Source organism: Enterococcus sp. AZ194 (genome assembly GCF_051713825.1).
GTDB lineage: Bacteria > Bacillota > Bacilli > Lactobacillales > Enterococcaceae > Enterococcus_K.
Genome location: NZ_JBIOQR010000001.1, coordinates 3,601,786 through 3,659,456, shown reverse-complemented (window position 1 = coordinate 3,659,456; position 57,671 = coordinate 3,601,786). Strand labels below are relative to the sequence as shown.

Sequence of the window (57,671 nt, the reverse complement as noted above, 5' to 3'; positions counted from 1 at the left end):
AGAATAGTCTTTTTTGGAAAAAAGAAAAAAATGGTATTCAGATGATTATCACGCTGCCGATGTTCGAAAAGAAAAAGTATGCGATGGGAAAAGCTATGATTACAGACTATAGTATTGACCAAATTATTGAAAACGATAGTGAAGACTTGATCAAAATATATAATGATGAGGAATTACTATATAGTAATCAGACGGATAGTCGGGAGTACCAACTAAATAGTTATAGAGATGAATTGGATTTTAATGTGCCGAAAGTGGTTAAGAAGGATGGTAAAATATTTATTTTACTGAAATCAGACTATAACAACTGGATATATAGTCTGCAATTGAGTTTGAATTTTGTAAGCAACACGACGAGCAAGCTAAGAAAAGGTCTTTTTGCGGTATCTCTAGCACTTATTGGTTTAATCGGGACGCTATCTTATCTATTCTCAGAGCGATTTGCTAAGCCGATTAGACAAATTCAAGAGCGTTTAGATTTAAATCCGCGAAGATTTAAAGATAAAGAGTTAGACTTGGTGGCCAATTCTATTACTAAGTTACTGGGAGAAAATCAATCGTTAAGTGCTAATCTGATGACTCAAAAACCCCAATTAGAGACTCTTTTTGTGTTGAGTCTATTCAGAAATCGTGTAGAAAAGAGAGAACTTGCACAACGGCTTGCACAATTTGGTTATCCCAATCATCAGCGATACTATACGGCAGCCATTCAAATAGATGCGTTGGACAAGGATAGACATGGGGGAGAAAAGGACCTCTTGTTAATGGCTATTAATAACATTGTTACGGAGATCGTTCCTGTAGAAAACCGAATGATTCCGATTGTTTTAAACGATGAGATGCAAGCAACTATCTTTCGTATGGATAAAGATGACGCTGAGGCAAGTCGAAAGATCATGCGTTATTGTCAGGAAATTCAAGAGGCAATTAATGAGTATCTACGTTTATCTGTGAGTATCGGTATTAGTAACAAATATTTTAATTTGACACAAAGCAAACGCTCAGTAGATTTTGCTAAAGAAGCCTTACATTATAGAGTAAATACGGGACCAGCCTCAATCATTTTTTACAAGGAAATTGCGCCCTCTGATAATGAAAAGGAGCTCGTTAAGTATCCTGTTCAGCTGCAAAATCAATTGTTTGAAGCCATTCGCTCAGGAGATGATGTTGAGCTGATTTTGGATGAGCTGGTTAGCAAGCTATTTTCGAGTAATAAAAATCCACTGAACTTAGAAGTTGCTTTAATGCGTTTGATTAATGAGTTAGTGCAATTAGGTCAAATGTTGGGTGTAGGTTCAAAAATCTTTGAGAATATTAAACAAATTTATTTGAACGCATTGACTAGGTATCAACCAACAGAGTTGAAAGCTATATTATTAGAACAATTGATTCTGCCGATTATGAAACATACACAGGAACGCACAGAAGTAGAATTTAAGACACTTTCTGATAAAATTATGCATATTATTCATACCGAATATGATAAGGATTTATCTTTAGATTGTATAGCTGATCGTCTACACTACAATCCGAACTATCTGAGTAGTGTGTTCAAAAAAGAATCTGGAGAGAATTTTGGGGACTATGTTCAAAATTATCGATTAGATATCGCAAAACAATGGCTAAGAGAGACAGAGTTACCTATAAAAGAAATTGCCGAACGTCTGCAGTATCGTAACCCACAGAACTTCATTCGTTTCTTTAAAAAGAAAGAGCAGAAAACACCTGGGGAATATAGGAAGTCTTACCGCTAACAATCAGAAAAAGAAAATGATGGGTCTCATAGAGGAAGCCAGCAGAAAGAGGTTGGGACGGAAGTGTTTAATTTTCGAGGAGATCTTCAAGTCTTAAGGTGTTCCACCTTTAGAGATTGATGAGATTGGAGTCTTTTTGCGTAGTCCTTCAATTCTAGCATGTCCCATGCGTAGAAATTTATGAGAGCGGAATGTAGTGGAGATGGAGATGGAGTTGTTTCTGTGCCACCATTTCTTCAGATGTTAAGAGCCAGAGATATAACTCAAAAAGTTATGTCTCTGGCTCTTGTTTTTGTATAAGAGAGTAATTCGAAAATCTTAACCTTTTACAGACCCCATCAAGGCACCCTTAACGAAGTACTTTTGTACGAATGGGTACGCAATGAGCATGGGAACAGTTGCGACAACAATTACCGCCATTTTGATTGTTTGTGCAGGAGGTAGGATATCCACTGAGCTACTCTCTGCTTGCATTCCACTTGAAACAATTACAATTTGCCGTAGTAGTATCTGAATCGGCCATTTTGATGAGTCATTGATATAAAGAATCGCATTCATATAAGTATTCCAGTAAGTTACTGCATAGAATAGTGAAATGGTAGCAATGGAAGGGAGTGCTAAAGGCAACATGATTTTAATAAAAACGCCTAAATCTGTACAACCATCCATTTTAGCTGACTCTTCTAGACTATCTGGTAAGGCTTGGAAAAAATTTCTCATGATAATCATATTCATAGCATTGACACAAACAGGTAGGATCATTGCCCAATAAGAATTAACAAGACCTAGAGATTTTACTACTAAGAAGGTTGGAATCATCCCCCCACTAAAGAGCATCGAAAATACAATTAAAAAATTAAAGAAGTTTCGCCCAAACAAATATTTACGCGATAGACCGTAAGCCATAAGCGAAGTGATTGTCATACTCACCAACGTCCCGACACCTGTGATCCCAATTGAGACAGCCAACGCTCGGAAGATGGTTGGAGTGGATAAGATGTAACGATAGGCATCCAGTGAAAAGGTCGTTGGGAATAAAATGAATTTTTTGGAAACGACCTCTTGAGTAGACGCAAAGGAAGTTGCAACGACATTAAAAAAAGGTAAGACGCAAATTAATGCAATGATTGTTAGGATGGTGATATTAAACACATTAAACGCTCGTTCCCCAGTTGAATTTTTTCTTTTCTTCATAAATAAATCCTCCTATAAAATAATGAATAACCGTTTACTTGTTTCAAATTTATCATGCAGGATAAATTACGTATATAATCATCTAATGACATGCTCAGTTTCTCGGTAAATGTCGAAGAATTGAGTAGAAATAAGAGGAATGCTCATTTCTACTGATGAGTATCATATTCGAATTGTTAAACGTCGTCATTGTTGATTTATCAAGTTTTTTTCAGGTATTCGTAGGAAATGATTATATACGTAATACCATTATTTTCTTATGATTGGTGTATCAACTGGAAGTCACAAGAAAATAAAAGGAGGCAGCTATGGAAAATGCAACAAAACAAGATGTATACGTATTAAATAAAACACCTGAAGAGGAAAAAAGGAGAAAGAGGCAAAAATTAATTGCAGGAATAAAAACAAATAAAATCCTCTATTTGATGATTTTACCAGGCATCTTATATTTTATTATTTTCAAATATGTCCCAATGGGCGGTCTAGTCATTGCTTTTCAAGACTATCAACCTTTTTTAGGAATCACGGGAAGTCCATGGGTTGGCTTGAAACATTTTGTTCGACTCTTTACAGAACCAACTTTTCTTATGTTATTAAAAAATACCTTGATATTATTTGCGATGAATATCTTTATATTTTTCCCTCTACCGATTGTTCTTTCTCTTTTATTAAATGAAGTGAAAAATAAATATTTTAAGAATGGTGTTCAAACATTAATTTATATTCCTCACTTTATGTCTTGGGTAATTATTGTTTCTATTACTTATGTATTCTTAAATGTTGATGGCGGAATTATCAATGAATTTTTAGCATCGATTGGAAAAGAAAAGATTAGTTTCTTAACGTCAACAGAATGGACTCGGATTGTTTATATTATCCAAGTTATCTGGCGTGAACTTGGGTGGTCAACAATCATTTACTTATCAGCGATTACCGCAGTAGATACCCAGTTATATGAAGCGGCAGAAATGGATGGCGCAGGTCGTTTACGAAAGACTTGGCATGTAACTTTACCAGCGATTCGCCCAGTTATTATTACTTTGTTAATACTAAAAATTGGCGCTACCTTAGATTTAGGTTTTGAGCATATGTTTTTACTACTAAACTCTTTAAATCGAAATGTAGCAGAAATTTTCGACACATACATCTATACAGCTGGATTAAAAAATGGTCAATTGAGCTTTAGTACAGCAATGGGGATGTTCAAAGGTGTCGTAGGACTTGTCATGGTTGTTTTAGCGAATAAACTTGCTAAAAAACTAGGTGAGGATGGTGTCTATTAAAAGAAACTAACAGAAGGTAGGAGAAATAAATGATTCAATCAATTGAAAAGATGAATTCGATTCTTATTCGATTTTTACAGCTCATCTATTTAAACTTTTTATGGCTTTTTGTTACAGTTCTAGGGTTAGGAATTTTTACCATTGGCCCAGCAACGTACGCGATGAGTTCGGTTTTTAGAAAATGGTTGCGTTCAAAAGATCAATTTCCTTTAACGAAAACGTACTTTTTCTTCTTTAAGGAAAACTACAAAGAAGCGCTGTTTATGAGCTGGATTTATTTGGTAGTCGGTGGGATTTTAGTGGTGGATCTTGTGTACGTATCGAATTGGTATCTTCGTGTATTTCTTCTATTGATTAGTTTTTTCTATGTGATTTCGCTTATTTATATTTTTCCGATTATGGCGCATTACAATTGGCAAGGCTATGGTATCAAAATAAAAATGGCTTTTCTGTTCGGTTTTGCCCAATTGCAATACACCGCTGTATTTATCCTTTTAATGGGTATTATTTATTGGTTAATCGGACAATTTATGCCAGGTATATTCACGTTTATGGGAAGTAGTTTTTTAATATTTGCAGGAACTTGGACTTCTTTACAAGTTTTTCAGATATTAGAAGTAGAATCTCTCAAGGGCGTCGAACATAAATCAATTATCAAGAAAGCAAAGGAGAAAATGAATGAAAAAAGAAAGATTTTTAAAGCTAGGTCTTAGCATGGCAGCAATTCTTTTACTTAGCGCTTGTGGGGGGAAAGAAAAAGATTCTGGAGCAGCGGATGATGGCGGACCAACAAAAATTACATGGATGAATATGTTGCATACCCCTTCGCCTCCAACTGATGTAATTGTCGATAAAATTGAAGAAGCAACCAATACAGAATTAACCTTCAATTGGATCCCAGATGCGTCAAAAGAAGAGCGTTTAACAACAGCACTAGCTTCGGATGAATTAGCAGATATCGTTACGATTACGATTATGCAAAACTCTTCGGTAAGAAATGCCTTAAAATCAGGTATGTTCTGGGACGTGAAGGACTATTTAAAAGATTATGATAACCTGAAAAAAATCTCTGATGAACGGATTGAAACCGCAAGTATCGATGGTCACGTATATGGTGTGCCTATTCAAAAAGATCTTGCCCGTTCTGGTTTAGTGATACGAAAAGACTGGTTAGATAAATTAGGATTAGAGGTCCCAACTACGATGGATGAATTGTATGAGGTAGCTAAACAATTCACTGAAAACGATCCAGATGGAAACGGTAAGGATGATACAGTCGGTTTTGGAGATCGGGCACCAACCGATATTAAGTATAGTAGCTTCAAATTATTTACTTCTTATTTTGGCGCACCAAATGGTTGGAAAATTGAAAAAGACGGTACATTTACACCTGAGTTTGAAACACCTGAGTATATGGAAGCATTAAACTTTTCAAGAGATTTATTTAAAAATGGTTATTTAGCTCAAGATTTTGCCGTTACACAAAAAACGGATCAACAACAACAATTTGCTCAAGGTAAAGCAGGAATTTATACAGGAATGATAGATATTAAAAACCTGAAAACAATGGCAAAAGGGATTCAAGATGAGATGGAATTAGTCCCTGTAAATAAAATTTCCACAGGCGATGGTGAATACCACGTTTGGTCGGAAAATGGGGGTGTCGGTGGTTTATTAGCCTTCCCTAAATCTGTTGTGAAAGATGAAGCACACTTGAAAAGATTATTACAATTTGTTAATTACTTAATTGATGAAGATGTGTTCTACTATATGACAGGCGGAATCGAAGGCACACATTACAAAATGGATGAAAATGGTGCATTGGAATACTTAGATATGGATTTATGGCAGCAAGATGTTCAACCATTATCTAGCTCTCGTCCAAGTGAAATCACCTATAAAGTCAAAGATGCTTCACCAGAAAAACAATTAGCAAATGAATTAGTTGTAGAAAATGAAAAATATGCCGTTCTAGATCCAACATTCTCTTTAGATTCTGAGAAAGCGAATGAAGTTGGTTCAGAAATTCAAAAAATCATCACAGACGCAACGGTTCAATACATGATGGGTCAAATTGATGAAAAAGAATTTGATAAAGCCGTAGCTGATTGGAAAGCACAAGGCGGAGATCAGATGGCAAAAGAATACGCAGAAGCATATAAAACAGCTCAAAAAAGCAAATAGATAAGAAAGGGACTTGGACGGATAAGTCTAAGTCCCTTTCTAGGTAAAATGATTATGGATAGGAAATGTGAAACAAATGGGACAAAGATACGAAAAGACTCAAGGAGAAACACTACAAGAATTTATTGATAAGGCAGAAGGGCTAGTGATTATTCCAGCGGGCCACTACGAGGAAAGGCTAGTGATTAATAATAGTCACTTAACTATAGTTGGCGAAGGCCAAGTCATTCTCGAGCAAGCGATTAGTGTCAAGGAGAATCCTTCATTAACGACTTACCAAACAGCGACTGTTTATGTATTAGGAAATAATATTTGTTTGAAAAATCTGACCATCAGAAATTCTTCTGGAACCAGTGACGAAGTGGGGCAGGCAGTTAGTCTGTTTGTGGATGGCAATGAAGTGTATATTGAGAACTGCCAAATTGAGGGGCATCAAGACACATTGTATTTGGGCCAACCTAAGGAGTTACTACCTAGTCGAAGAACGAGTATCCATTTCAATAATTGCAGAATCAGTGGTGATATCGATTTTATTTTTGGCTCTGCGGCTGCTTTATTTGAAAACTGTCACATCATTAGTACCGCAAAAAAGTTAGGCTATTTGGTGGCACCTGCTACACCAGAGGATCAAACGGTTGGTTTTGTTTTTTTTAATTGTTTATTTACGCAAGAACAGGTAAAAGCAAGCCATTATTTAGCAAGACCGTGGCGTGACTATGCGAAAGTCAGCTTTTTTGAAAACCGCTTTGAACTTCATTTGGCTAAAGGTCGTTGGGATGATTGGGGCAATAAGCAAGCAAGAAAAACCAGTGAGTTTAGAGAATATAGGAATTCTTATCTAGAGGAATCAACGAACGTATCTTGGGTAAATCAAACAAATTTTGAAATTTCGATGTACTTAAAATATTTTGAGAAGGTGAAAAAATGGACAATTGGTCAATAAAAACAGCAGAAACAATTATGGAGAGAACCCCGATTCTTTCTGAGGATAAAGGGTATAACGGAAAATGGTCCTATGATTATGGTGTTGTATTAAAAGGGTTCCAACTTTTATGGGAGAAAACAGGCGATGAACGATTTTTGTCGTTTATCAAAACAAATTTGGATGTGTTTGTAACAGAAGACGGAGATATTAAAAATTACCGCGTGGATGAGTATAATATTGATCACGTGAACACTGGGAAATTACTTTTTGTATTATATAGAGAAACAAAAGATGAAAAATATCGTAAAGCAGCAGACTTACTGTATCAACAACTAACCAATCACCCTCGTACATCAGAAGGTGCATTTTGGCATAAGGAAATCTATCCATATCAAATTTGGTTAGATGGTTTATACATGGGGACACCGTTTTATGCAGAGTACATCAAGGAATTTGGTCAGACTAATAAATATGAAGATATCATGAGTCAGTTTGAAATAAGTTATAAGCATTTATTAGATGAAGAAACGGGTTTGTTGATTCATGCCTGGGATGAGAAAAAAGTGCAACCATGGGCGGATAAGGAAACAGGCTTATCACATCATTTTTGGAGTCGTTCTATAGGATGGTATCTGATGGCTGCGGTGGATACGTATGAATTATTAGAAGGAACAGCTATAGATAGAAGTCTGTTGGAAACGATTGTAAAAGAAACGTTATCCGCTTTAGTGAAGTATCAAAGTCCGGATAGTGGCGTCTGGTATCAAGTAACGAACGAAGTTGAGAGAAAAGGAAACTACTTAGAAGCCTCAGGGAGCAGCATGTTTGTGTATGCGATGGCTAAAGGTTTACGTCTTGGAATCTTAAACTCTAAAGATTGGGGAGCGCCACTAAAAAAATCGTATCAAGGATTGTTGGATGAGTTTGTTCTGGTTACCAAAGAAGGATGGGTCAATCTAAATAAAAATTGTATGGTGGCAGGTTTAGGCGGTGCCGATCAACGAGATGGTAGTTTTGCTTATTATATCAGTGAGCCTATCATTTGTAATGACCAAAAAGGGGTGGGGGCCTTTTTACAAGCGCTGGTAGAAACGGAGGAAGTATTGCATGTTTAATATTCTAGATTTTGGTGCGAGCGAGACACAGCTCAACACGGAAGCAATTCAAGCGGCGATTAATCAAGCCAATCAAACAGGTGGCGGACGAGTAGTCATTCCTGCAGGGACGTATCTGACTGGCGCGCTTTTCTTAAAAAGTAATGTTGAACTATATTTGACATCAGGTGCGGTTTTACAATTTTCTGATAACCAAAAAGATTATCCCGTGGTTGCTTCTAGGTGGGAAGGAGTTCATAAGGAAGTTTATGCGTCATGTATTTATGCCGAAAACGAAGAAAATATTGCAGTTACAGGCTTTGGCGTCTTAGATGGGAATGGGGAAGCTTGGTGGGATGTTTTCAGAAACAAACGTGAGGAGCTACAGTATCCTCGTCCTAAGCTGATTAGTTTCCATTCATGCAAACGAGTGACTATTTCAGGCATTCATATGAAAAACTCACCAAGCTGGACGGTCAATCCGATTCTTTGTGAGAATGTCACTGTTGATAACATTTTTATTAAAAATCCTGCTGACTCACCGAATACAGATGGGATTGATCCAGAATCGTGTAAAAATGTTCGTATCAGTAATTGTCATATTGACGTTGGAGATGACTGTATTGCTGTTAAGGCTGGGACTGAAGAGACAAAAGAACGAGTGTCTTGTGAAAATATCACTATTGTGAATTGTACGATGGTGCATGGTCACGGAGGCGTCGTACTTGGTAGCGAAATGAGTGGCGGTATTCGAAATGTTACGATTTCTAATTGTGTTTTTCAAGATACGGATAGAGGCATTCGCTTAAAATCGAGACGTGGACGTGGCGGCTGTGTAGAAGATATTCGCGTGAGCAATATTGTCATGGATAATGTCATCTGCCCATTTATTATTAACCTTTATTATTTCTGTGGTCCTAGAGGGAAGGAACCTTATGTCTGGGAAAAAGTTCCTTATCCAATTGATGAACGAACTCCTTGCTTTAGAAGAATTCATTTTGCGAATGTGACAGCAAGAAATGTTCACGCTGCAGCAGGTTTTATCTATGGTCTTGCTGAAAAATCAGTGAGTGATATCACCTTTACAAATGTCGATATTTCAATGGCTGAAGAGGCGATTCCCGGGAAACCTGCGATGATGACAGGAATTGAGGATATGACAAATAGAGGATTTTTTGTCGGTTTTGCAAAGGATATTTTATTTGAGCGTGTGTCTATCGAAAATCACGAAGGTCCAGCCTTTTTACTAGAGGAAACCAAAGATGTAGAGACTTTCCATTGTCGTTCCTACCATACCAAAAAGACAGAAGAATTAATTGTTCAGAAAGTGTGAGAACGATGAATGTAATCGACTTATTAGGTAAGCGCTCTGTTCCTAAGAATCCCCAACACAAAAAAATTAGTTCACAGAAACGAGAGAGCTATTTAGTTGAACAGTATCAATTAGAGTTGAATGCAATTGAGTCTGTTCCAGCTTTATGCGTCAAGCCGTTAACAAAAGGCTCTCATCCTGTCGTTTTGTTTCAGCATTCTCATGGTGGCAATTTTGAGGTTGGGAAAACGGAGCTTTTAGAAGGTTCACCCTATCTGGCTACTCCTAATTTTGCCAAAACATTGACAGATAAGGGGTACGCAGTGTGGGCGATTGATGCATGGGGTTTTGAAGAAAGAAGTGGAATTGCTGAAAGTGAATTGGTCAAAGAATTTCTTTTAACTGGCCGAACACTTTGGGGGATGCGTTTGTTTGATATACAAGCACTGATTGATTATTTGCAGACAAGAGAAGATATGGATGTCTCTTCTCTTGCGACAATTGGTATGTCGATGGGCGGACTACTGAGCTGGTGGTTGACTGCTATCGATCCACGAGTTCAGGTATGTATTGATATTGCTGCACAGGTGGACATTGAGACTTTGCTCGTGCATAGAAGGTTAGATCATCATGGGTTCTATTATTATGTGCCCAATCTATTGACTCATTTTTCTACTGCTGAGATTCAAGGAATGATTGCCCCCAGAGCACGCATGAGTTTGGTGGGAAAACAAGATACCATGTGTTTGAACGAAGGGGTCGAGAAATTAGCTAACTATCTCCGCGGTGTTTATAAAAAACACAATGCCTTACAGGCTTTTGTATCTAAATCACTAACAGGTGGTCATATGGAAACCTCTGAAATGCGTTATGAATGGTGCCAGTTTTTAAAGGAGCATACAAAATGAAAGAAGTCATCATAGGGAATCAGACATTCTGTCAATTTCCCTCAATCCAAGAAGGGCTTGATTATTTAGCAGATATGCCAGAAGGAGAGGAAAAACAATTAACCATTCTGGAAGGAACATATAATGAAACACTAACAAGTTATGTTTCGAATTTAAGGATCCAAGGAGTTGGACAGGTCAGAATTGTTGGGCACTTTGGAGCAAGAGAGACACTTCTTGATGGTTCTGAGCGTGGGACCTTTCGAACAGCGACCTTTTTTGTAGAAGGTGAGAATATCATCATAGAAAACATAAGTATTGAAAATCAAGCTGGACCAGGAACGATAGCTGGTCAAGCGGTGGCGCTGTTTAATTATGGGCACCAAGTGAGTGTCAGAAATTGCCGACTTCTTGGTCATCAAGATACGCTTTGTACAGGTCCGCTTCCTGACTGCCAAAAAGATGGGACACCTTTTTTGAGCCCAATTAAGAAGCCAAGAACTTGGTGTTATCAAAAATATGAGCATTGTTTTATTTCAGGGACAATTGATTTTATTTTTGGCGGGGCCGATGCGGTGTTTGAAAATTGTCAGCTGCATAGTTTAGCAAAAGATGGTCGTGGATATATAACAGCGGCTTCTACACCAGAAAATCAGAATCACGGGTATTCGTTTGTGCAATGTTACCTTAGTGCCGAGCCCAACACACAGAATGTCTATCTAGGAAGACCTTGGAGACCCTATGCCAAAACAATATTTAAACATTGTTTTTTGGGAGAGCATATCGCACCTGAGGGATGGAGTAATTGGGGCAACCCTCAAAATGAACAGACGGTTAGTTACTATGAAATAGAAAACTATGGTACGCAAAATAAGCGGCCTAGTTGGATAAAAAGAAGTGAGGAGACGTAGCTTATGAAACGAAAATGGGAAATAATAGCGGGAAGTGTAGGCGGCATCACGTCATTAATTTTCTTTGGTGGGGTTTCTGTAACAATGAAACAAATGTCATTAGAGGAATTTACGGCTGTTTATCGTGACTTTATAAAAGATAGTCGCATCTCAACAACAACTGCGTATGAGTTATTAACGAATATGACTAATTATTTTGCACTCGCACTATTTTTATCGATTATTTTATTAATGATAGGGATTTGTTTTTCTATTAAAGATAAATATCTAGTTATAGCAGTCGTTTTGTACGGTATGGCAGGAATAGTTCTCTTGTTTGGTACGCAGCTGCTTGCTTTCCCATTCTCGTTTTTCTATTTTGTTGCTTGCGTTTTAGCTGTCTATCGCTTAATCAAAAGAAGGGAAACGAATCATGTATAAAACAAAAATTAAAAATCCAATTTTAAGAGGATTTAATCCAGATCCTAACATAATACGTGTAGATGATACGTATTATTTAGTGGTCTCATCGTTTGAATGGTTACCTGGTGTAAGAGCGTATCAGTCAAACGATTTAGTTAATTGGACGCATGCTACAGATATTTTGACAAACCAAGTAAACTTACAAGGCAACCCACTGAATTGTAGTATTTGGGCACCTCAGTTAAGTTATTCAAACGGGAAGTTTTATTTAATTTATACCGACGTAAAAAGTACCGCTCGACCGTTTAAGGATTCACATAACTATTTAATTACAGCAACGGATATTACGGGGCCTTGGTCTGAGCCTATTTATCTTAATAGTAGTGGGTTTGATCCATCTCTTTTCCATGATGTAGATGGGCGTAAATGGTTACTAAATGAAATCTGGGATTATCGAATGACTACAGGAAACAAGTCTGCCGGAATTGTTTTGCAGGAATATAAGGAGGAGCAAGAAGAGTTAATCGGGCCTGTGTATAAAATATTTGATGGGACAGACTTAGCGAAAACAGAAGCGCCTCATATCTATTTACATGAAGGGTATTATTATTTAATTACTGCTGAAGGAGGGACGGGGACTGGACATACGGTCACTGTTTGCCGGTCAAAATCCATCACAGGGCCATACGAGCTTGATAAAAGACCCCTTCTGACAGCAAGTGACAAACCGGATTCACCTTTACAATGTTCAGGGCACGGTAGTTTGGTTGAGACTCCTAAGGGCAAATGGTACATGGCTTATTTGTGTACACGTCCTATGAATGGTGCAGCAATTTTAGGGAGAGAAACGGCCATTCAAGAGGTCGTTTGGAAAGATCAGTGGTTGCGCTTAGAGACAGGCGGAGATGGTCCGGCAAGTGAAACGATTATTGAGACTAACGAACCAATCGTTCAGCATTTTCAAACAGATTTTCATGATGATTTTTCTGGGGAGTTGTTGACCGAATGGAATGCTTTACGAATCATGCCTGACAGTAGCTGGTGCAGTACCCAAGTAAATCCGGGTTATTTACGGATAACTTCTGGGGAATCTATTCAATCGCTTTTTGACAATCACATCTTAGCCATTCGACAAAAGGATTTTTCGTTTGAAGCTCAGACTAGAGTAAAGTTTGAACCGCAAACATTTAATCAAATGTCTGGTCTAACCCTTTTCTTAAATAATCAGAATTATATGTATTGTTATATTACATGGGATGAAACGCAGGGGAAAGTGATTCGTTTTCTTTCATCAGTGGATGGCGAATACGAGCTATCAGAGGAAATGATTCCAATCAAAGAGGACTGGATTACGTTAAAAGTTGTCGTTAGTGGTCCTGTTGGGAAGTTTTATTATAGAGAAGATGAAAAACACCCTTGGCAACAAGTTGGGATGCCACAAGATATGTCGACTTTAGCTGGCGGCTTTACAGGAAATTTTGTCGGAATAGGCACACATGATATGGATAGAAAAAGTGGCTGCTTTAGTGAGTTTGATTATTTTATCTACAAAGGATTAGATAAATAGTTGGCACTACTTAACAAGTAAAGAGAGTAAGACAATCGTCAGATAGTTTCTGACGTTCGTCTCGCTCTCTTCATTTTTTTAGAGTTATCTAAAAAGCTGTTTTAAATGGTGCTAGTTTTTCCCAGTCGAAGCTGACGCCGATTCCAGGTTCTTCCGGAGCAACGGCCATTCCGTCTGTTTTGTCAATAACAAGTGGTCTTGTTGTATATTGGTCAATTGGGAAGCTGTGCATCTCCAGATAACCAGCATTTGGTTGAGCAGCTAATAAACTGACATGAAGTTCTTGCATCCCATGAGTTGAGACAGAAAGGTTATGTGTTTGTGCTAAAGCAGCAACCTTCAACCAACCTGTAATTCCACCGATGTTTGAAGCGTCAGGCTGTGGAAAATCAACATGACCATAATTAATCATATGCATAAATTCGATGGGTGTTCGTAAGTTTTCCCCACCTGCAACAGCAATGTGACCTTCTTCTGCAATTCGAGCATAACCTTCATAATCTTCTGGAATCGTGGGTTCTTCTAAGAACAAGATATCATATGGAGCCATTAATTTTGCTGCTTTGATGGCCTTTTCAACAGACCAACTCATATTTGCATCGACCATAAAAGTAGTTTCTGGGCCAATGAGTTCGCGAACTGCTTTTATCCGCTCAATATCTTCTGTTAAAGTTTTTTGTCCAAGTTTTATTTTAACGGCCTTTAGACCCATATCTAAGTATTTTTGATTGTTTTTAAGTAGTTTTTCAAGAGGGAAGTTCAAATCGATTGCTCCACCATAACATTTTACTTTATTGCTATGACCGCCAAGTAATTTATATAACGGCTCATTCGCTTTTTTCGCCCGTAAATCCCATAAGGCAATATCGCAAGCTGCAATAGCAAAACTAGCTAATCCACCACGCGCAACATAATGAATTCCCCAGTTCATTTTATCCCATAAAGATTCAACACAGCTAGGGTCTTTGTTGATTAAAATCGCTTTCAATTCTTTGTCAATTAGTTTTGCAATGGACTCGCCACCAAAACCGCCAGTGTAAGTATAACCAACTCCGGTCCGTCCGTCATCAGTTGTGATTTTTACAATAGGCACTTCAAAGTGTGTATGAAGACCATGTTTGGCGTCCTCCATAATCTCTGGTAAGGGGATTCGATAATATTCTGTAGTGACATCAATAATTTTTGACATTTTCATTCCTCCTATTTTTTTGAATGTTAACGTGTGCATTGTTATCATAACACATTTCTTATATTTTTAAAAGAATCTGCTTTATCCTAGAAAACATAGTTAGCGTAGGTGGTTTTGATTGTTATCTGACGCACAAAAATATAAGCCCGTAACATTTTTGATGAAAATGCTAAGGGCTTATAGAATGAATCTGTATTTAAAGGATTTTTATTTTTTCTTTCTTCTAAAAATCATAAATAGAATGACAATCACAACCAGAAGGCCTCCGATGACGGTTAACCAAACTTTTCTTTGTTCGCCAGTTTTTGGCAAGAACCCTGTTTTCTTATCATCTTTGTCTTTTTTGTTCTCTTTTGCAGGTGTACTTTCTTGTGCTTTTTGAGAAGAGCTTGTTTCCTCAACAGTTGAGCTCCCTGTGGTTGGTTGGAGAGCTGCGCCACTTAGCACGTCTTGGTTTTCAGAGTAGTTAATAATCCAACCAATCACACCTGGAAATAACCAACCTTGTTGTTCGATAATCTTTTTTTGAATAGGAGAAATATATTTTAAGATATTTGTTAATTCATCACGATCAAGTTTTGGCATTGCCATAAAAGAACTTGTCGTAGGGTAAAGCGCGTCTAAATAATTTTCTAATTGATCAATTGATGAAATCATATCCAATGTGTTTGTGTAATCACTTGGATCATAGAATAAAATAGGTTCAATTTCGTCCCACGAAAGAGTTTTATCTTTGTACAGAGCTTGAAGGACACGCGCGTAGCCGCCAATATCTAACCCATAGACATCTGTACTATATCTTATTGTAAGTGTCATCGCATTAAGTAATTGTTCATCAGAATAAGAATCTACTTCCTCGGGTAAAATAATTGATTTCATGTAGTCTGCTTTTAAGCTTTTGCGTAGATCTTCTGCTGAATCAAGATGATCAACTTTTTCAGAGGCGGTAGCAGCCTTTACGCCGACTTTTTCTTCAATGGTACTTTTTACATCTTCTTTTTCAGGTATTACATCAACAGAATCAGGAACAGTAGCTTCAGAATCACTAGTATCCGTCTCAGCTTTTTCTGTAGAGGTACTGCTAACTTCACTAGATTCAATTTCAGAAGAAAGCGCAGTTTCTTCAGTAGAATTTGTGGTCAGACTTTCCATCGTACTTGAGTCGACCGTATTTGCGATAGCGGTTAGTGGAAATAAAAGAATAAGTGCTGCTGATAATAAATATTTTTTCATTTTGTCATCCCCTTGATATGTTTGTAATATAAATGTAACACAAAAATCGTAGAAGTAAATAACAAATCACCTATTACTTTACTATTTTATTCGATATTTAATAAAATTTAAGGATTACTACGTAAAAACTAGTGAATGAATGGTACCTCACGAGTTCTCTTTCACCCAAAGAATAGAACAAATACATTTAGTCAAGTTGATAATCTCAAAAAAGGAGGTGTATCCGAAATCACTAGGAGGCTAGGACGTAACTTTATAAGTGATGTCCTAGCCTCTCCTTATCCGAATAAAAGCCGAGCACAGCAAGAAACTCCATCTGCAGTTGTTTCGCTCTCAACAACTTCTACGCATGAGACATGCTAGAATTGAAGGTTCTTATTGCTGTAAAACACAACGAAGTATGAGTTGATGTTGCACAGTACCTACCCGGTGCTGTAAAACACAACGAAGTATGAGTTGATGTTGCACAGTACCTACCCGGTGCTGTAAAACACAACGAAGTATGAGTTGATGTTGCACAGTACCTACTCGGTGCTGTAAAACACAACGAAGCATGAGTTGATGTTGCATAGTATCTACTCGGTTCTCGGAGTGAAACACTTCTGTTTCAATCTCGTTTTCTATTCACTGTCCTTGACAAAGGTCGTTTTACTCTGTTGTAAGGTGTTCAAGTATTTAAGAATATAGAAATCCATTGCTCAACTCATTTTCAATCATTCTTAGTGGTAGAAATGACACTTCTCACCTTTGAAATGGAACGATAAGACTCTTCTCGATTTAAGAATCTAAAAATAACATATAGGGAATCAATAATACTTAATTGAGAAATTCTTGAAGAAAGAGCTTCAGAACGAAATTCAATCTCCTCTGCAATGGAAAGGAAGACGATATCCCCAATCTTAGCTAACTCAGATGCAGCGTGGCTAGTGATGACAATGACTTTAGCCCCTGTTTCTTTTGCGACTGTTGCAAGCTCGATGGTTTCTTTAGAGCTTCCCGAATGAGAAATGCAGAATGCACAATCAGTAGGACCTAATAATGAAGCCTCCATTAATTGGACGTGGTAGTCAGAACTATGCGTTACAGGGATAGAGGTTCTTAAAAATTTATGATAAGCATCTGTTGCAATAATCTCAGATCCACCGACACCAAAGAAATAGAAGCGTTTGGAATGAGTCATTATCTCCATAGCGGTATTAAGATCTTTTTCCTGAATCAAATTCATAGTGTCAGTAAGTGTGGTGATATTGGAAGTAAAAACTTTTTTTGCCATAATCAGCTCACTATCATTCTCTTTTATATTTTCGTGTATAGAGATTGAGGTGATGTCGTTTTCTTGAATTAACATTGCGACTTTAAAATCTTTAAACCCGTTATAGCCTAACTTTTTTGTGAATTGAAAAAAAGTAGAATCTGCTACTTCCAGAGTGCTTGATAAGTCACTTATTGAGCTTTGACTGACAATTTTAGGATTTTCGAGTATGTAGTTAGCAATTTTTTGTTCTTTAGGACTTAAATCATTATAGAGTGTTTTTATTTTTAAACGAATAGATATATCCAATGAAAGACCTCCTAATATAGATTGTTTTCTCACTACAAGAATACAAAATAAAAATGAAATAATCAAACAAAAACTTTTTTTGTGAATTATATTTACAAAAAAATATTTTTTTGTATAATGAAGTCATGGAGATTGGAGGCGCTTTTATGGAAGTGGGTATTGTTGGTCTTGGGAAGATGGGTCTTAATTTAGCATTAAATCTTAATGAACATCAGCATGAAGTGAAAGGTTTTGATTCATCTGTAGAAGTTAGTAAAGTTGCTGAGAGTCATGGAGTAGCTGTGTATCCGTCATTAGAGAATATGCTTAACGCCTTTAGTGAGAGAAGAATTATTTGGTTGATGTTGCCATCAGGACAGATAACTGAAAATGTCTTACAGGTACTTTTACAACAGTTAAGGCCAAACGACATTGTGATTGAAGGGGGCAATTCAAATTTTAAGGATTCCATAAGAAGGGCAGCTGAATTCAAAGAAAAAGGAATCAATTACCTTGATTGTGGAACTTCTGGCGGTATTTCAGGGGCAAGAAATAGCGCGTGCCTGATGATTGGTGGAGACAAAAAGATTTTTACCGAAATAGAAGTGATTTTCTCAGATGTTTCCATTGAAAAAGGCTATCTTTATTCCGGTAAATCGGGGAGTGGTCATTTCTTAAAAATGATTCATAACGGGATTGAGTATGGCATGATGCAAGCAATCGGTGAAGGCTTCCAATTGGTGGAACAAAGTACGTATGATTTTGAGTTATCGGAAGTAGCTAGAGTTTGGAATAATGGTTCAGTTATTAGAAGCTGGCTAATGGAAATCATGGAGGAACAGCTAAGTAAAAGTCCGAGATTAGAGAAGTATAAAGGAGTTGTCGATGCGTCCGGTGAAGCTAAATGGACAATTGAAACCGCTTTAGACATGGAAGTGCCAGTTCCTACAATCGCGTTAAGTTTATTTATGAGAAATTTATCACAAGAGGAGGATAGTTTTTCGGCAAAGGTAGTCTCAGCGCTTAGAAATGGTTTCGGTGGGCATGAAATTATTGAAACAAAATGAATCGAGGAATTGAAAAATGACAGATTATAAAATTGCAGTAGTGAATTCCAGTAGTTTTGGTAAAGTCTTTACGAAACATTTAGATGATTTGAAAGAGATTGGAAAAGTTAAGTTTTTTACTGTTGATAGTGAGATGGATGGAAAAGAGCTAGCAAACTTGTTGCAAGGGTTTAATATTGTTATTGCAAGTGTCACACCGTTTTTTGATAAGGAATTTTTCAGCCATAAAGATGAATTGTATTTAATTTCTAGACATGGAATAGGGTTCAATAATATAGATATTGAAGCGGCAAGAGCACATGATACGGTGGTTGCGATTGTTCCAGCACTAGTAGAAAGAGATGCAGTTGCCGAGAACAATATCACTAATTTACTCTCTCTTTTGCGATGTACGGCACGTTCATATAGTGAAGTGAAAAATGATCACTGGGAGAATAGAGCAGCATTTGTCGGCAGGAGCTTGTTTAATAAGACGGTCGGTGTAATTGGTGTAGGGAATACAGGAAGTGCAGTAGTTGAGATACTAAGAAATGGGTTTCGCTGTGATGTTTTAGCGTATGATCCTTTCAAGTCTGATTTATACATCCAAAGCTTTGGTGCAAAAAAAGTTTCACTGGATGAACTATTAAACAAATCAGATATTATCTGTTTGTGTGCGAATTTAACAGAAGAAAATTATCATATGTTATCAAATGATGAATTAGATAAAATGAAGACAGGAGTATTTATCTCTAATAGTGCAAGAGGGGCCTTGTTAGATGAGCAAGCGGTAGTTTGTGGTCTGTCTACTGGAAAGATTAAAGGACTTGCAACAGATGTATTAGAAGAAGAGCCAGGAAGAAATAATCATCCCTATCTCGAATTTGATAACGTAATAATGACACCGCATACATCGGCGTATACGCATGAATGCTTAGAAAAAATGGGCGAAAAATGTGTGGATGATGTCAAGCGTATAGTAAAGGGGGAATTACCTGATCGGGCTGTCCAAAGTAGTAGTAAGTATTTAGTTAAGAAAGGAAGTGGTATTCCAACATGAAAGCGTTGGAGATAAAAGTAGGACCGCAGTATTTTGAATATGCAGAAGGTGCGATAGCCAGGATTCCAGAATTATTAGATGAGTATAAGGCTAAAAATATTTTGATTGTACATGGAACCATCTCTTGGGAAAAAGCCAAACCCAAGCTTAGTTTCCTAGAGGAGTCCCCTAACCATCATTTTTATTACCATCAATACACAGGAGAATGCAGCTATTTCGGCGCTGAGTTAGTTACGAGAATGATAGACCAACATGGGATTGATTTTGTGATTGGGGTAGGTGGTGGGAAGCTAGCTGATCTGGTTGGTTATTCCAGTCATTTAGCTAATGTTCCATTTGGTATCGTCCCGACTTTGGCAAGTAATTGTGCACCTTGGGCTCCATTATCGGTCATGTACAAAGAAAGTGGAGAAGCAGAAGGAAAGACAGAATATTATAAACGCCAAGCAGCATTTTTAATCACGGATCCTCATCTAGTTATTGATGCCCCCGTTTCTTATTTTATTGCGGGGCTAGCGGATACTCTAGCTAAATGGTACGAATCTGAATGTATATTATCGCAAGAGTGGGTAAAAGAAGAACCGTTTCTATTAATGGCAAAAGGTGCTGCCCAGATGTGTCGAGAGCCTATTTTGGAAAATTATCAAGAGGCTATTAAGGATATGAAAATGAAAAAAGTCTCAAATGAATTCATTCAATTATCTGAAATCATCTTTGGTGTGGCAGGTCTTGTAGGTGGCTTAGGTGACAAATATGCTCGTAATGCAGCGGCTCACGCCATGCATGATGCAATGAGTAAATATATTGAAAAAAGTCATGAATACTTGCATGGTGAAAAGGTGGCGTACGGTATTTTTTACCAATTGGCATTAGAAGAAAAATGGTCATTGATTGATGAATTATTGCCACTATACAAAAATTTGAATTTGCCTGTCTCATTAAAAGATATGGGGATTATTCTTGAGGAGGATGAATTGATGGATGCGCTCATTGGTTTTATTGACACCAAGGAAAAAGTTCATTTGCTCCCAATTAAAATAACAAAAGAACGTTTAAGAAGTGCGCTAATTAAGCTTGAAGAATATATGGTAGAAAAATAGGAGGGAAATTATGGAAACACTAAGTATTATGCAGAGTTTGTTAATTGCGTTATGGGTAGCAGCAGTTATGTCTCGTTGGTTAGGAGGCGGAGCGACCTTAACTTTGCGTTTTTCACCATTGATGACCGGTTTAATTGTCGGGATTGTTATGGGAAAAGTTGCGGAGGCTATGATTGTAACCGCCGCTTTACAAATGATTTATATGGGTGTTTTTTCTCCAGGGGGCTCAATGCCTGCTGAACCATCGATTGCAGCGGCGATTGCTGTACCTGTGGCATTACTAGGGAACTTGAAACCAGAGGCCGCGATAGCGATTGCTGTACCAGTAGGGCTCTTAGGTAGTTATTTATATCAAGTGCGCTTTTTTATTAATACATTTTTAGGGAAATATACAGATAAAGCTGTTGAAAAGTTAGATTCGAAGGCTATGACGCGTTCAATTATTTGGTACCCAACGTTTGCCTCATTTATTTTATTTGTTCCATTGGTTTTTGTAGCTCTTTACTTTGGTGCGCCTTTAATCGCTGATGTTATTACAGCTTTGGAAGGGACAGTTGTTATCCATATTTTAGAGGTTGTCGGTGGTGGGCTAGCAGCTATCGGTATTGCAACGACAGTGTATGTTATTGGTAGAAAAGATTATATGGTCTTCTTTTTCTTAGCCTACTTCATGAGTGTCGTATTCAAGTCGCTAGAGATAACTATGGTTACTTATGCAATATTTGGTATTTTAATTGCCTTGATTTTTGTTAAATCTCAAAAAGGAAAAGTGGTAGCAGCGACAGAAGCAGTAGACGTTTCAATTGAAAATGATGATTATGATGATGGCTTTTAGTTTGATAGGAGGATAAAAAATGACAGAGATAAAAAAGATGAGTCCGGGCGCACCAGAAGAAATTACAACTAAGGATGTTACAAAGGCATATTTGCGTTGGCATTTTGCCAATGAAATTCCCCATTCTTTTGAACGCTATTTAGCTCCTTCACTCTTATATGCGATGATGCCGATTCTAAAGAAATTATATAAAGATGAAGAGTCTCTAAAAGCAGCCTATAAGCGACAATTGCTTTTCTTCAATACGCAATTAAGTTGGGGTGGTGGGGTCATCACTGGGCTTATGTCGTCCATGGAACAACAAAGAGCGCAAGAAGAACATGAACAAACAGAAATTCTGATGCAGGATGACTTAATGTATAATACTAAAGCTGGTTTAATGGGTGCATTAGCAGGAATAGGCGATGCGATAGACTCAGGAACAGTTCAGTATATTTTTATTGCGATTGCGATTCCTTGGGCACAACAAGGGAGTGCGCTTGGAGCCTTGTTTCCTTTTGTCGCATTTGCGCTATATCAAGTGATATTAGGTCTGTTTTTTGCACGACAATCATTTGCTATGGGCCGAAATGCTTCTGGTTTAATGCAAAGTGCAGGTATTCAGACAGCAATCGAAACGTTATCTGTGTTAGGGCTCTTTATGATGGGCATATTGGCAGGTAATTATGTGAAGGTTGCTTCAACTTTGAAATTTGATATTTCAGGTAAGGAGTTTGTTATTCAAGATATTTTGGATAGTATTATTCCCGGCTTGTTGCCTTTAGTTGTCGTTATGAGCGTGTATTGGTTCTATACAAAAAAAGGTCTGAAAGTAACCCAAGCATTACTTTGGTTAACGTTGTTGTTAATTGTTTTGGCAGGAATAGGAATACTATAGAAGGAGTGGTGTGATTTATGGGATTAGTTAACTTAGCACGAGTAGATGAGCGTTTGATTCATGGACAGGTAATGATGACACTGTCACAAAAGAGTGGTGTCAACTCAATTTTCGTGGTTGATGAGGTTGTAGCACAAGATAAATTTATGAGAGATTTATATAAAAATGCGGGTAGTCGAACAGGGCAAAAGACGATTGTCGTAACCCCTGAAAAAGCGGAATTCTATTGGGATGAATATCAATTTAAGGACTATAACTGTATCTTAATTTCGAAAACAATTAGTGTGATTTATGATTTGGTTAAACATGGTATCCCAATGAAAGAATTGAATATCGGGGGGATCGCTCAAAAGAATGCGGAGAAGGATCTTTTAGTAACGAAGTCTGTGTATCTAAATAAAGAAGACGCTCAGAGATTAAAAGAGCTGAACGAAGCTTACGGAGTCGAAAATATCTATTTTCAAGCAACGCCATCTGCACCTAAGTCCACATTAAAAGATGTTTTAAAGCAGTTTGATTTGTAAAGTTTTAGGGGAAGAAAGTTGTTTCTTTTACTCTTCTTTCTTCCCTAATTATGAGGTGAGTTCTATGGAAGAGAAAACGATGTTCGCTGATTGGGTGTTCAGATATCAGTATCTACATCCCACTCGGATTACGGAAAAAACGAAACAGAAATTCTTAAAGTCTCTACTCACAGATATAATGCAAATGAGGACAGATATCAAAGTTATAGAATATGACCGAAAAAAGAACACGGCTTCTCATAATTTATATGTTGGTAATATTACTAATGCTGATAAGATTATTTGTACCTATTATGATACACCACCAAATCATGTGGGAAGTTATCATTTTTTTGATGCAAAAGTACAAAAGAAAAAAACGACTCTGTTTATATTGATTAACTCCCTCGCGCTTATCGTGTTAGGCCTTTTAGGGACGGTGGGCATGTTAGGCTTTTTCATAAATTTTGAAACGATCTTTTCAGTACAGACACTCTGCGTTGCGTTTATTTATGCCCTCTATTTTTGCTTATTAGGGAAAGTGACTAAGGGGAATCTGTTTCAAAAGACATTGGTTAGAAATTCTTCTTCGGTGCTAACTATATTAAATATGATTAAAGAACAAAAAGAAGATAAGCGAGTGGCGTTTGCCTTTTTGGATGATGGATGTTATGGCGAACGGGGACTTGAAGTGATGCGTGTAGCTAGCAAGAAAAATGCTAAAATATTCTATTTGGATTCTATAGGATCAAACGAGCCCCTCACACTACTAGGAAAAGATTTTAAAAAAGCAGTGATTGAAAAGTATCACTTGAAACAAATCGATAGTTCAAAGTCAATTAATTATTTGTTTAGCTCACAAGAAATTATCGAAAATAATCAATCAATTTTTTTGCTTTCAAAAAAGAATCTCAAACAAAAAAAGATAAATATGACGAACATAAAGATCGCCTTAGAGTTATTAAATTAAAATGAAGAAAAGAGGTTTACTATGTTAGGAATTGTTATTGCCACACATGGTAAGTTGAGTGATGGATTAAAAGATGCCGCTGAAACAATCATGGGCGCTACGCATAATATTCAAACGGTCAGTTTAAATGCTGGCGATGAAATCCAACAGCTTGGTAAAAAAATTAAAGAGGCTATTATCGAAGTGAATCAAGGGGGCGGAGTGATTGTATTAGTAGATTTAGTGGGTGCGAGTCCGTACAATCAATCAGTTCTCGCAATTAATCAATTAGAAGAGACAATACAAGAATCAGTTTGTGTGATAGGTGGTGTAAATTTAGCGATGCTGCTAGAAACAATTAACCATCAAATACTAGAGACCCCTTTATCAGAAATTGCCGAATTGGTTATTATACAAGGGGAAAATAGCCTAGATAAATGGGACAGTGCGATGCAATCAAAAGAGGAAATGGATGAAGATGATTTTTAAAAGAAAGGAGATTTTATAATGAAATGGGGATTTAGATGGTACGGAGAATCAGATTCAATACCTTTAAAAAATGTTCGTCAAATACCAGGAATGCATGGGATAGTCGGAACACTTCTCAACAAGTTGCCAGGAGATATCTGGGAAATCAGCGAAATAGATAGATTAAAAAAATCAATAGAAAAAGAAAATCTTTCCCTTTTAGGTATTGAGAGTGTCGCTGTTCACGATTCAATCAAATCAGGTGCAGAGGATAGAGATAAATATATTGATAATTATATCCAAACAATTAAAAATTTAGCTACTTGTGATGTACACATGATTTGCTATAGTTTCAAACCTATCTTCGGTTGGGCTAAAACCAATCTTTTTTATGAAAACTCTGATGGTAGTTTTTCTTTAGTTTATGATCAGTCAGTGGTAGATGATATGGAACCAAGTGAGATGTATACGCTAATTCATAGTCAATCTAAAGGATTTAGACTTCCAGGATGGGAAGAAGAACGGCTCAACAAATTTAATCAATTAGTTGAACTGTACGATGGAGTGACTGAAGAAAAATTATTTGATAATTTAGCATATTTTTTACGGAGAATTATTCCAGTATGTGAAGAAATGGATGTAAGAATGGCGATTCATCCGGATGATCCACCTTGGGAAATTTTTGGCTTTCCAAGAATAACTAAGAATTTATCAGACTTGAAAAAAATTCTTAGCATAGTCGATTCACCCTATAATGGGGTAACCTTATGCACGGGTTCCTTAGGTGCAGATCCTACGAATGATATGGTTGAAATTATTCATACAATTAGCGATCGAATCAATTTTGTTCACTTCCGAAATGTTTTATTTATGGATGACAGAAAATTTAAAGAATCGGCACATTTAAGCTCTGAAGGATCTCTTGATATGTATGGAATTATGAAGGCTTTGGTTGATGTAGGCTACGATGGCGTGATTCGACCAGACCATGGTCGCACCATTTGGGGAGAAGTCGCCATGCCAGGATATGGATTATATGACCGAGCGATTGGAATTAGCTATTTACAAGGATTACACGAAGCGGTGACCAAAAGTAAACAAGCAGAGAAGTGATAGTTTAGAAAGCAGGATTGTTAAATGACGAATAAAGAAATTTATCAAAAATTACTGGACACTAAATTGTTACCCTTATATACAGTAACTAACTTAGCATATCTAGATAAAGTAGAAGAACTATTGATTAGACATGATGTTCGATTTATTGAAGTAACCTTTAGAAGTGATTTAGCTTGTGCAGCAATAAAGCAGTTAGCCAAATCAGGGCAATTGATTGTTGGTGCGGGAACAGTAAGAACGGTGGAAGAAGCGAAACAAGCAGTTGAGAGTGGCGCCCAATTTATCGTCTCACCAGCCATCTCGCCAACAGTTATTGATTATTGTTTGACCAATGAGTTATTGATTTTCCCTGGAACCGCAACACCTGGCGACATTCAAAAAGCTTTTGAATACGGGATTAAAACAGTGAAATTTTTCCCAGCAAATATTTATGGAGGTCTAAATGCCATTAAAGCACTGAGTGGTCCGTTTAGCGATATTAAGTTTTTGCCAACAGGTGGCATTGATGAAGCTAATTTTATGGAATATTTAGAGTATGACAATATTGTTGCAGTAGGTGGCTCCTTTATTCTGTCTGAATCTGATGTAATGGATGATGGTGGGGAAAAAGCAGACAAAAAATTAGAGAGACTAATGAAAAAATTAAATCAATAGACTGAAAGAGTTAAATGAGGCTGGCTACCATAGTTAGTCTTATTTAACTCTATTATCACAAAGGAGTAGGTTAGATGTGACCTTAGTAATTTTCGATATGGATAGATTAATGTTTGATACGGGAAGACTAGCCTATCGAGCATACTATAAAACTGCTCAAAAATTCGATATAGAATTAAACCCTGCTGTCTATTATCACCTAACAGGAAGAAATGAGCGAGGTATAAGAGAAGAATTGAAAAAGCTTTATGGCGAAAATTTACCAACAGATACCTGGCGAGATTTTATGAATCAAGAAAAGAATCGAATATTATTGAAGGAGCAACGCGTGTATAAGAAAAAAGGGTTGTTAAAGTTATTAGCATATTTAAAAAAAGAAAACTATTTAATTGGACTAGCTTCTTCTACAAAGAGAGAGACTATCTTATGGTATCTTGAACTTGAGAAAATGCCTGCAGTTTTTGATGTGATTGTTGCTGGGGATGAAGTTTTAAAGGGGAAACCAGACCCAGAAATATTTTTAATAGCTTGTGAAAAGTTAGGGGTAACACCAGAGTCTGCGATTGTCATAGAAGATTCGTTTTCAGGGATTGGAGCGGCTTTCCATGCAGGAATTCCAGCCTTTTTAGTAGAAGATGACCTTACTGATTTACCTAATTTTGAAGGCAAACATAAAATTCAACAAACGCTCACAGCTCGTCAGAAACAATCTGACTATCCGATGAAAAAGTTCGACAGCTTACTGGATATTATGGCGTATTTCAAAGATAGGCAGAAGCTGTGAAACAGTTGACGGTCAAAAATGAATAGAGTATGATCCCCATACAATTGTATCCAACGTACCATTTTTTGAATTACGTGGGTGCTGTACTGGACTAGGTAAGAAAATATTTAGAGTACTATAACAATAAGCACGGAGTTTTTTTGTGATGTTTTCTACTTTGTCTTCATGGTATAATCTTGTTTGAGAAGTAAAAGGAAGTGGGGCACTTATGATAGAAATCATTGTGATAGGTGGAATATTACTTACAAGTGGAATCAGTATAATAAAGAATCGGTTGAAGGAGAACAAGGTACATAATACAAATATTCGAATGTATCAAAAAGAAAAGGGCTTAACGGATTCGGAGTTGAACTTGTTGAGGGAGACTCTTGGAGAAGTTAAATCTCTTATTTTAAGTTGGGAAAAGACGAATATAGGCATTAAGGACCTAAATATAGTAGAGGCACAAGAATCGGGTATAAAATCTGCAAAAGAAATTTTTCAAGAGCTGATGGAAAATCCTAAGAAATTGAATCAGTTGAACGAGTTTCTTTATATAAAATTGCCTGGGGTTGTTGATGCTTCAAAACGAGTACGTAAAATACGTGAATCAGGTCTGTCAACTCCTGAGATTGAAGAGTCGGTGAAATCGATGGTCCATACTATTCGAGTGATTTCAGCAAGTATCACAGACGACTATGAAGCAATTGTTCAAGAAGATTCAGAAGAAATCGCCTTAACGAAAAAAATTATTGGAGAAAAGTAATGGGGAAGAAGAAACAATTTTATGATGACTATGATGCGTTATTTCTAAAAAAGAAAGTAGAAACAAGTGAAATCTCTAAGCAAGTAGGAAATTCGAAGGCTCAGCCCAAAAAGCAACAAAAAACAAAAGCTTCTTTTTCTAATACTAAAAAAAAGAAATCTGTGAAAGAAAAGCAATCAGCTAAACATAAAATTAGCTTTCGAGCAGTTGGTTGTTTTGTGGCTATCGTGGTCTTGACTCTTGTTTGGCAGGGCTATTCAAAGGGGCAAAATAATTCTAATTACAAGGGGATTAAAACTGAGTATGTGGATATTTACCCATTAAAAGACGTCGGACTTGAACGATTGAAGGCAATAGATTTAAGTAATCCGTTAGTTGCTACAGTTGATGAGAAAGTGATTCATTTTAATAAAGGATATCGTATAAAGATTACGGGTGATGTTGATATTGAACAGAAAAAAGATGAGCTGTCTGTTTTGCCAACGAATAAAGAGTATCCCAATACACTAAGGATTGCTTCGTTATCCTTTTATGAAGGTCGAAGTTTTCTTCGTTCTGTAAATATAGGAATGTCGGGTAATTTAATTGAAAGCTTGAAAAATTATATGAATAAAGCAGATAATAAAAAGGCCTTCACAAAAGCTTACCCACAAGAAATGATTGACGATATTCAGACGGGTTATGTTGTTCAATATGAAGAAAATTCAAGCTATATTTCTTTGACTCTTCAGCGCTATTTTATCTTTTCGGATGGGACCGGTGTGTGGTTAGATATGTATACAGGAAGTTCGGATTCCATTAAACTTAATAAAAAAGATAGTTTCTCTGAAATAAAAAAAGCCTATCCTGAGGACTTTAAGTTTTTAGAAGATAGCTTGACATTTGAAAAAGAGACGGACGCAGCAGAGAAAAAATAAAAGCTAACCCAATAAACAACAAGTGTCAAAAATATTGGGATAACATCGAACAAGAAAAACAGCTACTCTCTTCCGTTATTTTAGAAGAAGCCGCAAGCTGTTTTTTTGTTTTATTTCGTGAACCCTAGAAGAATTTATGCTATCGTTGAGTTGTGAGAAAAATTTTATTTACTTGACCTCTGGAGGGAAAATCATGAAGTATTATGATCAACATCTGCACACCTATTTATCATTTGATTCTACGGAAACATTTGAAAATTATTTAGATAAGGGAGTAGAGATATTTGTGTCTACCGATCATTTTGATTTGAAAAATCCTTATACCGATTTTAATGACGATGTTCCGGATTATGACATTTATTGTGAGAAGTTAGCTGAGTTAGAATCAAAATATAAAACGCGTTTGCTAAAAGGAATCGAAATAGGCGTAGTTCCAGGACAAGAGGAAACAATCATCGACTTTTTGAGCCAAAGAACGTACGATGTCAAAATTTTGAGTATCCATCAAAATGGTAAAATCGATTTTATGGATCCGATTGTGAAAACGAAGCTGAAGCTTGATGTGGCAACAGAGTATTTCCAACAGATGGATCGTGTACTTGAGTCATTTCCAGAAGGGAACATTCTGGCACATTTTGAGTATGGCTTAAGACAGTTGGAATTATCAGCGAAAGAATTGGAGGAGAATTTTGAGCCTTTGTTGATCAAAATTTTCAAAAAAGCAATTACTCGTGAGATGGGATTTGAGTTAAATGCGAAAAGTTTTGTGAACTATCATAATGCCGAATTATATCGATATGCTGTGCCGCTGTACAGAAGTCTAGGTGGTAAGTTATTTACATTAGGATCAGATGCCCATGTAGCGCAAGACTATCAATTAGGCTTCTCGGAAATGACGGCGTTACTTAAGGAAAATGAGGTGAAACAGCTAGTTGTTTTTCAAGGTAATGAACGCTTTATGACCGACTTACCTGAGTAACGAGCAGTCGTGTCTAAATCAGGAATAGAAAGACTTTAAGAACAATCGAATGAAAATAGAGTGGTTGAATCGTATAGATGAAATACAAACAATTAAGTCAGAGATATCTTCTGGCTTTTTTGTTTGGGATACATTAACAGATAGCAGACTAAAGAAAGAATCTTAATCGGCAAAAAAGTATTGTATTATCAATGGGGCTGCGAGGCAACGTTCGTGTATGTAACGCTTTCTTTTTTAAATGAGTCAATTTTAACAAAAAATATCTTGTTTTATTGCGAATATACAAATAGAATAAAGATGTTAGTGAAAAAACACGAATGATTTGTTTGTCGAACGCTTAAATGATAGAGATTTCAAAAATGCAAACTAGGCTAAGTTGTTCATTAACGACTAAAAACGACTTTAAAGGGGTAGTTGAGATGAAAATCGGGTTTAAGAAAATTGCTTTAGTATCAATGATTGGACTGTCTTTAGGATTAATCGCTGGTTGTGGGTCTTCAAAAGACAAGGCAGCAGATGCAGAAAAAACATTAGAACTGCAATTTGTTCCAACGAATAACGATGGATCAATGGAAGCAAAGGCAAAACCTTTTGCAGAATATCTAAGTGATAAATTAGGCCGAAAAGTGAATGTGACATTAGCAACAGACTATTCAACGATTGTCGAAGCAATGGCTTCAGGAAAAGTAGATATCGGCATTATGCCACCAGCAGCATACGTTCAAGCGCGTAATCAAGAGGCTGCAACAGCTATTCTTTCTTCAGAATTAGGCGCATATAATCGTGAAACAGGTTTGCCAGAAGAAGGTAAATTATCTGGTTCATTTAAAGGAGAAGTTTTGGTCCGTACAGACAGCGGAATTGATTCATTAGCTGACTTGAAAGGGAAAAAGATTGCGACACTAAGCCCAACCTCAGCTAGTGGTTATATTTACCCAATCGCCGAAATGATGGACTTAGGGATCGATCCAATGACTGATTTGACTTTAACGACTGTAAACGATATTCCAAGTGAAATCACAGCAGTCCTAAATAAACAACAAGATGCTTGTTTTGTTTTTGAAGGAGCTAGAAATGTTTTTGCTTCAAGCTTTGCTGATAATGATTTATTTAAAGATTTGAAAGTTTTATATCTAACAGAAGGCGATATTCCAAATGATGCGATTGCTGTTCAACCTAAAATGGATGACAAGTTAAAGGAAAAAGTCAAAGAAGCTTTCTTAGCAATGCCAAAAGATGAAAAAGGCGCGGAAACAATGGCTATTTGGGGACACAAAGGGTATGTGGAAGCCGATGATAAAAACTATGATACGGTAGATAAATATACGAACAAAGTAGCAGAACAATAAAACAAGTAGTAGCTAGGAGATTGTGGTATCGGTTATTTTAGCTGATACTGCAATCTCTTCAAAGTATGGTCTAAGAAGTCAGAGTGGGTTTGTTGACGGAATGTTTTGATGGATAAGTCATTAATCAATCAAACGTTGAGAGTATCAGTCACACCTAACATAAATAAAACAGAAAATAAAGGAGCTCACATGATAGAATTTACAAATGTCACCAAAATTTATCCTAATGGTACTAAAGGATTGAACCAGATTAATTTGACTATAGAAGACGGAGAATTTGTTTCTATAATTGGTTTGAGTGGAGCTGGAAAAAGTACGTTGTTACGTTCAATCAATCGTTTAAATGAAGTCTCTGAAGGAGAAATCAAAATTGATGGAACCTCAATTACAGCAGCTAAAAAGAAAGAGCTTCGCCAAATTCGCCGCAATATTGGGATGATTTTTCAAAGCTTTAATTTGGTCAAAAAAAGTACAGTACAAAAAAACGTTATTTCGGGACGTCTAGGTTTTTACTCCACACTTAAAAGTATTTTTGGGCTATTTTCCAAAGAAGACTACGAGTTGGTCAATGATGCGCTGAAAAGAGTTGGTTTATCTGATAAGCTTCAATCTCGAAGCGATGAATTGAGTGGCGGACAACAACAACGAGTGTCTATTGCGAGAACTTTAGTTCAACAAGCCTCGATTATTTTGGCAGATGAGCCGGTTGCTTCACTGGACCCAATCACTACACAGATGATTATGAAGGACTTACAAAAAATTAATCGTGAGTTAAACCGGACTGTCATTGTGAACTTGCATTCTGTGGATCTTGCACGAGAATTCTCAACAAGAATCATTGGGCTTCGACAAGGAGAAGTAGTGTTTGATGGCACTCCTAATGAAGCGACTAATGAAGTGCTGACAGAAATATATGGAGCGGATATTTTAAAAGAGGACCTTGGTGAAGGCCAATGAAGATAAAAGATACGGTTCATCACAATTTATATAAGCATTTATTTTTAATTTTTTTGGTGATAGTTTGTGTGATAACTAGTGTTCAAGTCACGGGAGCAGTTGCTTCAGATGTTTTTAATAACCTTGATCAAATGGCATTATTTTTGAAGCGTTTCTTATCGCCGGATTGGGCCTATTTACCTAAACTGATGGCACCGATGATGAAGACAATCAAGATGTCTGTCGTTGGGACGACAATTGGTGTTTTAGTAGCGATTCCTTTTGCTTTTTTGGGAACCACGCTTGTTACTAGAAATCCCTGGCTCACAACAATCATTCGTTTTTTAATGGGGGTTGTTCGGACGATTCCCAATCTTTTATTAGCGGCTCTTTTTGTGGCGATGGTTGGAATCGGTGAGTTCACCGGAGTCTTGACGATTGCAGTCTTTACTTTTGGAATGGTTTCTCAGTTGATTTTTGAAGCGATTGAGACGATCGATTTGGGCCCGATAGAAGCAGCAGAGTCTGTAGGGGCCAATAAAATACAAATTGCTTTTTGGTCAATTGGGCCACAAATTTCTCATCAAGTTGTTAGCTATGCATTGTACGCTTTTGAAGTGAATATCCGTGCTTCAACAATCTTAGGATATGTTGGTGCTGGTGGGATTGGTGTTATTTTACAATCCTCATTAAGCTTGTTGAGGTATGATCGTGTCTCTATCATTATTTTCACTATTTTAGTGGTCGTAATTGTGATAGATGCGGTGAGTGAACAAATAAGAAAGAGGTTGGTCTAAGCGATGAATACAAGAAAATTGAAAAAAATCCTGCCAGTTCTGATTGTTCTCTTTATCGTCATGTATTCAGCTCTAGGAATTGACTATTCTGAGGTCAGTAAAATTACGTTTACGAATGTACAAGCTGTTTTTGCGGGTTTATTTAAACCAGATTGGTCCTATGTTTATGATGGCAGTGGAGAAGATTTGGTTGGGTTGCTCTTTTTAACGATTTGTATTGCACTTTTAGGAACCATTATTGCCACAATTTTGGCATTACCTTTAGCGTTTATCAGTGCGCATACGTTGTGGAAATCTAATCGAATTGTTTCACGAGTGGGCAAATTCTTTTGTAATATTTTACGCGCCTTTCCTGAGTTAGTTTATGCGATTATCTTTGTTAAAATGGTTGGTCCAGGTCCTTTTGCTGGGGTTTTGGCAATTGGTGTCCATCAGATTGGGATGTTAGGCAAGTTATACACAGAAGAGATTGAAGCGATGGATGAAGGTCCAGTTGAGTCAATGGAATCTGTGGGTGCTAACTTCTGGCAAACACTTTTTTATGCACGGATTCCTCAATTGATGCCGACGTTCATTTCGTTTTCATTAAATCACTTTGAGATTGCGGTAAGAAGTGCGGCGACTCTTGGTTTAGTTGGAGCAGGTGGGATTGGCGCACCGATGATTTTTGCGATTCAGTCGAGAGCTTGGGATAAAGTCGGTATCATTTTATTAGGGATTATTGTGACGGTCTTTGTTATTGATACATTTACAGGGTATTTACGTAAAAAATTACAATAATTGGAGAGTAGAAAATGACAGAAATTGTTGTATTAGGAACAAGCGATATCCATGGATTTTACTCAGCAACAAATGAAGGCGTAGGCGGGCTAAACTGCCTTGCATCTGTTTTTGAGAATGAAAAGAAGCCGATTCTTATTGATAATGGGGATTATTTGGTTGGCAGCCCAGAAGCGACTTTTTATAACGCAACACTTGATGTATCTCCGCTTATGACAATCGCCAACCAGCTAGGAATTGATGTGATGGTTCCAGGAAATCATGAATTTGATTACGGAATTGAGTTTTTGAAGAAACAAGCAGAGGCCTTTAAAGGGGCCTACTTGTGCGCCAACTTGGTAGATAATCAAGACCAATTACTATTTGAGCCGTATACGATTATTGAGCGTTACGGAGTGAAGGTTGGTGTCATTGGCGTCGTGACGAGTTACATGTCCCAACTGACCAACTACGAAAAAATTAAATCAGTCAAGTTTCTGGATGTTGTCTCGACTGTCAAAAAGTGGTTGCCGAAAGTCAAAGAGTACGCAGATATCATTATTGTCAGTTATCATGGTGGCATTGAGCGAGATATGAAGACGGGCAATCCTACACAGTATGATACGGGAGAAGATCAGACGTATCGGTTGATTCAAGAAATCCCTGAGATAGATGGGGTGATTTGTGGGCATCAGCACCGAGTGAATCAAGGGAAATTAAATGAGACGGTCTTTGTTCAGCCAGGTTATAGAGGACATTATGTCGGAAAGTTGACGTTTACAGTAGATGCTGAGGGTGTTCAACAAAGGACGAGTGCCTTAATCAATACAACCGTAAATTTTGCAAAACAAGAACTATTTGTCGATAATCAAGACTATCAAGCTTGGTTGCAACAGCCAATTGCACTCGATAATTTTGAAGCGTACCTTTCAGAAACATTTGGTCAGACCATTCACTGTATTGAGTTAAACGGCAAGACCAATGAGCAATTTAGGACTAGCTTCAAAGCGCCTTATATGGTTTCTTTGTATCATCTTTCTTATGATGAAACGCTAGAAATGTTAAACAAGGGAACCCTCTCAGGTTTGGCAATTGTACAAGGTGAACTCCAACCAAAACAAGCGAGTTATCGCATTTTGACGAATAGTACACAGTTTCCAAGCTATCGATTAGAAAAAACCTATGTTAATAACATTTGGGATGAGTATCGAGCCTTTCTTCGGTTAAAGAGTGAGCTTAGTTAGGATTATTAGTAGAAAAAGAATAAACGTTTGAGATTGAGGTTGGGACGAAAGCAACTCGGTTTTCGGAGGTGAACAGGTTTATCCCACCCTCTTTTTAACAGTAAAAATATAAACGAATATTAGTGGGGAATTTGTAACGGAGTACTCATTTGCAACAGTAATTTTGAATAAAAACAAACGAGTCATTCAACAAACCCGTGACAAGAGTTACCGTGCTATACTAGCGTTAGTACAAAAAAGGAAGTTGGATAAATGAAGATTGCTAAGCGGGTATTACAGTTGATGGGGACAGTGATTCAACTGCAGATAGAGCACGAAACGCCAGAATTACTATTGGATGAATCCGAAGAACGCTTGATTGATTATGAAAAAAGGTTCAGTGCTAATAATCCGGATTCGGAACTAATGTCGGTTGCACACCAAGCGGGGATTCAGCCGGTAAAAGTCGACATGGAGTTATTTGAGTTAGCTTTTATTGGGGCTGAACAAAGTAAAATTCCGACAAGCTTTTTAAATGTTGCTATTGGTCCATTAGTGCAGGAATGGCGCGTCGGATTTAGCGATGCAAAGTTGCCGGATGAAGAGAAAATTCATTCATTGTTGAAGCGAATTGATCCTGAAAAAATCGAATTTGATCAGATAAATCAGACGATATTTTTGCGTGAAAAAGGGATGTCTATTGACTTAGGTGGACTAGCAAAGGGCTATTTTGCAGATAAAATAATTGCTTATTGCCGTCAAATGAAAGCAAAGTCTGCGTTGATTGATTTAGGGGGGAATGTTCTGACTTTTGGACCGGCCCCAAATCACTCGGATGGGAAATGGCGCGTAGGGATTCAAAACCCCTTTTTGCCTCGAGGAAATTATGTGACGGTTCTCAAAACCGCAAATCAGTCAGTGGTAACATCAGGAGTTTATGAGAGACAGATGGAGTGGCAAGGGAAAAAATATCATCATATTTTTGATAGTCAGACAGGGTATCCTTTACAAACGGATTTGGCTAGTTTGACGATTGTCTCAGAAAAATCCTTAACTGGTGAGATTTGGACGACACGGTTATTTGGAAAAACGGCCAAAGAGGCTTTAAATGAAATCAATCAGACGTCTGAAATTGAGGGAATCGTGATGACCGTTGAAGGAGAGATTGCCTTTAGTAGAGGCATGACTGCGATGATTGAAGGCCAAGTAAAGTAAAGGAATAAAGGGCAGACAAAAAAGAAACGGCAGTCAAAACTAGGGAATAAAAAAACGAGGAATCACCGCCTAATTAATCGGTGATTTCCTCGTTTTTTTCATCTAGTCTTTTTTGTATATTTGTTAAAAAACCGTTCATAAAGGCCTGTTCAGTCTCACTTAGCGCACGATTATTGAGATGTGCGATAAAATAATTGAGCGAGACATCCTCTTGAGAAAGACGACAAATATTATAGTTTCCGCCTGTTTCATGTACTTGAACACTTTCAGGAAGAAAGGTTACGCCAAGGTTTTCTTGTGCGAGTTTGGCAATTGTAAAAATATTATTACTTTCAAGCACAACTTCAGGTTGAATAGAAAATTTCTGAATCAAATAATCAATTTGGTGTCGGATAGCCGAACCATGGATTGTTAGAATAAGTTTTTCATTAAGAAGATCTTCCAGAGAAATCGTCGAATTATTGACAAAACGAACCCCTTTTTGATAGAGCTTGGACGACTCAGGAATAATCGCATAATAGCCGTGTGGGCCACGCTCATGGGCAGTTAGCTGCGGAGAAAGGGTCTCAGGGTTTTGACCAATAAAAAAGTCGAGTTGACTATTAATCGTTCTTATCTCATTTTTATGCGGGACATCTTCGACTAATTCCACCTTCACCTGAGGATGCTGACTCAAAAATTCTGGTAAAAATAAAGGCAACAAATACGTCCCTAAACTAGAAAGAACGCCCACCTTTAGAATGGTTTTTTCTGGTGAAGTGTAGGTGTCTAGCTTCTTTTTGAAGCGATTCTGTTCGTTAAGCAAGCGGTTTAAGTAGTGATAATAGATTCTGCCAGCTTCCGTCAGTTGAAGAGGTGTCGTTTGCCGATCAATGATTTCAACGCCGAGTTCTTTTTCCTTTTTCTTAATGACTTGGGTGAGGTACGGCTGAGAAATATAAAGACTTTTTGCTGCTTTTGTATAATTGCCATGTTTTACGAGCATTTCTATAAATTGAAGCATGGTGAGAGAGTCCGTTTGTCCCACAGGAAATACCTCCAGTTCCTCTGTTTAATTTGGCTATAACAAAATAGTTATCGTTTGATAATTAAATAAATATTTCACAATCTAAACTTTCTGTCTTAAACTATGACTAAACAAGTGAATAGTTACATTTATTTTACCTGTATTTTTAAGGAATTGAAAGTTTATTTTTTTCTTCCTTATTGTTCAATAAATCACAAAAAAAGGAGAGTTTTATATGAAATTAGTTGGAATTGTCGGAACAAACGCGAATCGCTCAACCAATCGTCAGCTACTACAATTTGTTAAAAAACATTTTAGTCAACAGGCCGAGATCGAAATCTGTGAAATAAAAGAGCTGCCGGCCTTTAATGAACCTGAGGACAAAACAACACCAGAAAAAATTCAAGACTTGTCAGATAAAATCGTAGCCGCTGATGGTGTGATTATCAGCACGCCTGAGTATGACCATGCCATTCCAGCAGCGTTAAAAAGTCTGATTGAGTGGCTATCTTATACGACTCGCCCCTTAATTGATAAACCAGTCATGATTGTGGGGGCTTCACACGGTTCTCTAGGGTCATCTAGAGCACAAGCCCATTTGCGTCAAATTCTGGATGCACCAGAGTTAAAAGCACGTATTATGCCTAGTGCAGAGTTTTTATTAGGTCGTTCTTTAGAGGCTTTTGATGAAGCAGGACAATTAGTTTATCCAGAGAAAGTGAAAGAGTTAGAAGAATGTTTTGATGAATTTTTATTATTTGTTGAAATCACAAATCAATTAGTAAAAGATCATCGCTTTAAGACTGAACAAAATAAACAGTTTTCTTGGGAAACAGTGAATGGAGGAAACAACGAATGAAATTTGTCGGAATAGTTGGAACGAACGCAAAAAAATCATATAACCGGATGCTATTGGCTTTTATGCAAAAACATTTTGAAGCAAAAGCGGAGATTGAAATTTTAGAGCTAACAGACGTGCCTATGTTCAATGAGTCAGAGGATCAATCAGATAGCCCGATTATTCAACTGTTTAATCAAAAAATATTAGAGGCAGACGGAGTGATTATTGCAACACCTGAGCATAATCATTCGATTCCTTCCGCTCTAAAAAGTATCTTAGAGTGGTTATCGTTTAATCTGCATCCATTTGATGGTAAACCTGTAATGATTGTCGGCGCCTCTTATGATGTGCAGGGATCGTCTCGTGCACAGCTTCATTTACGTCAAGTTTTAGATGCACCTGGGGTTAACGCAACAGTGATGCCAGGCTCAGAATTTTTATTAGGAAGAGCAAATCAAGCGTTTGACGAAAATGGTCAGTTGAAAGAAGAACGAACGATTGATTTTCTAGAAAGCTGTTTCTGGCGTTTCTTACGTTTTACAGAGGTTGCTAACTTGTTGAATGAACCAGAAGAAGTCGTGTTTGAACCAGGAGCATTTACTGTTACTGCACCAGGACACAATGGTGATTTGCCAATGGTTGTGACTCTTTCAGAAGAGCGAATTGAAAAAATTGATATCGATACGTCTGGTGAATCTGAAGGGATTGCAGATGTCGTATTTACTCGGATTCCAAAACAAATTATTGAAGGCCAAACCTTAAATATTGATGTTTTATCAGGGGCTTCTGTTACAAGTAACGGGGTTATCGACGGAGTAGCCAAAGCAGTTAAGTTGGCAGGTGCCAATCCTGATGTACTTAGAAAACGGCCAAAACCAGCGAGCGCATTACGCAAAGAAGATGAAGAATACACGACAGATGTTGTTGTTGTGGGTGCAGGTGGGGCTGGTTTGACGGCTGCTTCGAAGGTCTTACAAGAAGGTAAAAACGTGATTGTCGTTGAGAAATTCCCGGCAGTCGGAGGCAATACAGTTCGTACAGGAGGACCGATGAATGCGGCAGATCCTCAATGGCAAAAAGAATTTGCGGCCATTCCTGGTGAAAGTCATACCTTAAAAGAAATGCTTGAAATGGATGAGAATCAAATTGATTCAGAGTATCGTCAAGATTTCAGAGACCTACAAAAAGAAATTCAAGCCTATTTAAACACGAATTCAGGACAAGAAGGTCAGTTGTTTGATTCAAAATTGTTCTACCGGATGCAAACTTATCTAGGTGGGAAACGAAAAGATTTGAATGGTCAGCCAATTTACGGGCAATATGATTTGGTAAAAATTTTAACGGATCGTTCGTTAGAATCAGTTGAATGGTTAGAAGAAATTGGTGTGGAATTTGATAGAAAAGATGTCACTATGCCAGTGGGTGCGTTATGGCGTCGAGGTCACAAACCATTGAAAAACGAAGGGTATGCGTACGTTTCTGCGTTAACTACGTTTGTTGAAGAGCATGGTGGAACAATCATCACAGACACACCTGTGAAAGAGTTATTAGTAGAAAATGGGAAAGTTTGTGGCGTGATTGGTGAAGGGATGAATGGCCAAGCAATCACTATACATGCGCAAGCAGTCGTGCTCGCTTCGGGTGGATATGGCGCAAATACAAAAATGTTAAAACAATACAATACGTATTGGTCAGAGATTGAAGATGAGATTAAAACCTCTAATTCACCAGCAATTACAGGGGATGGTATTTTATTAGGCCAAAGTGTTGGCGCTGATTTAGTCGGAATGGGCTTCTCACAAATGATGCCCGTCTCTGATCCAGAAACAGGCGCTTTATTCAGTGGACTACAAGTGCCACCTCAAAACTTTGTGATGGTCAACAAACAAGGGAAACGTTTTGTGAATGAGTATGGCAGTCGTGATACGTTAACGCAGGCCGCGATTGATAATGGTGGACTCTTCTACTTAATTGCAGATGAAAAAATTAAAGAGACGGCCTACAATACCAGTCAAGAGAAGATTGAAAAACAAGTGGTGGCAGGAACGTTGCATCGTGCGAATACGCTAGAAGAATTAGCAGAGAAATTGGGCATGGACCCAGTCGTTTTTGTTGAAACGATTAAAAATTATAATCATGCGGTTGAAATTGGTGAAGATTCAGAATTTGGTAAAGACGTGTTTGATTTGAAAGTAGAGCAAGCACCATTTTATGCGACACCAAGAAAACCAGCTGTTCACCATACGATGGGTGGCTTGAAGATTGATACGAAGACCCATGTTTTAAATGAAGCAGGTCAAGTAATCGATGGATTATACGCAGCGGGCGAAGTAGCCGGCGGGATTCATGCTGGTAACCGCTTAGGTGGAAATTCCTTGACGGATATCTTCACATTTGGTCGAATTGCCGGACAAACGGCAGTCGAAGAAATGACGCGAGCATAAAATTTTAATAGGAGGGGAAAAATGAATAAATCAATTAACAGATGGCTTATATTAGTAGCATCGACAACTGTTTTATTATGTACCGGAGCCATCTATGCGTTTAGTGTTTTCGCAGGACCTCTAAGTGCCTTAAAAGGCTGGAGCATGGCAGAAATTATGCTAGCATTTACGATTAATTCAGCTGTCGGTCCGATTCCCATGATTTTGGGAGGCTTTTTAACGGATAAAGGCTGGGCAAAAGCCTCGATTGCAGTGGGTGGTTTATTGTTTGGCTTAGGCTTTTTCTTATCAGGATTAGCGAATAGTCCGGAAATGCTGTATTTAACTTATGGCATAATCGGGGGAGTCGGTCAAGGGTTAGCCTACTCAGGATGTTTAAGTAATACCATTCGTTTGTTCCCTGATAAACGAGGGTTGGCTTCTGGGATCATCACAGCAGGTATGGGAGGTGCGGCGATTATTGCAGCGCCTATCGTTAACCTACTGATAGAAGCGCAAGATGCACTGCATGCGTTTCGTGTTCTAGGAATTGCCTACATGTTTGTTATTTCTGTGGCTAGCTTCTTTATCAAATCTGCTCCAGCCAATTATCAACCAGAGGGCTGGACACCGCCAACACCTAAGACTGGTGGAGGAATGGAAAATAAAAATTGGATAAAAATGCTTCAGACGCCACAATTTTACGTAATCTTTTTCATGATGTTTACAGGCGCTTTCTCAGGATTGATGATTGCGTCAAATGCCTCAGTAATTGGTCAAGGCATGTTTGGTATTTCTGCAACCACGGCAGCCTTTTACGTCAGCTTGTACTCGTTAAGTAACTGTATGGGAAGAGTTATTTGGGGAACTATCTCAGATAAAATTGGTCGAAACAATGCCTTAAGTATTATTTTTGGTGTAGTAATTGTAGCCTTTTTATTACTGGTGACCCTTTCTTCACAAATCGGTTTTGCCTTAGGAATTATCATTTTAGGTCTCTGTTTTGGTGGTGTGATGGGTGTCTTTCCACCGATTGTTATGGAAAATTATGGTCCTAAAAATCAAGGTGTGAACTACGGAATTGTTTTCTGTGGTTACTCTGCGGCGGCTTTCTTCGGACCTCGAGTAGCAGTTAGTATGGCGGCTTCAAAGGAAGGAGACTTTACCAATGCTTTTTATGTAGCCATTGGGATTGCTGCGATTGGTTTTGTTTTAAACTTGGTTTATGTTCAATTAAAGAAACAAGCCAAAAACCGTGTTCTTGCAAAATAAAGTATGACTAACGTATATCTTTCAAAGGGTGGTGTTTGCGCTAACCTTTTGAAAGATATTTTTTTGAACAAATTCGGTAGAACCGCCAGAGAATGTGCTATCATGAGATAGAAATACAACAGGAGGAAGTAAATGACACAACAATTAATACAACAGCTGACCGAACAGCTACAAAAAGCGTATATCTGTGAGTTTGCCTATGAACCGGAGAAATTTCTAACGTTTGATGGGACACGTGCTTACCATATGCGAATGAACCTTTCTTATTTTTATCTAAAAGATGGGGATAAAATTACTAGAGAAGTCTTAAAAAAAACCAGCGAATTTGTCAAAACAATGATTGATTTTATTTTTAAAGATGCCTCAGAGGTGCTTCTTTTTGAATATGTCTATAACCCAAAACAATTAAGGAGATTCATTCGACAATCACAAATTGTTAAGGATCATTTTGTTTTTTGTACAGCAGAAGATCAGGAAGAGACTATGTTAAGAACGGTTCGCTGTTCCATCAATCATCCAAGTGAGTTGTACAAATTGGTTATTTCTTCTGTATATCAAGATTTTCGGCCGTATAATCAAACAATTTCAAAAATAAGTAATACTGTGGTTTTGTTGAATCCAGATAAGGATATTCTGATTGATGTCTATGATGATCGAGGCTGTGATATTTACTGTCGGAGAAAAGAGGATTATCATGCCTTATTAAACTTCTGCAAAGAAAGAGTCGATCACTATACAAAAATGATGGAAAAACAAGACTATGAAATCATTGATTCGCCGTATGGGATACGTTTTAGAAAATAAAGTGCTTAAAAGAAAAGAACATCACTCGCTGAATGAGACAAATGGAGGAATAATCACATGCGAAATATCAAATTAACGATTGAGTACGATGGGAAACGTTACTTAGGGTGGCAACGACTAGGTGATTCTGATAAAACGATTCAAGGAAAAATAGAGAGCGTAATTGCGCAGATGACAGGAGAAACGATTGAAATTATCGGGTCAGGTCGAACGGATGCAGGAACGCATGCGAGAGGCCAAGTGGCGAATTTTAAGACAGAGACAGAACTCTCTGTTGAAGCCATGCGCACCTTTTTTAATCGTTATTTGCCACGTGATATTGTCGTAAAAGAAGTTGAAGAGGTGGCTGACAGATTCCATGCGCGTTATAACGCGCAAGGAAAACAATATAGTTATTATGTGTGGAATCATGAGGTCCCTTCTGCTTTGAACAGAAACTACAGCTTTCATGTTGCCCAACCATTGGATAGAGAAAAAATGAAGCAAGCTTGCGAAAAATTGATAGGGACACATGATTTTATCGGCTTTTCTGCTTTGAAAAAAACGAAAAAATCAACGACACGGACCATTCGTCAACTGACGATTCAAGAAGAAGGTGACCAGCTGCATTTTGTGTTTGAAGGTAATGGCTTCTTGCATAAAATGGTGCGTATTTTAACGGGCACATTGATAGAAATCGGTTTGGGAAAACTGGACGTCTCAGTGATTGATGAAGTGCTAGAATCCAAGGTCAGAAAAGATGCAGGCGAGACCGTGCCCGCGCATGCGCTATTTTTGGATAGGGTGGAGTATTGAGAGAGAAGGTCAGATGTTCAACAATAAGTATCTAAAAGAAGAACAGCCAGCTGTTAAAGAAAATCACAGTCTGGGCTGTTTTTTTTTACAGTAGTTTCTGTTTTTGTGTTAAAAAAATATAAACTAGCGATCACCCCTAGTCGCAGTGACAGCCTAAAATAAAACGCTTTGATAACCTGGAATCAAAAAAGCGGATTGACATCGGTTTCAGATAATGATAAGATTTGGTTTAAGGTTAGATGTTATTACTTCGGGTAAGCAGGACGAACCTTAATGTATAAGAGATTCAAATGTTGAAGAGTGGATGTTATCACAGAGATGTGAGCAGGACCTATTTACGTTGCACAGGAATGAAGTGCAGGTAAGTGGGCTTTTTTATTGCAATGGTTAGCGAGAGGGTAATTATGATCATAAAACGAGTGCTAAACAATAATACAGTAATATCTAGTAACAGTAAGGGGTTAGATGTCTTATTAATGGGTAAGGGGATTGCTTTTGGTAAGAAAAAAGGTGATCGTGTTGAAATAGAAAGTATCGAAAAAACCTTTATCTTACATGACAAGGCGGCTCAAAGTAAATTTACGGAGCTGATGATTGCGGTCCCTATGGAGCAAATTTTGGTTGCCGAAAAAATCATTAACTTTGGTAAAATCAAGCTAGGCAAACAGCTGAATGAAATTATTTATGTGAATTTAACAGATCATATTCATTCAACGATTGAGCGGTATGAAGAAGGAATTATTTTGAAAAATCCTTTGAGATGGGACATTGCGAGGTTCTATCCTGATGAATATGTGATTGGTGAAAAAGCGATAGAGTTGATTCGAAATGAGCTGAAGGTGAGTCTTGAAATCGATGAAGCGGCCTTTATTGCAACCCATTTTGTGAATGCAGAAATGTCGCAAGGCGATGGGCTGGCGTATGGGATTGCTGAAATTACCAAACAAGTGGAGCAGATTGTCAAAGAGTTTTATCGAACGGAATTTGATGAGAGTTCGTTAGATTACTATCGTTTCATTACCCATGTAAAGTTTTTCGCGCAACGGTTATTGTTAGGCGATCACTACGAAGATACGGATGCCGAGTTACTAGAAATGATGAAGAAAAAGTATCAAAAGGAGTATCAATGTGCCCTGAAGATTAAGGAGTTCGTTAAGGTGCAACACGAGTATGAGTTGAGCTGCACAGAAATTCTCTATCTTACGGTACATATTCGACGAATCACAAAAAATTTATAATGAAAATAGGATTGTTATCCAAACGGAGCATGACCTAAGACAACGCTGAGTAATCAGCTTGTTTTGGGTCGTTTTTTATTAGGAGGAGAAAAAATGAATTATTCAGAATCAGCAAAAGAGATTTTACAACATGTTGGGGATAAAGAAAATATTCAATCGGTCACGCATTGTATGACTCGTTTACGTTTTGTCTTAAAAAATGAAACCGTAGTAAATGATGAACAAATCAAAAAAATTCCAGGGGTCATGGGTGTCATGAAAAAAGGGGGTCAATATCAAATTATCATGGGCAATGATGTGGCTAACTACTACAAAGAACTGAGTAAACTTGGAAACTTTACGACTCAATCAGTATCAGAAGCGAAAGAAAAAAAGAACGTTTTTGATGCCTTTGTAGATGTAATTTCTGGCTGCATGTCGCCGTTAATTCCGGCTCTTATTGGCGGGGGTATGATCAAGGTTATCTTAATTTTATTGCCTTTATTAGGTTGGCTAAGTGAGACGTCACAGAGCTATCAAGTGCTGGCTTTTTTCGGTGATGCACCGTTTTATTTTATGCCAGTAATGCTCGCGTATACAGCAGCCCAAAAATTTGGTGTAACGCCGATGTTAGCCGTGACTATCGGTGGGATTATGTTACATCCTAACTTTATTGCGATGGTTACAACGGGTGATGCAGTCAGCATTTTCGGCTTGCCGATTACTCTGGCTACTTACAGTTCATCGGTGATTCCAATCCTTATGATGGTTTGGTTGATGCAATATATCGAAGGATTTTTTGATAAAATCATTCCAACTGTTTTGAAAAGTTTTCTAAAACCATTATTAGTAATTGTTATTTCAGGTATTTTAGCGTTAGTCGTGGTGGGACCTCTAGGGACATATGCTGGGGAGCTGTTGTCAACGGTCATCTTATGGATTCAAGGGAAAGCTGGTTTCTTAGCATTAGGAATTATGGGCGCATTGATGCCGCTAATCGTTATGACCGGGATGCACTGGGCATTTGCGCCAATTTTCTTAATTGCCTCTGTTCAAAATCCAGACGTTTTAATTTTGCCAGCGATGTTAGCCGCTAACTTGGCACAAGGCTCAGCGTCTTTAGCAGTTGCCTTTAAAGCCAAAGATAACAATACGAAAACGGTCGCTATGGCGGCTGGAATCTCAGCCTTGTTAGCTGGTGTGACGGAGCCTGCGTTATATGGTGTGACGTTAAAATATAAAAAACCTCTTTATGCAGCGATGATTGCTGGTGGTCTTTGTGGTATTTATATGGGCTTCACGGGGCTTGAATCTTATGCGTTTGCGGTGCCTTCACTTGTTGCGCTTCCTCAATTTATTGGCGGAGTAGGTAATGGCAATATCATTAATGCGGTGATTGTGGCGATTGCTTCAATTATTATTACCTTCGTTTTAACGCTGGTATTTGGAATCGACGAAGAGGTGGACGTGGTTGAATCAGCAGTTGTGCCTTCTTCTATTGAAGGTGGCAGTCATAACCCGAAAAAAATAGTTACCCCTGTTAAAGGAGCGGTTGTTCCTCTAGAAAAAGTTAATGATTCGGCGTTTTCTAGCAAAATGATGGGAGAAGGAATCGCTATTCTTCCGACGTCCAATCAAATAGTTGCGCCATTTAGCGGGACAGTTGCTGCCGTTTTTCCGACCAAACATGCGATTGGGCTAGTAAGTGATTCAGGTATTGAGTTATTGATTCATGTTGGTATTGATACGGTGGAATTAGAAGGAAAATATTTTGAAAGCTTTGTTGAGAATGGGGAGCGTATTGAAACGGGTCAGCTTTTATTAAACGCCGATTTCGAAAAAATTAAAGCAGCTGGCTATGATACTATCACACCAATCGTCGTTACTAATTCCAAGGATTATATTGAAATTGTAGCAAAAGATGAGATGAAGACAGCCACTGAAAATGAAACAATCATCTATGTGGTCTAAGTTAGGAGAAGAGAAAATGAGTAGATTTCCAGAGAATTTTTTATGGGGTGGCGCCATTGCAGCCAACCAAGCAGAGGGTGCTTATTTGGAAGATGGTAAAGGCTTGAGTGTCGAGGATGTCGCGCCTCATGGATGGAAAGGTCGTCCGACTAGTGAGCCAACGTCTGATAATCTAAAGTTGGTGGGGATTGATTTTTATCATCGATATAAAGAGGATATTCGTTTATTTGCAGAGATGGGGTTTAAAGTGTTTCGCCTATCGATTGCTTGGTCAAGAATCTTTCCAAATGGAGATGAAACGGAGCCAAATGAAGCCGGGTTAGCCTTTTATGAGCGAGTATTTGAAGAATGTGCAAAGTATGGAATAGAGCCTCTAGTAACCCTGTCTCACTATGAAACTCCGTTACATCTATCAACTACTTATGATGGGTGGCGTAGTCGGAAATTAATTGGGTTCTTTGAGCATTATGCGCGGACTGTGTTTGCGCGTTATAAGGATAAAGTGAAGTATTGGCTGACATTTAATGAAATTAATTCGATTACCCATGCGCCCTTTCTAAGTGGTGGCATTTATACGCCACTAGAGGAGTTGAGTAAACAAGATATCTACCAAGCGATTCATCATGAGCTAGTCGCAAGTGCCAAGGCGGTAAAAGCTTGCCATGAGATTATCCCCGATGCACAGATTGGTTGTATGGTCTTAGGGATGCCCATTTATCCACTAACACCTGCACCAAAAGATGTTCTAAAAGCCTTAGAAACGGAACGAGAAAATTATTATTTCTCGGACATTCAGGTTCGCGGATATTATCCAAGTTATACGAAACGTTTCTTTGAAGAGCAGGACATTCAACTGGAAATGACAGAAGATGATTTGGCTTCACTGAAAGAAACGGTTGATTTTATTTCCTTTAGCTATTACATGTCCACGTGTGAGTCAACAGATCCAAACCAAGAGACTGGCGAAGGCAATATTCTAGGTGGCGTACCGAACCCGTATCTTACGGCTAGTGAATGGGGCTGGCAAATTGATCCAGAAGGCTTGCGTTACTATTTAAATAATCTCTATGATCGCTACCAAAAGCCGGTCTTTATCGTGGAAAATGGGTTAGGAGCAATTGATAAGTTAGTTGAGCTTTCTGATGGTTCAAAAACGGTGAATGATGAGTATCGTATTCAATATATGAATGACCATCTTGTACAGGTCAGTGAAGCAATTAAAGATGGCGTTGAGATTATGGGTTATACTTCTTGGGGCTGTATTGATTTGGTCAGCTTCACAACAGCAGAGTTGAAAAAACGATACGGGATGATTTATGTTGATAGACAAGAAGATGGTAGTGGTACATTGAATCGTTATAAGAAAAAAAGCTTCTATTGGTATAAAGAAGTGATTGAGTCGAACGGCGCGACTTTAGTTGAATAAAACAATTCGCTGATTTAGAAGAACACTTAAATAATAAAATGAATCCTTTCAAACGAGCCTGCAAAAAAGCAGCAGATGTTCGTTTGAAAGGATTTTTTGGTACGCGTCAGCTTAATTTTTGTTGCCTTCTCTAAACTGAAATGATAAGGTTCAGTTCTTTGTTCTAGTTTTTAAGCAAAAAGTAAGTTTCAAAAGTTTAGGATTTGTGCGGAGCGTTTATCTTTAGCGACGAAAGTGGAAATGGGCGATGGGCTTATTAGCAGTTGGAGACATGCGCTTAAAAGAAACAATCATTCTACCATTAGTGAATCGAGTGATAGAAATATTAGTTGACACAACACGAGGAGGGAGCTCTAAATACGGTTCATTGATTTGGACAGACTATACGTATACGCTATTGGCGCATTGTAATCCAAACTACCCAAAACAAGTGGTAGGACACACGCCTGTTTCTGATATGGATGATTGGAATATCCTTATCGGCATTGATACCTTTAGTTTAACAAGAGAAGGTTATCCGATTGGTGAAGGCGACCTATTATTTATTGAAGGGGAAACCGCCTGAGCAATCCAACAGATTATAAGGCAGCTCTTATTAATCAGGCATTTTTTAAGCGGTGAACTGGCTGTTGTTTAGTAAGCTTCGTCAAATGATAAAGAGGTTGGGACAGAAGTGTTTAACTCCGAGAAATAAGAGGGAATCCACGAAAATTGCTCTTCAAATTTTTGTGAATTTCAGCTTATTTCCGAACCTTCAACTCTAGCATGTCCCATGCGTAGAAGTTGTTGAGAGCGGAACAACGTCCTTCAATTCTTAAGGTGTTCCACCTTTAGAGATTGATGAGATCGGAGTCTTTTTGCGCAGTGCAGATGGAGTTGCTTCTGCGCCCACCGTTTATTCGGGAAATAGGAGCATGGGCATAACTTTTTGAGTTATGTCCCATGCTCAGTCACTAATTTTTAATTATGAACACAAACATAATGTTTACGTTCATAATGTTGATAGGCCAGTGTTTATAATAGAGTACAGGAAGATTCTACTTCAAGGTAAGAATAAAAGAGGCGCAACTTTTGATGACTCACCGAAAGCTGCGCCTGTTTTTTTGTAAGTAGTAAGAAATTATGCTGACGCTCTTTTTCGTTTACTCCGCATTAATTTCAATCACACGGCTAACGATATCTTGGTAAAATTCTTGTTCGTGAGAAACGATGATGACCGTTCCTGCAAATGTAGCAAGACTTTTTTGCAAGCTGACTTTGGTTTCTTGGTCAATGTGATTTGTCGGTTCATCGAGAATTAAGAAGTTGCCTTTTTGCATCGTCATTTGGCAAAGCTTAACCTTGGTTTGTTCGCCACCACTAAGCGTTGATAGGGGTTCTTGAGCTAGTTGGTTAGGCAAACCAGCTCGTGAAAGATGTTTGCGGAGTTCCTTAATGGTCGCTTTTGGATACAAATCACTCAAGTATTGTAGCGGCGTTTCAAACGGGTTACTCCAGACTAAATCTTGCGAAAAATAGTTTAGTTGGGTATTTTCTGGAAAATGGAAGTCACCGCCTAGTTTGGGTAGTTCATCAATTAATGTTTTTAGTAAGGTCGATTTTCCAATGCCATTAAAACCACGAATAGCGACTTTTTCCCCATAACGAATCGTTAAATTAATAGGTGTCAACAGAGGGCGCTCATAACCAATTACAAGAGCCGTCGTTTCTAAAGCTAACGTTGTCACGATTGGCGCATAAGGAAAATCAAAATTAGGTTTTGCTGCACTTCCCGGTGGGGTTAGTCGATCGATTTTATCTAATTGTTTTTGACGACTTTTGGCCATCGTTGAGCGTGATCCAGCTTTGTATTTACGGATATAACTTTCTGTTTTTTCAATATGTTTTTGTTGTGCATGGTATTGTCGTAAATAAGACTCTCGATTTTGTTCTTTTTGTTTGAGCGCTTGAGTTAAGTTTCCTGTGTATTTGATTAAGCGACCAAACTCAATATCAGCTATATGTGTAGTGATTTGATTCAAGAATGCGCGGTCATGAGAGACAACTAGAAAGGCCCCAGAGAATTCTTGTAAAAACTGAGTGAGCCAGGTGATGTGTTCATCATCCAAGTGGTTAGTCGGCTCGTCCAAGATTAGGACATCCGGTTTTTCTAGTAATAATTTAGCTAAGATAATTTTTGAACGTTGGCCGCCGCTAAGATTTTTTAATTGAGAATCCATGCCTAAAACATCAATTCCAAGCCCCGTGCTCATCTCATTAACTAGCGTGTCTATCTGATAAAAGTCTCCTTGGTCTAATTCTGTTTGCAAACGGCCTGCTTTTTCTAATAACCGATCATCGAAGGTTTCTCCATATTCAGTATATAATTGGGCAATTGCCGCTTCTTTTTCAAATTCATTTTTAAAAGCCAAACGTAAAAATTCGCGAATATTGAGTGTTTCATCAACCTCTACATATTGATCTAAGTAACCAACATGGGCGTTCTTTTGCCAAGCAATTCGGCCATCATCGGGTAAGATTTCTCCCGTGATAATTTTAATCAGTGTACTCTTACCAGCGCCATTTTGACCAATTAAGCCCATGTGTTCGCCTCTATTTAATTGCAAATCAATTCCTTCGTAAAGAATCTTTTCTCCAAATTGTTGCGTAATGTTTGTTAATGTTAACATGTGTGTTCCTTCTTTCTGTCAATAAAAATAGCAGATAAAGAGACATGCTCTTTTCTGCTGGAATGAAAAAAGCTATCAACAAAAGCGATTGTTGATAGCGAAATATACAAGTCAATGATTTATAATCGAAAAATGGCGACAATAAATAAACCTGTCAAAATTGACCATTTTTCGATGAAGAAAGGGATAAAAATCTTATTGTATATGCTTTTAACAATGCTTCATCATCCAGTTGTTAAAAGCTGTTTCTCTGATTAGTGGCAGATTAATATGGCGATTCATCATTCTACACCTCGACTTCTTTGTTGTAATAGACTTTATCATCTGAAATTTTTTCTGTCAAGTAAGAGGGAAATTTTTAATGAAATTGAGCCATTTATTACCATCATTAACACTAACGCAAGAGCAATAATGAGTTTCTAGGTCTAGGCAGCTTACATAAGTCGACAGTGGTCTTTTTTACATCTTTATCAAAGCGCGTGGTTGTTTTATCGTTCAGCACGTTCTTCCTCGGAGGCTTCTCTATTCATTCTGGTAAAATAGCTGCTCAAGTCTTCATTGTTGACTAAGTCTTTATTTGTAATCAGACTGTCAGTTTCTTTGAAGGCTGAAACAGTCTCATCAGTGGGCTGAAAGGATAGCGTCTCAATGTCAAATGGAAATTTCCCAGTTTTAACAAATTTAGTTAAAAATAGTTTTACTGCGACGGATGTATTCATTCCAACTTCATCAAACATTTTATCTGCCTCATTTTTAAGTCATCGTCAATTCTGATAGTTGCCGTGATAATCCCTCCTTTTAAAAATGTTCTAACAAATATGATGGTCATTGTATACAAGCTACTCCTCGTGGCTTTTTTTCTAGGCATTTTCATTTCAATAGTCCTTGGCCTATATGACGTTGTATTGATTACAAAAAAGAAGGACATATTCTTGCGCTCTGAAAAAAACGATGGTATAATTGGACTATACCAAAAATACAGACGATAAAGGAGCAATCATCATGGAAATCATTCGTGTGAGAGATGCTGAAGAAGGCGGAAAAAAGGCATTTGAAATTATTCAATCAGGCATAAACAATGGAGCAAAGGTATTAGGCTTAGCGACAGGTAGCACGCCAGAAACATTATATAAAGAAATGAGAAATAGCGAGATTGATTTTCGTGAGATGGTTTCAATTAACCTTGATGAATACTTGGGCTTAGGCGGAGATGATGCGCAAAGCTATCGTCACTTCATGAATGTTCAATTATTTGATAAAAAACCATTTAAAGAAACGTTTGTCCCTAACGGCAAAGCGGAAAATCCAGAAGCTGAATGTGTGCATTATGACTCAATTATTGATGAGCATCCAATTGACATCCAAATCTTGGGAATTGGTACAAACGGCCATATCGGCTTTAACGAACCTGGTGCTCCTCTAGATGGTGGAACAGCTGTGGTGAACTTAACTGAATCAACAATTGAATCAAACAAACGTTACTTTGACAAGGTAGAAGATGTGCCGACTAAGGCGATTTCTATGGGCATTGGTTCTATCTTAAAAGGTAAAAAAATGGTTCTTATGGCTTATGGTGAAAACAAAGCAGATGCGATAAAAGCAATGATTAACGGAGCTGTAACGACTCACGTGCCAGCCAGTGCCTTGCAAAACCATCCAGATGTAGTCGTAATTATTGATGACGCTGCAGGAAGCAAACTGTAAGAGTCGGTTTGTCACACTGTCTGGTTGTTAAAAAAGCATAGTCTATGGCTGTGCTTTTTTTGCTGGAAAAGGTTTGCGTGCTAAAAGTATGAAGTTAAAATTGTCGCTAAAATGGATTTTTATTGACCTCTTCGTCAGGTATCTGAAAACTAGTGGGGCAGATGGATTTATTAGAAAAATCTATTTCTAAAAATGAAGTTTTTAAGTTGTACTTATTCATGAAAATGGTATTTGAAAAACATTTGTCAGGTTTTGGTTTTCCCTACAACGCTAGTGGTATAATATAAAAGGCAACTGCCACATAAGGTGGTGCTAAAATTGTTTGAGAAATTAATTTCGTTGGTTATCGCACCACTCTTAGTGGGACTAATAATTGCGTTAGTTAATCATTGGCTAGACGATTAGACGATAACCATGCAGTTGCTACTAGCTCCAACGCTGGTGTCGCAACAGTGAAAAGAAAAAGCCAACCTATTCCAGTAGGTTGGCTTTTTTGGTACTAAAATTGTTTTTAATTAATTTCGTATCGCAAAGTAATTGTATCATCTTTTTAAAGGAAAATCCATATTTTTAGTTTACAAAGTAAACGATTAGGAATTTTTATTTGAAATTTTTTGAAATTTGCGAAAGGGATATATCTTCAAAACTGGAAATTTTCAAGAAAAATATAAAGTACCTTGTTACGCATAGAAATGAGGCTTCATAAAATATATATCGGTTTATTTTTTATTTTCATATTCCTTCGTAAACGATTCGTTTTCTAGGAGGGCTCTTCCAGTTCCTTCAAGTTCAATCAATTTTATTTTGTGTAACGGCTTTCTCGAATGCTTGGAATAGATGTGAAGAACTTGTTAGAGCATATTGATTTTCGGAGTTTTTCACTACTCGACCTGAGTTTTTTACTGTCAAATTTATGAGTACGGCTGCTGTCAATAGTGAGCTGACCGGGATAAGAGTTCCTCTTACAAAAAATCAACTAAGCTCAGACGTCCACGTAAATCGCAGTTTCGCTTCTTTTGTTGTGAATTCTTGGTATGTTAGTAAGTGCTGCTATTCTCTGTGTGAAATTTGAGTAAAGGTTGACTAAAACTAGGGTTGTTAGGGTATCATGAGCATAAGAAAAATAAATAACTGTAGGACAACAGAAGGGATGTAGGATTGATGAAACATAAAATTGCTTTGTTTTCTGACATACATGGAAATGTAACAGCTTTTGAAGCAGCGATTGCGGATGCTAGACAAGAGGAAATAACCGATGCATGGATTTTAGGGGATATTCTGATGCACGGATGGGGAACATCAGAAATTTTCGAGTTGGTTGACTCTTTGAATCCATCTGTTTGGGTTAAGGGAAATTGGGATGATCTTTTGCTGATGGTGGATGAGAAGAATGAGCACTTTGATGTGAAGGACCCATGTGATATTTACATAGCAAAACTAGGGATGGATTTACTTAAAAAGCTGTCCAAAAAGAACGTCAATACATTAAGAAATCGACCGTTAAATCAGACGCAATCATTAAATGGGTTAACCTTCAGTATTGCACATAATTTGCCAAATAATAATAGCGGCGGTGCACTTATACCAACAGCAGACCAAGAAAATTTTGATGGATTGTTTAGTAGTCAAGCAATCGATGTTGCGGTATACGGACACGTTCACCATCAGTTAATGAGATATAGCCACACAGAACAATTGGTCATTAATCCAGGAGCCGTGGGGTATCCTTTTTGTGCAAGAAAAAATCTTCGAAAAGAAGGACGGGCTCACTATGCAATTCTTTCTGTTGATGAAGAAGGCGCACTAGATGTCAGCTTCCGGCAAGTGAAGTATGAGATAAATCAAGAACTTGAAAGAGCACAGAAGGCAGATTTAGCCTACTTTGAAGCGTACCAAGAAACTCTGGAAAAAGGTGGTACTCGAACGCATGACCGTGACTATCTTTTTGAACAGAATCAAAAATTTGCTTATGAGGAAGAGGTAAAAGCTTACTTAGCAACAGAAAACTAGAAGTTGTGGGAGCCGCCAAACGAATGGACGACTAGAAAATACTTATTTTTGTTTGTTTTCTATTTGGTAGCTGTCAGTGTGTACAGGTCTTTCTTTTTTACATAAACTAGCCGTTTTTTTGAAAGCAAAAACCAAATTTTCATGGGGTGTTCGGGTGATAATTTGGTCTAAGAGTGGTATAGTTAAAAGAGTGAGGTGACAGGAAATGGTTAGTCCATTAACAATACCTGAAATTATTTTACGGCTAGTCTTAGCCATTTTAATGAGTGGTGTAGTTGGATTTGAACGGCAATATAAAAGTCGACCGGCTGGCATGCGGACGCATATTTTAGTTTGTTTAGGGGCGACAATTATTGCGCTGATTCAAGTCGAGATTGCCAGTAGTGCTATTCAAGCAGCGATAGACAATCCTAGATTGGCAGGCGTGATTCGTTCAGATGAAGCTCGATTAATAGCTCAAGTGGTCAGTGGTGTTGGGTTCTTAGGTGCAGGAACGATTATCGTAACCAAACGTTCAGTGACCGGTTTAACAACCGCAGCTTCTTTATGGGCTGTGGCAGGAGTGGGTATTTCGATTGGGATGGGCTTTTATGCAATCGCACTTTCTAGCTTTTTAGCAATATTTTTTGCTTTGACCTTAGTTAAACGGATTGTTCACATTCCGACCACTAAAAAATTAGAGGTTCAATATATCCATCGAGAAGAGACAAAAAGTTTTATTTCTCAGTATTTTGAAGATCGCAAAATAGAGATTGATGACGTCAATTTTGATGTGAAATTTGTCGGGGATTATCGAATTTACACGAATATTTATACGATTGATTTACCAAGAGGATTAACGTATGCGGAAGTTATTGAAGAGCTTTCGACGTACAAAAATATTACCAAATTACGATTAGTAACGATTTAATCAAGAGGAGGATGTTAATGAATTTAGCGAATTTTAGAGAATTGGGTGGCTTAAAAAATAAAGAAGGACGCCAAGTAAAACATAATCGATTACTTCGTTCAGGAGAGGTTTTCCAGATTAACGAGACCAGCCGTGACGTGTTGAAACAACATGACTTGAACAAAATTATCGATCTTCGTGGCGAACACGAGATTACTACTCGACCCGATGATGAGTTGGATGCAGTGAGCTACCACTGGATTGATATCATGAAAGAGGTTCATGATAACGGCAGTATGGAAGACTTAATGGATGTTAGTGATTTAACTTTAGTCAGCAACCATATGAAAAAACTGTATACCAATTTGATTTTAAACGAAGGTGCGCAACAAGGTTATCGAGAATATTTCGATGAGTTATTAAAAACAGAGTCTGGCAGTGTGTTATTTCACTGTTTTGCCGGGAAAGATCGTACAGGGATCGCTGCTGCGTTAACCTTAGAATTTTTGGATGTTCCAAGAGAAACGATTTACGAAGATTATCTAAAAACAAATATTCAAAGACAGAAACCCAACGAAATCTTCTTGAAGGAAGCCGCTGAGCGCGGAATGACAGAAGGCCAGCTTGCCGGAATTAAGGTGGCGATGGAGGTTGAAAAAGATTATCTTGACCATGCCTACCAACTCATTGATGAAAACTTCGGCGGAATTGAAGGCTATGGAAAAGAAGTGTTACGCTTAAGCCCATCTGATTACCGTTTATTGAAGGAATTGTATTTGGATTAAGGTGTCTTTACCAGTTAGGTCGAAGAAAAGTGGAGGAGTAGATAAACTCCTTTTAACGTATACGAGCGAACTTAAATAATCAAAAAACTACTCTTTGCTTTTTAGCGTGGAGTAGTTTTTTTGTGATGGACTTAGAATCAGACCTGACTTAGGGGACACAGCATGCGAATAGACTTTTGCTAAACACTGGAAATAGAAGGGCTTGAGCTTCTTTCTACAAAAAAAGCTCCGTTCTTATCAATCTCTAAAGGTGAAACACCCTAAGAATTGAAGGGCTGCGTTCCGCTTTCGACAACTTTTCCGCAGGTCACATGCTAGAGATGAAGCTATTTGTTACTGAAAAACACAACAAAGAATGAATGGATGTTTGACAATACATACCTGGTGACGTTTGACATTACATACTTGGGTCTCGGAGTTAAGCGCTTTAGTTCGATTTCTTTCGCTTATTTCCAAAATTTCGGACTCTTTCTTGAAGCTTTTTGAAAAGTGTATTGGGTCACGATAACCAACCTTGGTACTAGTTTGTTTGATGGATAAATTGCCTTCAGAAAGTAGTTGGGCGATCTTGGATAAGTGATACTGAATAAAACCATTAAAGAGGCGAGTGCATTGTATTTAACTAATAGGAAACGAATAATCAAGTTAAAAAGGAGAATAGAGCAAAATAGAGAGGACCTCCTCTTTATTTTTTATGAAAATCATAAAGAATTTCACGCTTTTTAGTAAGCTTTTTTAGTAGTCTCCCTTTTTTAGTCACTCATTTTCTATATTTTAATTTAGAAATTAAAAATAGTAAAAAAAAGGATGGGTTTCTTCGAGTATTATTAGTAAGAATCAGCCCTGATATGTAAACAGATTAATTAATGAATAAAGAGATAAAAAGTACTTTAAAGAAGAAATAAACGTAGTGAAGGAGGAGGTTGGGCCCATAAATAAAAAAGTACCCGTTTCTGTTGTGCAACAACTGCATAACAGAAACGGGCACTTACTAGTTGAATACAGCACAAATAGCCAGGTTCTTATAAAAGATGAGCTATTCATATGTCCCTCAAAAAAACTCACTGCAACATTCTCCACAACATCCCCGCGACCACAATCGTTAGCAGTCCACTGAAAAAATTTACTTTATCATTATCTAACCAGCGAAGGCCTTTTATTAAATGTGTCTGTTGACCATGGTGGACGGTCTGTTCAGTCCACTGGTGACAAACCACACATTCATAACGTGCTTGAAGGCTAGCTCCTAATAAACTATCAAAAACAGAGGCCAAAATGCCACTGAAAAAAGGGATGAGAAAATAGCTAGCTGAGATCAACCCGTTCATTTGTGACAGGCTAAATAACAGCCAAAAACTGATTGAAATTAGAAAAGAAGCACCGACTGAGGCTAACGTTCCGAGTCCTGTGATGCCACCAGAGGTCCCGGTGGGAAGCTGTTTGAAGGTTAAAATAGAGCGTGGCGTACTAGGGCTTAATTGACCGATTTCAGAGGCCCAAGTATCTGAAGTGGCACCAGCGATTCCTGCGACGTAACCAACCAAAAAGAGTTCATTACTCGTGTAGGCGTAAAGCAGTAAGCTCAAAACAGCGGGAAGACTATTTGCTAACACTTGTTGGGCATCTCTGGTGTGGCCTTTTTCTGCGATAAGGTCTTGATGAGCCGTAAAGAAGCGTTTTTTGATTAGGTGAATGAGTCCAGAGCTTAGAAAGAATAGAAGCATTAAGCACCAGCTAATCCACGAGCCGAAAGTCGTTAGTAGGATACCGACAAAAAAGAGGGCGATGGTGCCAGATAAGGTTAACTGCTTGGTTAGGTAAGCGAAAAAGCCGAATATTATGCAGACGACTGCACCAAATAGTGCACGGTAAAACAAAAGTAACATCTAGCTACGCTCCTTTATCCATAATCTTGTATCAACTGTCTATAAAAAGTTCTTTTTTTACTTAACTCAAGCCAAAAAAGAACAAGGGGAATTTGTAAAATAATAGGTTATTCCTCAATATCATCGTGAATTTTTTCGTGAAGCTGGAAGGCTCGGTTATAAAAAGTTAGCCCTGTCACCATGATC

Annotated in this window: 54 protein-coding genes (2 of these 54 only partly in view); 45 read left to right on the top strand and 9 right to left on the bottom strand. The window is 37.8% G+C overall.

Features of this window, described 5'->3' with window-relative positions; genetic code table 11:
• A protein-coding gene (locus IGI37_RS17020) for a helix-turn-helix domain-containing protein (RefSeq protein ID WP_438763268.1) crosses the window boundary here: on the top strand, positions 1–1,754 show its 3' portion. The gene continues 439 nt to the left of window position 1, outside the view; 1,754 of the gene's 2,193 nt are visible here — the last part of the coding sequence; its start codon lies beyond the left edge, outside the window; its stop codon occupies positions 1,752–1,754.
• Positions 1,755–2,072: 318 nt separating this feature from the next.
• Here IGI37_RS17020 and IGI37_RS17015 read toward each other — a convergent pair whose 3' ends face one another.
• Positions 2,073–2,948, bottom strand: a complete 876-nt coding sequence (locus IGI37_RS17015; RefSeq protein WP_438763267.1) for a carbohydrate ABC transporter permease — start codon at positions 2,946–2,948, stop codon at positions 2,073–2,075.
• Positions 2,949–3,256: 308 nt separating this feature from the next.
• Here IGI37_RS17015 and IGI37_RS17010 point away from each other — a divergent pair, with 308 nt between their 5' ends.
• From IGI37_RS17010 to IGI37_RS16965, 10 genes are all read left to right on the top strand, one after another.
• Complete coding sequence (locus IGI37_RS17010; RefSeq protein ID WP_438763266.1) at positions 3,257–4,231, top strand: ABC transporter permease; 975 nt, start codon at positions 3,257–3,259, stop codon at positions 4,229–4,231.
• A gap of 29 nt (positions 4,232–4,260) precedes the next feature.
• A complete protein-coding gene (locus IGI37_RS17005; protein WP_438763265.1) occupies positions 4,261–4,944 on the top strand; it encodes a YesL family protein in 684 nt (227 codons plus the stop codon).
• Positions 4,910–6,415 carry an extracellular solute-binding protein gene (locus tag IGI37_RS17000; protein WP_438763264.1) on the top strand — a complete coding sequence of 502 codons (1,506 nt, stop codon included), beginning with the start codon at positions 4,910–4,912 and terminating at the stop codon, positions 6,413–6,415. Before IGI37_RS17005 ends, IGI37_RS17000 begins: the two co-directional genes overlap by 35 nt.
• A gap of 76 nt (positions 6,416–6,491) precedes the next feature.
• Positions 6,492–7,358, top strand: a complete 867-nt coding sequence (locus IGI37_RS16995; RefSeq protein WP_438763679.1) for a pectinesterase family protein — start codon at positions 6,492–6,494, stop codon at positions 7,356–7,358.
• Positions 7,340–8,455 (top strand): glycoside hydrolase family 88/105 protein, encoded by a 1,116-nt coding sequence (locus tag IGI37_RS16990; RefSeq protein WP_438763263.1) that lies wholly within the window; start codon positions 7,340–7,342, stop codon positions 8,453–8,455. The genes IGI37_RS16995 and IGI37_RS16990 overlap by 19 nt, the downstream gene beginning before the upstream one ends.
• Complete coding sequence (locus IGI37_RS16985) at positions 8,448–9,767, top strand: glycoside hydrolase family 28 protein (RefSeq protein WP_438763262.1); 1,320 nt, start codon at positions 8,448–8,450, stop codon at positions 9,765–9,767. The genes IGI37_RS16990 and IGI37_RS16985 overlap by 8 nt, the downstream gene beginning before the upstream one ends.
• Before the next feature lie 5 nt (positions 9,768–9,772).
• A complete protein-coding gene (locus IGI37_RS16980; protein ID WP_438763261.1) occupies positions 9,773–10,654 on the top strand; it encodes a dienelactone hydrolase family protein in 882 nt (293 codons plus the stop codon).
• On the top strand, positions 10,651–11,544 hold the full coding sequence (locus tag IGI37_RS16975; RefSeq protein WP_438763259.1) for a pectinesterase family protein: 894 nt from the start codon (positions 10,651–10,653) through the stop codon (positions 11,542–11,544). The genes IGI37_RS16980 and IGI37_RS16975 overlap by 4 nt, the downstream gene beginning before the upstream one ends.
• A gap of 3 nt (positions 11,545–11,547) precedes the next feature.
• A complete protein-coding gene (locus tag IGI37_RS16970; RefSeq protein ID WP_438763258.1) occupies positions 11,548–11,964 on the top strand; it encodes a DUF4064 domain-containing protein in 417 nt (138 codons plus the stop codon).
• Positions 11,957–13,513 carry a glycoside hydrolase family 43 protein gene (locus tag IGI37_RS16965; protein WP_438763257.1) on the top strand — a complete coding sequence of 519 codons (1,557 nt, stop codon included), beginning with the start codon at positions 11,957–11,959 and terminating at the stop codon, positions 13,511–13,513. Before IGI37_RS16970 ends, IGI37_RS16965 begins: the two co-directional genes overlap by 8 nt.
• An 88-nt stretch (positions 13,514–13,601) precedes the next feature.
• Here IGI37_RS16965 and IGI37_RS16960 read toward each other — a convergent pair whose 3' ends face one another.
• The 3 genes from IGI37_RS16960 to IGI37_RS16950 all read right to left on the bottom strand — a co-directional run bounded on the left by IGI37_RS16960 (position 13,602) and on the right by IGI37_RS16950 (position 17,496).
• Positions 13,602–14,702 (bottom strand): mandelate racemase/muconate lactonizing enzyme family protein, encoded by a 1,101-nt coding sequence (locus tag IGI37_RS16960; protein WP_438763256.1) that lies wholly within the window; start codon positions 14,700–14,702, stop codon positions 13,602–13,604.
• A gap of 207 nt (positions 14,703–14,909) precedes the next feature.
• Complete coding sequence (locus IGI37_RS16955) at positions 14,910–15,935, bottom strand: LPXTG cell wall anchor domain-containing protein (protein WP_438763254.1); 1,026 nt, start codon at positions 15,933–15,935, stop codon at positions 14,910–14,912.
• 709 nt (positions 15,936–16,644) lie between these two features.
• Complete coding sequence (locus tag IGI37_RS16950; RefSeq protein WP_438763253.1) at positions 16,645–17,496, bottom strand: MurR/RpiR family transcriptional regulator; 852 nt, start codon at positions 17,494–17,496, stop codon at positions 16,645–16,647.
• A 146-nt stretch (positions 17,497–17,642) separates the two neighbouring features.
• On the opposite strand from IGI37_RS16950, the gene gnd reads away from it, so the two are divergent.
• The 20 genes from gnd (at position 17,643) to IGI37_RS16850 (ending at position 35,787) form a co-directional block, all read left to right on the top strand.
• The gene (gene gnd / locus IGI37_RS16945; protein WP_438763252.1) at positions 17,643–18,542 is read left to right on the top strand and encodes a phosphogluconate dehydrogenase (NAD(+)-dependent, decarboxylating); all 900 of its coding nucleotides are present in this window, start codon (positions 17,643–17,645) and stop codon (positions 18,540–18,542) included.
• Positions 18,543–18,558: 16 nt separating this feature from the next.
• Positions 18,559–19,581, top strand: coding sequence for a D-isomer specific 2-hydroxyacid dehydrogenase family protein (locus tag IGI37_RS16940; protein WP_438763251.1), 1,023 nt, complete (start codon positions 18,559–18,561; stop codon positions 19,579–19,581).
• Positions 19,578–20,681: an iron-containing alcohol dehydrogenase family protein gene (locus tag IGI37_RS16935; protein WP_438763250.1), complete on the top strand. Its 1,104-nt coding sequence runs from the start codon at positions 19,578–19,580 to the stop codon at positions 20,679–20,681. The genes IGI37_RS16940 and IGI37_RS16935 overlap by 4 nt, the downstream gene beginning before the upstream one ends.
• Before the next feature lie 10 nt (positions 20,682–20,691).
• On the top strand, positions 20,692–21,516 hold the full coding sequence (locus tag IGI37_RS16930) for a PTS mannose/fructose/sorbose/N-acetylgalactosamine transporter subunit IIC (RefSeq protein WP_438763248.1): 825 nt from the start codon (positions 20,692–20,694) through the stop codon (positions 21,514–21,516).
• 19 nt (positions 21,517–21,535) lie between these two features.
• Positions 21,536–22,393, top strand: a complete 858-nt coding sequence (locus IGI37_RS16925; RefSeq protein WP_438763247.1) for a PTS system mannose/fructose/sorbose family transporter subunit IID — start codon at positions 21,536–21,538, stop codon at positions 22,391–22,393.
• Positions 22,394–22,410: 17 nt separating this feature from the next.
• On the top strand, positions 22,411–22,917 hold the full coding sequence (locus IGI37_RS16920; protein ID WP_438763246.1) for a PTS system mannose/fructose/N-acetylgalactosamine-transporter subunit IIB: 507 nt from the start codon (positions 22,411–22,413) through the stop codon (positions 22,915–22,917).
• Between the two features lie 64 nt (positions 22,918–22,981).
• Positions 22,982–23,866 carry a hypothetical protein gene (locus IGI37_RS16915; protein WP_438763245.1) on the top strand — a complete coding sequence of 295 codons (885 nt, stop codon included), beginning with the start codon at positions 22,982–22,984 and terminating at the stop codon, positions 23,864–23,866.
• A 21-nt stretch (positions 23,867–23,887) separates the two neighbouring features.
• Positions 23,888–24,334 carry a PTS sugar transporter subunit IIA gene (locus IGI37_RS16910; RefSeq protein WP_438763244.1) on the top strand — a complete coding sequence of 149 codons (447 nt, stop codon included), beginning with the start codon at positions 23,888–23,890 and terminating at the stop codon, positions 24,332–24,334.
• A gap of 18 nt (positions 24,335–24,352) precedes the next feature.
• Positions 24,353–25,426, top strand: a complete 1,074-nt coding sequence (gene uxuA, locus IGI37_RS16905) for a mannonate dehydratase (protein WP_438763243.1) — start codon at positions 24,353–24,355, stop codon at positions 25,424–25,426.
• A gap of 24 nt (positions 25,427–25,450) precedes the next feature.
• Positions 25,451–26,083, top strand: coding sequence for a bifunctional 4-hydroxy-2-oxoglutarate aldolase/2-dehydro-3-deoxy-phosphogluconate aldolase (locus IGI37_RS16900; protein ID WP_438763242.1), 633 nt, complete (start codon positions 25,451–25,453; stop codon positions 26,081–26,083).
• 76 nt (positions 26,084–26,159) lie between these two features.
• Entirely contained in the window at positions 26,160–26,867 is a 708-nt protein-coding gene (locus IGI37_RS16895) for an HAD family hydrolase (protein WP_438763241.1), read from the top strand.
• A gap of 208 nt (positions 26,868–27,075) precedes the next feature.
• Positions 27,076–27,612, top strand: a complete 537-nt coding sequence (locus IGI37_RS16890) for a 5-bromo-4-chloroindolyl phosphate hydrolysis family protein (RefSeq protein ID WP_438763240.1) — start codon at positions 27,076–27,078, stop codon at positions 27,610–27,612.
• Positions 27,612–28,529 (top strand): hypothetical protein, encoded by a 918-nt coding sequence (locus IGI37_RS16885; RefSeq protein WP_438763239.1) that lies wholly within the window; start codon positions 27,612–27,614, stop codon positions 28,527–28,529. Before IGI37_RS16890 ends, IGI37_RS16885 begins: the two co-directional genes overlap by 1 nt.
• 193 nt (positions 28,530–28,722) lie before the next feature.
• Positions 28,723–29,508 carry a PHP domain-containing protein gene (locus tag IGI37_RS16880; RefSeq protein WP_438763238.1) on the top strand — a complete coding sequence of 262 codons (786 nt, stop codon included), beginning with the start codon at positions 28,723–28,725 and terminating at the stop codon, positions 29,506–29,508.
• Between the two features lie 425 nt (positions 29,509–29,933).
• Positions 29,934–30,857: a phosphate/phosphite/phosphonate ABC transporter substrate-binding protein gene (locus tag IGI37_RS16875; RefSeq protein WP_438763678.1), complete on the top strand. Its 924-nt coding sequence runs from the start codon at positions 29,934–29,936 to the stop codon at positions 30,855–30,857.
• Between the two features lie 189 nt (positions 30,858–31,046).
• Complete coding sequence (gene phnC / locus IGI37_RS16870; RefSeq protein WP_438763677.1) at positions 31,047–31,814, top strand: phosphonate ABC transporter ATP-binding protein; 768 nt, start codon at positions 31,047–31,049, stop codon at positions 31,812–31,814.
• Positions 31,811–32,590 carry a phosphonate ABC transporter, permease protein PhnE gene (gene phnE, locus IGI37_RS16865; RefSeq protein ID WP_438763237.1) on the top strand — a complete coding sequence of 260 codons (780 nt, stop codon included), beginning with the start codon at positions 31,811–31,813 and terminating at the stop codon, positions 32,588–32,590. Before phnC ends, phnE (IGI37_RS16865) begins: the two co-directional genes overlap by 4 nt.
• Before the next feature lie 3 nt (positions 32,591–32,593).
• Complete coding sequence (gene phnE, locus IGI37_RS16860; protein WP_438763236.1) at positions 32,594–33,370, top strand: phosphonate ABC transporter, permease protein PhnE; 777 nt, start codon at positions 32,594–32,596, stop codon at positions 33,368–33,370.
• A 14-nt stretch (positions 33,371–33,384) separates the two neighbouring features.
• Positions 33,385–34,593, top strand: a complete 1,209-nt coding sequence (locus IGI37_RS16855; RefSeq protein WP_438763235.1) for a bifunctional metallophosphatase/5'-nucleotidase — start codon at positions 33,385–33,387, stop codon at positions 34,591–34,593.
• A gap of 252 nt (positions 34,594–34,845) precedes the next feature.
• On the top strand, positions 34,846–35,787 hold the full coding sequence (locus tag IGI37_RS16850) for an FAD:protein FMN transferase (protein ID WP_438763234.1): 942 nt from the start codon (positions 34,846–34,848) through the stop codon (positions 35,785–35,787).
• Positions 35,788–35,860: 73 nt separating this feature from the next.
• Here IGI37_RS16850 and IGI37_RS16845 read toward each other — a convergent pair whose 3' ends face one another.
• Positions 35,861–36,814 carry a LysR substrate-binding domain-containing protein gene (locus IGI37_RS16845; protein WP_438763233.1) on the bottom strand — a complete coding sequence of 318 codons (954 nt, stop codon included), beginning with the start codon at positions 36,812–36,814 and terminating at the stop codon, positions 35,861–35,863.
• 214 nt (positions 36,815–37,028) lie between these two features.
• Here IGI37_RS16845 and IGI37_RS16840 point away from each other — a divergent pair, with 214 nt between their 5' ends.
• From IGI37_RS16840 to IGI37_RS16800, 9 genes are all read left to right on the top strand, one after another.
• Complete coding sequence (locus IGI37_RS16840; protein ID WP_438763232.1) at positions 37,029–37,652, top strand: NADPH-dependent FMN reductase; 624 nt, start codon at positions 37,029–37,031, stop codon at positions 37,650–37,652.
• Positions 37,649–40,078, top strand: coding sequence for a flavocytochrome c (locus tag IGI37_RS16835; protein ID WP_438763231.1), 2,430 nt, complete (start codon positions 37,649–37,651; stop codon positions 40,076–40,078). The genes IGI37_RS16840 and IGI37_RS16835 overlap by 4 nt, the downstream gene beginning before the upstream one ends.
• A 21-nt stretch (positions 40,079–40,099) precedes the next feature.
• Positions 40,100–41,329: an L-lactate MFS transporter gene (locus tag IGI37_RS16830; protein WP_438763230.1), complete on the top strand. Its 1,230-nt coding sequence runs from the start codon at positions 40,100–40,102 to the stop codon at positions 41,327–41,329.
• Between the two features lie 132 nt (positions 41,330–41,461).
• A complete protein-coding gene (locus IGI37_RS16825; protein WP_438763228.1) occupies positions 41,462–42,133 on the top strand; it encodes a DUF3885 domain-containing protein in 672 nt (223 codons plus the stop codon).
• A gap of 57 nt (positions 42,134–42,190) precedes the next feature.
• Positions 42,191–42,928 carry a tRNA pseudouridine(38-40) synthase TruA gene (gene truA, locus IGI37_RS16820; RefSeq protein WP_438763227.1) on the top strand — a complete coding sequence of 246 codons (738 nt, stop codon included), beginning with the start codon at positions 42,191–42,193 and terminating at the stop codon, positions 42,926–42,928.
• Between the two features lie 404 nt (positions 42,929–43,332).
• Complete coding sequence (gene licT, locus IGI37_RS16815; protein ID WP_438763225.1) at positions 43,333–44,166, top strand: BglG family transcription antiterminator LicT; 834 nt, start codon at positions 43,333–43,335, stop codon at positions 44,164–44,166.
• 93 nt (positions 44,167–44,259) lie between these two features.
• Positions 44,260–46,116 carry a beta-glucoside-specific PTS transporter subunit IIABC gene (locus IGI37_RS16810; protein ID WP_438763224.1) on the top strand — a complete coding sequence of 619 codons (1,857 nt, stop codon included), beginning with the start codon at positions 44,260–44,262 and terminating at the stop codon, positions 46,114–46,116.
• A gap of 16 nt (positions 46,117–46,132) precedes the next feature.
• Positions 46,133–47,542 (top strand): glycoside hydrolase family 1 protein, encoded by a 1,410-nt coding sequence (locus IGI37_RS16805; protein ID WP_438763223.1) that lies wholly within the window; start codon positions 46,133–46,135, stop codon positions 47,540–47,542.
• A 247-nt stretch (positions 47,543–47,789) separates the two neighbouring features.
• On the top strand, positions 47,790–48,107 hold the full coding sequence (locus IGI37_RS16800; protein WP_438763222.1) for a hypothetical protein: 318 nt from the start codon (positions 47,790–47,792) through the stop codon (positions 48,105–48,107).
• 577 nt (positions 48,108–48,684) lie between these two features.
• Here IGI37_RS16800 and IGI37_RS16795 read toward each other — a convergent pair.
• Both IGI37_RS16795 and IGI37_RS16790 read right to left on the bottom strand, forming a co-directional pair.
• Positions 48,685–50,211 carry an ABC-F family ATP-binding cassette domain-containing protein gene (locus tag IGI37_RS16795; protein ID WP_438763221.1) on the bottom strand — a complete coding sequence of 509 codons (1,527 nt, stop codon included), beginning with the start codon at positions 50,209–50,211 and terminating at the stop codon, positions 48,685–48,687.
• 488 nt (positions 50,212–50,699) lie between these two features.
• Complete coding sequence (locus IGI37_RS16790) at positions 50,700–50,948, bottom strand: type II toxin-antitoxin system RelB/DinJ family antitoxin (protein ID WP_438763220.1); 249 nt, start codon at positions 50,946–50,948, stop codon at positions 50,700–50,702.
• Positions 50,949–51,213: 265 nt separating this feature from the next.
• Here IGI37_RS16790 and IGI37_RS16785 point away from each other — a divergent pair, with 265 nt between their 5' ends.
• The 5 genes from IGI37_RS16785 to IGI37_RS16765 all read left to right on the top strand — a co-directional run bounded on the left by IGI37_RS16785 (position 51,214) and on the right by IGI37_RS16765 (position 55,599).
• Positions 51,214–51,915 carry a glucosamine-6-phosphate deaminase gene (locus IGI37_RS16785; RefSeq protein WP_438763676.1) on the top strand — a complete coding sequence of 234 codons (702 nt, stop codon included), beginning with the start codon at positions 51,214–51,216 and terminating at the stop codon, positions 51,913–51,915.
• Positions 51,916–52,221: 306 nt separating this feature from the next.
• Entirely contained in the window at positions 52,222–52,320 is a 99-nt protein-coding gene (locus IGI37_RS16780) for a type I toxin-antitoxin system Fst family toxin (RefSeq protein ID WP_438763219.1), read from the top strand.
• Between the two features lie 756 nt (positions 52,321–53,076).
• The gene (locus tag IGI37_RS16775; protein WP_438763218.1) at positions 53,077–53,925 is read left to right on the top strand and encodes a metallophosphoesterase family protein; all 849 of its coding nucleotides are present in this window, start codon (positions 53,077–53,079) and stop codon (positions 53,923–53,925) included.
• Positions 53,926–54,130: 205 nt separating this feature from the next.
• Complete coding sequence (locus IGI37_RS16770; RefSeq protein WP_438763217.1) at positions 54,131–54,835, top strand: MgtC/SapB family protein; 705 nt, start codon at positions 54,131–54,133, stop codon at positions 54,833–54,835.
• Positions 54,836–54,852: 17 nt separating this feature from the next.
• Positions 54,853–55,599 (top strand): tyrosine-protein phosphatase, encoded by a 747-nt coding sequence (locus IGI37_RS16765; protein WP_438763216.1) that lies wholly within the window; start codon positions 54,853–54,855, stop codon positions 55,597–55,599.
• 1,061 nt (positions 55,600–56,660) lie between these two features.
• Here the strand turns inward: IGI37_RS16765 and IGI37_RS16760 are convergent.
• Positions 56,661–57,485, bottom strand: coding sequence for a DUF92 domain-containing protein (locus IGI37_RS16760; protein WP_438763215.1), 825 nt, complete (start codon positions 57,483–57,485; stop codon positions 56,661–56,663).
• A 107-nt stretch (positions 57,486–57,592) separates the two neighbouring features.
• Positions 57,593–57,671, bottom strand: the final stretch of a protein-coding gene (locus IGI37_RS16755) for an FUSC family protein (RefSeq protein ID WP_438763214.1). 980 nt of this gene lie beyond the right edge of the window; the window shows 79 of its 1,059 coding nt (coding positions 981–1,059); its start codon lies off the right edge, out of view; it ends in the stop codon at positions 57,593–57,595.

Coding starts and splice junctions, on each gene's coding strand:
- IGI37_RS17015 (WP_438763267.1), bottom strand. CDS start 2,948: ATGAAGAAAAGAAAAAATTCAACTGGGGAACGAGCGTTTAATGTGTTT.
- IGI37_RS17010 (WP_438763266.1), top strand. CDS start 3,257: ATGGAAAATGCAACAAAACAAGATGTATACGTATTAAATAAAACACCT.
- IGI37_RS17005 (WP_438763265.1), top strand. CDS start 4,261: ATGATTCAATCAATTGAAAAGATGAATTCGATTCTTATTCGATTTTTA.
- IGI37_RS17000 (WP_438763264.1), top strand. CDS start 4,910: ATGAAAAAAGAAAGATTTTTAAAGCTAGGTCTTAGCATGGCAGCAATT.
- IGI37_RS16995 (WP_438763679.1), top strand. CDS start 6,492: ATGGGACAAAGATACGAAAAGACTCAAGGAGAAACACTACAAGAATTT.
- IGI37_RS16990 (WP_438763263.1), top strand. CDS start 7,340: ATGGACAATTGGTCAATAAAAACAGCAGAAACAATTATGGAGAGAACC.
- IGI37_RS16985 (WP_438763262.1), top strand. CDS start 8,448: ATGTTTAATATTCTAGATTTTGGTGCGAGCGAGACACAGCTCAACACG.
- IGI37_RS16980 (WP_438763261.1), top strand. CDS start 9,773: ATGAATGTAATCGACTTATTAGGTAAGCGCTCTGTTCCTAAGAATCCC.
- IGI37_RS16975 (WP_438763259.1), top strand. CDS start 10,651: ATGAAAGAAGTCATCATAGGGAATCAGACATTCTGTCAATTTCCCTCA.
- IGI37_RS16970 (WP_438763258.1), top strand. CDS start 11,548: ATGAAACGAAAATGGGAAATAATAGCGGGAAGTGTAGGCGGCATCACG.
- IGI37_RS16965 (WP_438763257.1), top strand. CDS start 11,957: ATGTATAAAACAAAAATTAAAAATCCAATTTTAAGAGGATTTAATCCA.
- IGI37_RS16960 (WP_438763256.1), bottom strand. CDS start 14,702: ATGTCAAAAATTATTGATGTCACTACAGAATATTATCGAATCCCCTTA.
- IGI37_RS16955 (WP_438763254.1), bottom strand. CDS start 15,935: ATGAAAAAATATTTATTATCAGCAGCACTTATTCTTTTATTTCCACTA.
- gnd (WP_438763252.1), top strand. CDS start 17,643: ATGGAAGTGGGTATTGTTGGTCTTGGGAAGATGGGTCTTAATTTAGCA.
- IGI37_RS16940 (WP_438763251.1), top strand. CDS start 18,559: ATGACAGATTATAAAATTGCAGTAGTGAATTCCAGTAGTTTTGGTAAA.
- IGI37_RS16935 (WP_438763250.1), top strand. CDS start 19,578: ATGAAAGCGTTGGAGATAAAAGTAGGACCGCAGTATTTTGAATATGCA.
- IGI37_RS16930 (WP_438763248.1), top strand. CDS start 20,692: ATGGAAACACTAAGTATTATGCAGAGTTTGTTAATTGCGTTATGGGTA.
- IGI37_RS16925 (WP_438763247.1), top strand. CDS start 21,536: ATGACAGAGATAAAAAAGATGAGTCCGGGCGCACCAGAAGAAATTACA.
- IGI37_RS16920 (WP_438763246.1), top strand. CDS start 22,411: ATGGGATTAGTTAACTTAGCACGAGTAGATGAGCGTTTGATTCATGGA.
- IGI37_RS16915 (WP_438763245.1), top strand. CDS start 22,982: ATGGAAGAGAAAACGATGTTCGCTGATTGGGTGTTCAGATATCAGTAT.
- IGI37_RS16910 (WP_438763244.1), top strand. CDS start 23,888: ATGTTAGGAATTGTTATTGCCACACATGGTAAGTTGAGTGATGGATTA.
- uxuA (WP_438763243.1), top strand. CDS start 24,353: ATGAAATGGGGATTTAGATGGTACGGAGAATCAGATTCAATACCTTTA.
- IGI37_RS16900 (WP_438763242.1), top strand. CDS start 25,451: ATGACGAATAAAGAAATTTATCAAAAATTACTGGACACTAAATTGTTA.
- IGI37_RS16890 (WP_438763240.1), top strand. CDS start 27,076: ATGATAGAAATCATTGTGATAGGTGGAATATTACTTACAAGTGGAATC.
- IGI37_RS16885 (WP_438763239.1), top strand. CDS start 27,612: ATGGGGAAGAAGAAACAATTTTATGATGACTATGATGCGTTATTTCTA.
- IGI37_RS16880 (WP_438763238.1), top strand. CDS start 28,723: ATGAAGTATTATGATCAACATCTGCACACCTATTTATCATTTGATTCT.
- phnC (WP_438763677.1), top strand. CDS start 31,047: ATGATAGAATTTACAAATGTCACCAAAATTTATCCTAATGGTACTAAA.
- phnE (WP_438763237.1), top strand. CDS start 31,811: ATGAAGATAAAAGATACGGTTCATCACAATTTATATAAGCATTTATTT.
- phnE (WP_438763236.1), top strand. CDS start 32,594: ATGAATACAAGAAAATTGAAAAAAATCCTGCCAGTTCTGATTGTTCTC.
- IGI37_RS16855 (WP_438763235.1), top strand. CDS start 33,385: ATGACAGAAATTGTTGTATTAGGAACAAGCGATATCCATGGATTTTAC.
- IGI37_RS16850 (WP_438763234.1), top strand. CDS start 34,846: ATGAAGATTGCTAAGCGGGTATTACAGTTGATGGGGACAGTGATTCAA.
- IGI37_RS16840 (WP_438763232.1), top strand. CDS start 37,029: ATGAAATTAGTTGGAATTGTCGGAACAAACGCGAATCGCTCAACCAAT.
- IGI37_RS16835 (WP_438763231.1), top strand. CDS start 37,649: ATGAAATTTGTCGGAATAGTTGGAACGAACGCAAAAAAATCATATAAC.
- IGI37_RS16830 (WP_438763230.1), top strand. CDS start 40,100: ATGAATAAATCAATTAACAGATGGCTTATATTAGTAGCATCGACAACT.
- IGI37_RS16825 (WP_438763228.1), top strand. CDS start 41,462: ATGACACAACAATTAATACAACAGCTGACCGAACAGCTACAAAAAGCG.
- truA (WP_438763227.1), top strand. CDS start 42,191: ATGCGAAATATCAAATTAACGATTGAGTACGATGGGAAACGTTACTTA.
- licT (WP_438763225.1), top strand. CDS start 43,333: ATGATCATAAAACGAGTGCTAAACAATAATACAGTAATATCTAGTAAC.
- IGI37_RS16810 (WP_438763224.1), top strand. CDS start 44,260: ATGAATTATTCAGAATCAGCAAAAGAGATTTTACAACATGTTGGGGAT.
- IGI37_RS16805 (WP_438763223.1), top strand. CDS start 46,133: ATGAGTAGATTTCCAGAGAATTTTTTATGGGGTGGCGCCATTGCAGCC.
- IGI37_RS16800 (WP_438763222.1), top strand. CDS start 47,790: ATGGGCTTATTAGCAGTTGGAGACATGCGCTTAAAAGAAACAATCATT.
- IGI37_RS16795 (WP_438763221.1), bottom strand. CDS start 50,211: ATGTTAACATTAACAAACATTACGCAACAATTTGGAGAAAAGATTCTT.
- IGI37_RS16790 (WP_438763220.1), bottom strand. CDS start 50,948: ATGTTTGATGAAGTTGGAATGAATACATCCGTCGCAGTAAAACTATTT.
- IGI37_RS16785 (WP_438763676.1), top strand. CDS start 51,214: ATGGAAATCATTCGTGTGAGAGATGCTGAAGAAGGCGGAAAAAAGGCA.
- IGI37_RS16775 (WP_438763218.1), top strand. CDS start 53,077: ATGAAACATAAAATTGCTTTGTTTTCTGACATACATGGAAATGTAACA.
- IGI37_RS16770 (WP_438763217.1), top strand. CDS start 54,131: ATGGTTAGTCCATTAACAATACCTGAAATTATTTTACGGCTAGTCTTA.
- IGI37_RS16765 (WP_438763216.1), top strand. CDS start 54,853: ATGAATTTAGCGAATTTTAGAGAATTGGGTGGCTTAAAAAATAAAGAA.
- IGI37_RS16760 (WP_438763215.1), bottom strand. CDS start 57,485: ATGTTACTTTTGTTTTACCGTGCACTATTTGGTGCAGTCGTCTGCATA.